Annotated in this window: 31 protein-coding genes (1 of these 31 running past the window's edge); 6 read left to right on the forward strand and 25 right to left on the reverse strand. The window is 43.2% G+C overall.

Annotated elements, in window-relative coordinates; translation table 11 throughout:
* A partial coding sequence (locus tag ACFFSY_RS18865; RefSeq protein ID WP_377496942.1) for a Y-family DNA polymerase occupies positions 1-109 on the forward strand: 109 nt, incomplete at its 5' end.
* Positions 110-419: 310 nt separating this feature from the next.
* Here ACFFSY_RS18865 and ACFFSY_RS18870 read toward each other — a convergent pair.
* Entirely contained in the window at positions 420-686 is a 267-nt protein-coding gene (locus ACFFSY_RS18870; protein WP_377496872.1) for a hypothetical protein, read from the reverse strand.
* Positions 687-888: 202 nt separating this feature from the next.
* Here ACFFSY_RS18870 and ACFFSY_RS18875 point away from each other — a divergent pair, with 202 nt between their 5' ends.
* Entirely contained in the window at positions 889-1,497 is a 609-nt protein-coding gene (locus tag ACFFSY_RS18875; RefSeq protein ID WP_377496875.1) for a hypothetical protein, read from the forward strand.
* Between the two features lie 341 nt (positions 1,498-1,838).
* Here ACFFSY_RS18875 and ACFFSY_RS18880 read toward each other — a convergent pair whose 3' ends face one another.
* The 20 genes from ACFFSY_RS18880 to ACFFSY_RS18975 all read right to left on the reverse strand — a co-directional run bounded on the left by ACFFSY_RS18880 (position 1,839) and on the right by ACFFSY_RS18975 (position 46,163).
* Positions 1,839-3,311: a methyltransferase domain-containing protein gene (locus ACFFSY_RS18880; protein WP_377496877.1), complete on the reverse strand. Its 1,473-nt coding sequence runs from the start codon at positions 3,309-3,311 to the stop codon at positions 1,839-1,841.
* Positions 3,298-4,491, reverse strand: coding sequence for a radical SAM protein (locus ACFFSY_RS18885; RefSeq protein WP_377496879.1), 1,194 nt, complete (start codon positions 4,489-4,491; stop codon positions 3,298-3,300). The genes ACFFSY_RS18880 and ACFFSY_RS18885 overlap by 14 nt, the downstream gene beginning before the upstream one ends.
* 34 nt (positions 4,492-4,525) lie before the next feature.
* A complete protein-coding gene (locus ACFFSY_RS18890; RefSeq protein ID WP_377496881.1) occupies positions 4,526-4,936 on the reverse strand; it encodes a hypothetical protein in 411 nt (136 codons plus the stop codon).
* A 34-nt stretch (positions 4,937-4,970) separates the two neighbouring features.
* On the reverse strand, positions 4,971-7,913 hold the full coding sequence (locus ACFFSY_RS18895; protein ID WP_377496883.1) for a hypothetical protein: 2,943 nt from the start codon (positions 7,911-7,913) through the stop codon (positions 4,971-4,973).
* Positions 7,914-9,394: 1,481 nt separating this feature from the next.
* On the reverse strand, positions 9,395-10,219 hold the full coding sequence (locus ACFFSY_RS18900; RefSeq protein ID WP_377496885.1) for a hypothetical protein: 825 nt from the start codon (positions 10,217-10,219) through the stop codon (positions 9,395-9,397).
* Positions 10,220-10,745: 526 nt separating this feature from the next.
* The gene (locus tag ACFFSY_RS18905; protein WP_377496886.1) at positions 10,746-11,717 is read right to left on the reverse strand and encodes a glycoside hydrolase family 43 protein; all 972 of its coding nucleotides are present in this window, start codon (positions 11,715-11,717) and stop codon (positions 10,746-10,748) included.
* A gap of 258 nt (positions 11,718-11,975) precedes the next feature.
* The gene (locus tag ACFFSY_RS18910; RefSeq protein ID WP_377496888.1) at positions 11,976-16,355 is read right to left on the reverse strand and encodes an Ig-like domain-containing protein; all 4,380 of its coding nucleotides are present in this window, start codon (positions 16,353-16,355) and stop codon (positions 11,976-11,978) included.
* A 78-nt stretch (positions 16,356-16,433) separates the two neighbouring features.
* Positions 16,434-18,872, reverse strand: coding sequence for an S-layer homology domain-containing protein (locus ACFFSY_RS18915; protein ID WP_377496890.1), 2,439 nt, complete (start codon positions 18,870-18,872; stop codon positions 16,434-16,436).
* Between the two features lie 125 nt (positions 18,873-18,997).
* Positions 18,998-26,947, reverse strand: a complete 7,950-nt coding sequence (locus ACFFSY_RS18920) for an Ig-like domain-containing protein (protein ID WP_377496892.1) — start codon at positions 26,945-26,947, stop codon at positions 18,998-19,000.
* 952 nt (positions 26,948-27,899) lie between these two features.
* Positions 27,900-28,616 carry a hypothetical protein gene (locus tag ACFFSY_RS18925; RefSeq protein ID WP_377496894.1) on the reverse strand — a complete coding sequence of 239 codons (717 nt, stop codon included), beginning with the start codon at positions 28,614-28,616 and terminating at the stop codon, positions 27,900-27,902.
* Positions 28,617-28,936: 320 nt separating this feature from the next.
* Complete coding sequence (locus ACFFSY_RS18930; RefSeq protein ID WP_377496896.1) at positions 28,937-30,925, reverse strand: glycoside hydrolase family 127 protein; 1,989 nt, start codon at positions 30,923-30,925, stop codon at positions 28,937-28,939.
* Positions 30,926-31,008: 83 nt separating this feature from the next.
* Positions 31,009-31,836, reverse strand: coding sequence for a polysaccharide deacetylase family protein (locus ACFFSY_RS18935; RefSeq protein ID WP_377496898.1), 828 nt, complete (start codon positions 31,834-31,836; stop codon positions 31,009-31,011).
* A gap of 85 nt (positions 31,837-31,921) precedes the next feature.
* A complete protein-coding gene (locus ACFFSY_RS18940; RefSeq protein ID WP_377496900.1) occupies positions 31,922-34,105 on the reverse strand; it encodes an alpha-galactosidase in 2,184 nt (727 codons plus the stop codon).
* A 25-nt stretch (positions 34,106-34,130) separates the two neighbouring features.
* Positions 34,131-35,072 (reverse strand): glycoside hydrolase family 43 protein, encoded by a 942-nt coding sequence (locus ACFFSY_RS18945; RefSeq protein WP_377496902.1) that lies wholly within the window; start codon positions 35,070-35,072, stop codon positions 34,131-34,133.
* A 232-nt stretch (positions 35,073-35,304) separates the two neighbouring features.
* On the reverse strand, positions 35,305-36,768 hold the full coding sequence (locus tag ACFFSY_RS18950) for a polysaccharide deacetylase family protein (RefSeq protein ID WP_377496904.1): 1,464 nt from the start codon (positions 36,766-36,768) through the stop codon (positions 35,305-35,307).
* Positions 36,769-39,212: 2,444 nt separating this feature from the next.
* Positions 39,213-41,534, reverse strand: coding sequence for a beta-galactosidase (locus tag ACFFSY_RS18955; protein ID WP_377496906.1), 2,322 nt, complete (start codon positions 41,532-41,534; stop codon positions 39,213-39,215).
* A gap of 24 nt (positions 41,535-41,558) precedes the next feature.
* Positions 41,559-42,425, reverse strand: coding sequence for a glycoside hydrolase family 43 protein (locus tag ACFFSY_RS18960; protein ID WP_377496908.1), 867 nt, complete (start codon positions 42,423-42,425; stop codon positions 41,559-41,561).
* 159 nt (positions 42,426-42,584) lie between these two features.
* Positions 42,585-44,234: a type 2 periplasmic-binding domain-containing protein gene (locus ACFFSY_RS18965; protein ID WP_377496910.1), complete on the reverse strand. Its 1,650-nt coding sequence runs from the start codon at positions 44,232-44,234 to the stop codon at positions 42,585-42,587.
* A 66-nt stretch (positions 44,235-44,300) separates the two neighbouring features.
* Positions 44,301-45,191, reverse strand: coding sequence for a carbohydrate ABC transporter permease (locus tag ACFFSY_RS18970; RefSeq protein ID WP_377496912.1), 891 nt, complete (start codon positions 45,189-45,191; stop codon positions 44,301-44,303).
* A gap of 12 nt (positions 45,192-45,203) precedes the next feature.
* Positions 45,204-46,163, reverse strand: coding sequence for an ABC transporter permease (locus ACFFSY_RS18975; protein WP_377496914.1), 960 nt, complete (start codon positions 46,161-46,163; stop codon positions 45,204-45,206).
* Between the two features lie 196 nt (positions 46,164-46,359).
* Here ACFFSY_RS18975 and ACFFSY_RS18980 point away from each other — a divergent pair, with 196 nt between their 5' ends.
* Together ACFFSY_RS18980 and ACFFSY_RS18985 are read left to right on the forward strand one after the other, a co-directional pair.
* Positions 46,360-48,096 carry a sensor histidine kinase gene (locus ACFFSY_RS18980; RefSeq protein WP_377496916.1) on the forward strand — a complete coding sequence of 579 codons (1,737 nt, stop codon included), beginning with the start codon at positions 46,360-46,362 and terminating at the stop codon, positions 48,094-48,096.
* Between the two features lies 1 nt (position 48,097).
* Positions 48,098-48,886, forward strand: a complete 789-nt coding sequence (locus tag ACFFSY_RS18985; RefSeq protein ID WP_377496918.1) for a response regulator transcription factor — start codon at positions 48,098-48,100, stop codon at positions 48,884-48,886.
* A gap of 403 nt (positions 48,887-49,289) precedes the next feature.
* Here the strand turns inward: ACFFSY_RS18985 and ACFFSY_RS18990 are convergent, their stop codons facing one another.
* The 4 genes from ACFFSY_RS18990 to ACFFSY_RS19005 form a co-directional block, all read right to left on the reverse strand.
* Positions 49,290-50,768 (reverse strand): alpha-N-arabinofuranosidase, encoded by a 1,479-nt coding sequence (locus ACFFSY_RS18990; RefSeq protein WP_377496920.1) that lies wholly within the window; start codon positions 50,766-50,768, stop codon positions 49,290-49,292.
* 96 nt (positions 50,769-50,864) lie between these two features.
* The gene (locus ACFFSY_RS18995; RefSeq protein WP_377496922.1) at positions 50,865-52,460 is read right to left on the reverse strand and encodes an extracellular solute-binding protein; all 1,596 of its coding nucleotides are present in this window, start codon (positions 52,458-52,460) and stop codon (positions 50,865-50,867) included.
* A gap of 53 nt (positions 52,461-52,513) precedes the next feature.
* The gene (locus ACFFSY_RS19000; protein WP_377496924.1) at positions 52,514-53,395 is read right to left on the reverse strand and encodes a carbohydrate ABC transporter permease; all 882 of its coding nucleotides are present in this window, start codon (positions 53,393-53,395) and stop codon (positions 52,514-52,516) included.
* Positions 53,396-53,407: 12 nt separating this feature from the next.
* Positions 53,408-54,334 (reverse strand): ABC transporter permease, encoded by a 927-nt coding sequence (locus ACFFSY_RS19005; protein ID WP_377496926.1) that lies wholly within the window; start codon positions 54,332-54,334, stop codon positions 53,408-53,410.
* 402 nt (positions 54,335-54,736) lie between these two features.
* On the opposite strand from ACFFSY_RS19005, the gene ACFFSY_RS19010 reads away from it, so the two are divergent.
* Positions 54,737-56,332, forward strand: a complete 1,596-nt coding sequence (locus tag ACFFSY_RS19010; protein WP_377496928.1) for a response regulator transcription factor — start codon at positions 54,737-54,739, stop codon at positions 56,330-56,332.
* Positions 56,329-57,671 carry the 5' portion of a cache domain-containing sensor histidine kinase gene (locus tag ACFFSY_RS19015; protein WP_377496931.1) on the forward strand. The gene runs 418 nt beyond the window's last position, so the window shows 1,343 of its 1,761 coding nt (coding positions 1-1,343); the start codon lies at positions 56,329-56,331; the stop codon falls past the right edge of the window. The genes ACFFSY_RS19010 and ACFFSY_RS19015 overlap by 4 nt, the downstream gene beginning before the upstream one ends.

The raw sequence follows: 57,671 nt of genomic DNA on the forward strand, positions 1-57,671 counted from the left end.
CACCGCCGAGGAACTCGCTAGACATATCCGGATGCGCGTCTGGAAGGAAACCGGCATTAACACCCGCATCGGCGTCTCCGAGAACAAGATTCTCGCCAAGATCTTCTGAAGACTATCCTAATTTCATGTACATAATTGTAAATCCGCAAGAATACTAGGCTTTCCTAGTATTTTTTGTTGTACATAATAGAGTTCATAATAATTTCAGTTTGATTTATTTGATTTTTTAAAGACATCAATTTCGATCAGGTAGGACCTCATTTTCCAGTTAAAGAGGAGTAAATAACAAGAGGCCCTTTCAGTAGAGAAAGGAGCCTCGAAGTCATGGACTTTGGGACCAGGCGCCAAGAACCACTTGCCTGGTACATGGAACATATACATAAACAATATTACGAACATCTTATGCTTTTAAGCCAATATTAACGAGTATCAACTAACAATTTCACAAGTTTGGTGACTTTACTCCCTGCTTTCTCAATGATTTTAGCCTCATAAAGAAAATCTTCGGAGTTGTGCCCTACAACTGCAATCAAACTGCCGTTGTATGAAGATAAATCAACAAGCTGCCGTAAGGGATCTTCTCCAGCAACCATTTTGATTGTAGTAAGCTTTTTTTGTTTATTTTGGGAAGGCCAAATTTCAGTAAAAACCTCGTTTTCCACATATCCCAGTATCTGGTCTTTCATTGCGAGTAACCTCCAAATCTTGTGTATTAATTCCTCAATTCAATGTGGCATGTATAGGGTATTAATTATCCCCAGTATCAAATTTTTATACAAATAAATAAATAAATAACAAATTTATCTACAGCTTTGAATATCATTTTTCCTATTTATAAATAATAAGTAAAGAAAAGAACGAAAATCCCTTAAGAAAGGACGTACAAAAATGAGTATTAGACATGTTTCTGATGCTGATAATGAAGGATGGCTACTTGTCAAGTTCTCCGGAAGTAACGCCCCTGATGCATTACCTCAAAACTTAAGAGTGGAATATATTAAGACTGAGGGAGGTCGGGATTATTTCAAAGTAATCGAAGGTGTGCACGCAGGTAGAGAAGGAAGTGTTAAACAAAAGGAAGGGGGGGGGTCATACTTAATTGAGGGAGATCCGAAGCAGCCTACGGCTCAGGTGCATTTTGTAATACCGAGTAAAAAATTATGGTATCAGAACAACGGAGAGTGGGTAGGTCCTATAGATACAATGACTGATCCTAATAATATGGTCCCTGTTGGTGTACACGATATTGAAATCCCTGATGCACCTCATAAAGGTGGTGAGTCATATGAGGACAGATCGAGATTCGCAAGTACATGGTTTAGGATTGGTCATTCAGGGGATCGCTATCTTCACACTGGATCAGTATCAGCTGGTTGTGTAACTATGACCGATATTCCCAAATGGACAGATTTATATAATTATCTTATAAAACGTAGAAAAGATGATAAAAGTGTAGGTGAAATTCATGTTTTCGCAACAGAAGCTGAACGACCTTAATAGAATTAAAACTGCCTAAGGTAAAGCGTGGCATCAACAACCAGTCTTAGCTCTGCTATGCTCTCAGTCATTGTGAGCAGTTGTCCGTATGTGGCGCCAATCTTTGCTCCGACATGTGAAACAAAGCGTTCGTCCCTAACGGGATAAACGCTTTTTTCATTGTAAATAACTCTAAGAAAACCCTTCAAAAAAGCAATTTATTCCATCTCATACATCGCTCTCTGCCGAGCATCAGTTTTCGCAGAAATTTCCATATGAGATGATTTTCTTGTATTAATTTTTTTCTTCTGATATATCGAAAAGGCTATCGATCGATTTCGATAGCCTAACTTTTACTGTTTTCAAATGAACTTAGCTAAGCCGCTGTTGTTATTAACTTGAAATAACTGCAGCCCAGCTTTCTCAACTAAGGCAGCAAGACTGCCGTATCTCTTTAACCAATCGCCATAGGCGTAAACAAGCAGATATGTAGAATGGTCTTGAATCCAACATTTTAACTGCTCAACTTGTTTAGAGGAGGCTTCTAAGAGCCGTCCTGGCATCAGAATCATAATCGTGTAATTTTGATCAATAATCGGTAATTTTTTGATATTAAAAATATCACCGATCGCAAAGTTGGTCGTATGATTCGGAAGGAGTTGCTGCAGATTTTTTATCTTACTGTCCTCTTTCTCAATTCCATATGGAACCACCTGTGAATTTTTCTCCAATATTTTTTTCAATAGTGCCCCATTTCCACAACCTAGATCCATTATTGTTCCTTGCCCATCCGCTAGAATCGAGGTAGCAAGTTCTATTATTGATTGATGCGCAATAGACATATCCAAGTCTGATTCAAAACCGTTATCTAGGAAATACCAATCCGGATGTTTTGGATTTGTTATATTGATCGATGACATGGCCTTAAAGAAGTTTTCGGACTCCGTAATGAATCGACGTTTGGGCTGTTCATACGGAAAGAAAAGCCCTCGTGCTCCCTCCGCAGGATAATTTTCACTCCTCCGTCTCACGACATATTTAATTGCAGTTGAATCAGTACACGACGATATTTTCACTACAGGAGTTTTAATCTCTGCAATACCATGTAAAGCAGACCATTCGATCGGCCAAGATAGCATCTCTGTTAACCACGCCATTTCAGCTGAATACCCGTTCCTTTTACCTAACCCTATAAACTTCTCCGCTTTGTCCACTGTAGATTCGCAATGGAATGAACAAGGTAGATGAGGAACCGCACGTATGCCTAACCAGCGAAGCAATATATTCGTTTGATCAGGTGCGTCAATTTCAATCATTGTTGGATTGATCAATGGATTTGCTGTATTTGAAGCCATTGGCCAAGTAGTATCAATAAATTGTTCTTCTACCCAGACCTTTTGAAAAAATCGACGACAACACTCTGGATATCCGAGAAGCTTCCCCATCTCTTCTTGATTGTTCGTATCATACGCTGCTTTAAATTGGGCAGCATCGTTTATTTTACCGACTACAATATGGTAATTGAATGGCTTTCCTTCTTTGTAAGCTGATATTGTATTTTGGTATGGGTGTGAGCTAACAGATTGCATGCTTACTGGTACAACTGACAAACCATGAGCTGCCATCTTTCTAGAGAAATCAACTAATTGTTCGGGAGCAATCAATGTTAATGAACATTTTCTAATTCCTTCTGGAACAGCCAACCATTCTATATCAGACCAAGCACTTAAGATTTGTCTTATTCTAGGTTCCCAGACAGCTCTGGCATGGTCACTAACCCAGCTAAAACGAGTAAAATCAGCCATTTTAAAGGGAAGCCGTTTAATGGATAACATCTTTCTTGTTTCCCTCCTCCGTCTTTTTACGCATCCATTCCATGGTCTCTTGTAAAGTTGGGTTCATTCCTTGCTCCCAAGCTTTTAATATCTCCATCTCTAAATATTTTAAGTTAGGATGAAGTGATATCGTTTGGTACCCCGAGTTGATCAAGCGGTTTTCAATGTTAATATATAGCTGCTTCCATACTCCACAGTCTTGGGTACGGTTACGCCATTCATTATCAATTGCTGTACCAGGACATTGTCCCTTACACATTAAAAAAAAGCGGCAGCCTTGGCATCCCCCATACTCTTGAGGAGTATGATAGAGTGCTATATAACGCTCGAAGCCAGAATTGTCCGCTTTCGTGAAATCAATACCACTTTTGTTCGTACGCCCACAATTACTGCTCTGTCCATTCCCCTCTACTCCTTTGACAGCAGCTGTTGCATAAGGATCACAACCACGCCAGACGCAAGTAGAATATTTATCCTGGCCAAGCAATAAATTTTTCATATCGCTGAACATGTCAAATTTCAAATGTTGCAATTTTAATTCAAGCGCATTAAAGCTGAGTAATGCACGAATATTCTCCTCAGGAGTTAGACCATACTTTTGTTTAATAATCTCACTCTCAGTTTCGAGTATATGTAGTCGGACACTCTCGATGCCAAGGCTTTCAAGTTTTTGCATCCATGCATGCATAATGGGGAGCTTGTCCTCTGTTGCATTGAGTCGATGTAACGTAATTATAAGACTGGGGGGAATACCTTCCTGGCAAAGCCGTTCTATCGCCAGCTCTGTTCTTGCTGTTGTATCCCTCGTTTTCTCTAAAGAACCGAACCACCGCACATCGTTCAGCTCACCCGGTCCATCAATCGAGATCCCAACATGTACTCGATATTGTTTAAACATTCGAATATGGTTTTCATTTATGAGCACCCCATTCGTCTGCATTCCATTCATTCCGAATTTCTCATATCCCCAGGACCATAATGATTCAAGGTCCTTCTCGTCAATAAGAAGTGGTTCTCCCCCGAATAGAACAAAAGAATCCCCTTGTTTAACGATTGCCAACTTAATTTTGTCAATATCATAGTTTTTAGATATGTTACCGGCATCTCGCATAGGGTTCTGATAACAATATTGACAAGCTAAATTACAAGCAACACCGAGTGGCCTAACTTCTATAGTCATCTCTTATCCTCCTTACAACGAATTTGTTAGTTACTTAAGGCGTGTCACCAAGCGGAATATCCATGTGAGGTATACAATTGGGATCATCGGGGATATCGATATGTATAGAAAAGAAATCTACATGTTCCATAGTAGGTATATCTCCATGCTCCCGAAATTGAATATCAATGTGAATAGGCGGGCCAATATCATAGTGATTCCCTGATCTGCCGCCATAATGGCCATTAAAATCTACATGCGACTGAGCTGGTATATCAACATGTGACTGTGCCACAATATCAATATGCCCCCCTGATCTAGAAGTATAGTGGCCAATTATATCTACATGCGGCTGAGCTGGTATGTCAAAATGTGATTGTGCCGGAATATCTAAATGAGGCGGTATTGCCTCACGAATGCCGCAATGTCCAGGTATATCAATGTGCGGGCTATCATCATCAGGCAACTTAATTTCCTCCTTGTAATGTGTTACGAGTCATTCAAGGTGCGTCACCGTGGGGAGTGGCAGGGCTATCTGCATGCCCAACTTCAGATACATCTCCATGGCCGATAGATGCAATATCTCCGTGAGGTGTTAAAGGTGTGTCACAATGAGGAATTAAGGGAGTATCTAGATGGGGGGTGACCGACGTGTCCCCATGTATACCTCCAAAATCTCCATGTATAAACCCACCACTATCTATGTGGCCCGTCCAAGCATCTATATGTCCTTGTCCTGGCACATCAACGTGAATCTGAGCTTCAATGTCACAATGCCCTTGTTCTGCAATATCGACATGTGGAGTTAGGGGCATATCGATATGAGGGGTTAAAGGAGTATCGATATGACCTTGACTAGGAAAATCAATATGTGCGATTTCAGAAAATACAACTTGCATGGCATGGCTAATATCTTCTGAAGGAAAACCAGCATTTACCAAAGCGGCTCGTACTTCTCCTGATGGATCGCCCAAAGCTTTTAGAACTCTAGCTATATTTTCTGCACCTTCATTTATGTCTTTTAGTCCTTGGGCGGCGGCTGCACTCCCCAATCCAAGTGTATTTCGAATATCTGTACCAATCTGTTCGGCAGATCGACTAAACTTATCCTTTAACACTTTCGACACATTTTCTACGCCTTCAATCAATTCATCTTTAATTCCTTGCAGCCATTTGTTGGGATCTGCGAGCATATCCTTGAATAACTCTCCCGCATTGTCGCTTATTTGCTGTTTAATGAGCTCAGGCAACTTTTCTAAAGATTCTAGCTGAGCGGTTAACTGTAGTTTAGGCAGCGACAGCTCGTTTCCTTGAAAATGAAATTTGCCATCTATGCTCATTCGGAATTGGCCGTCTTGGAAAGATACCGAAGTGGACCCTTTGAATCCGGTGTTTATTTTGATTCTTCCAAGATTGTAGCCAGCAACCGTTATCGGACCAGTGGAGACGTTTAAATCGAATTGGAAGTCACCTTCAGCAGAAAAGTTAGGCTGCTTTACTTTACAATGCAACTCGAATTCGGAAATTCCTAATTCCTTTTTGAGCCTAAATTCAAATTCCGATTTCTCGATGCTGACTTCGATCGACTCCTTTAGTCCCAACAAATCGAACATTCCCGATAGTTGGAGTATTGGAGGTGCTGGAGTCCCAGGACTCGGCGTACGGGTGTCCAACGTAGCGGATGGCGGTCCATCCCCTGTTGCATTCGATATCTTTAACACATCTCCAAGTGAGATGATCTGACTTAACGATCCATGTGCATATATACCATTGTGCGGATCGACGATGACCTTTACGAACAGATCAAGACCCAATATTCCAAGTGTACCTTGGAGTGCAAATCCAGGATCAAAATGAATGTCGCCAATCGTTACCCCTTGAGGGTCAGCGACCGCATAAATATTAAAGTCTTTAATGCTTAGATCAAGGATGTCTGGAAGCTGTAGCCCCACCAAGTCTCGTATTGTTTCCTTTAAAGAGAGTTCTCCCTGTAAGCTACCAGCAATCATGCTTGGAGCGTTGCCGATCAACTGCGCAGCCATTCGGATCGTCTTATCGGAAATTGCTACGTCACCATATATTCCATATTTAGGTGAAGGAGCGGTTTCCATTTCGAAAATCGCTTTGTTTATTTTAAATCCACGAATACCAAATACATTTTCCCAGGGCTCGATGGTTTCTAAAGAGAGCTCTGTTCTCCCTTCTTCTATCGTTGCACTAGTACGAAATTGGGGTAGTGCCGTGCCGAATATGGTGATGGTTGCTTCACAAATCAATTCCATCACCAATGGTTGTGGATCGATATCTATAGCAAATTGATCGAATATAATAACGTCAGGCAACAGAACAATCTTTTGCTTAAGATCAACCGAAACCTCTGCTTCTGTGAAGGATTCAGCGGCATGGAGCAACAAAGGCAACTCCTTGCGGCCGATCAACTTCTCTACAAACTCTAGTCCCGCGCCTTGAAGGATTAATTCAGCAGACAAATTGAAATCTTTTCGCATATTGAGCGACTTTTCGGTGCCATCCGATTTAGTATAGTTGAAGTCCGGTTTTGGGACAGAAGCTAACGTCAACGTTGGCTCCTTAATCTGCAATATGTCGAGCGGCTGAAGGAGACTCGAGAGGTTCGAAAACTTCCAACCATCTAACAGCTCAATAATAACAAACGATTCCCAATTATCATTTATCTTTCGCACCACTATGGTTAACTGACCAAAGTCATCAGTCTGAGCGTATAACAAGACAAATGGTGTATGCTCAGAAAATTCGATACGGTATTGTACTTGCGGCAACACGAGCCTGGGAAATCCGCTCGGTAATTTCAAGCTGGCTCCCCAGCTACTCGCTAAAGAAGTCAATTCTACTGCGCCAAGATTACCCGCCAGAATAAATCCATTCTGCAAATCGCCTTGTACAGGTGTTTCTTCATTGCCTACTATTTTTGTCCGGCCTTGAAAACTACCGGATAGCCGTTCGTTTTCCCATGCTAATTGAATAGTGAAGTCATCAATTTCCAGATTTCTTCCCCCAATAGGGAGTTCCCAGGTATCGATTGTTACATGAAACGCAATGTAGAGGGCATTTTCCATCTCATGCATGAATTTAATTATTAGATTCGTAAGTTTAACGTTTCGGGCATTGATTAAACGATCCGGCAGTATTTCCACAAGATTAACCCTACTAAGCAAAACAAGTCCATTAAGATCAGATAAATTCGGAATTGTCACAATTCCGGTTTGTTCAAGTTGTTTAAGCTCCCACTCTGCTGTATCGACTAACTTGTTTAGCTGGATTGGAATGGATCCTCCAGATTCTGTGATGATGGACCCTTGGATTGAATCAGAAGTTGTCTCGAATGCAAGATTAACAGTGAATCCTTGTGGTTGGAGCTGATTCTTTAATGCTTCTATTGTGCGAAACGCCGTTTGTTCATCCATTAGTTCATTACTCCTTAGGCCGGAATTCATTCATCCAATACCATCAATAATTTCCATATTTTTTTCATATTATAACATTCTTCCGGATGATCATTTCATTCATTTGTCATTTTTCAGACGCGAACCTATATGTAATAAGAATTTTATGAAGGAGCGCTTAAAGATGTCGATTTTCCAATACGAAGAACATATGGAACTAGGAAAAGCCGGGGAGTGATACTTCGCGGCTTTTATTCGAGTCATGTCCAAAAAACTATCTCCACCTCGGGTCCGTCGACTTGTGCTTCCAAGTCCAAGTTGATTTGATTATGACATTCTCAGTGATCCAATAATTTGTTTACCGCCAGCCGCACAACAAAGAAAGAATGAAAGAATGAAAGAATGAAAGAATGAAAGAAAGAAGCGCCCACTCTGCACTACTGCGTAGCGGCAGCAAGCCCTCTTCTTCTTCTCACCACACAAGCATTAAGCGTATTCCCGCACCGTATACTGATGTATAAATATACATTTCTCATCAAATATGACCATCCAGTCTCAATAACCTCGAAATTTTCCTTATAAAATCTGACGCCACACAACAGGCTCACTCACAACAACTCCCATGTGTGGCGTCAGATTTAGTGAGAAAACAACGGCGGAAAAACCTTGATTTATCAAGGGCCGTTTTCACAGTTAGTGAGAACGACAATTCCCGAACGGTGCTGTATTTGCCTGGTTTTCACATTTGATGAGAATTTCCGCTAAAGGTGAATTGTATATTTATTCACAGAATGTATAGTCATAAATACACCATTCTAAGCAGACTCTTTCCGTTTTAACAAACAAAAAAATGCTTACCATTGGAAAACCAACGGAAAGCATTTTTATTACAAATCAACACTAGATCCTGGTAAAGGATCTAATCGATTAAATAGAAGTTAGCAAAAAATCTACTTTGAGCCCAAATCCTAAGAGGACGATTACAGCAACCATTAATCTCAACAAACTAGGTAATGAATCGAAGAATTGAGCCAATTTCCATATTACTAGAATTACTACAACTATCGCTAGAATAACAGCAATAGAATTGAATCTCTACCCAACCGGCCCTTTCCTGTGACCCAACTTTGTTTGTAGCTAAAGTTATTACTTTTACGCGATCGATAAAACTTCCGTCTACCAATATAAAATCCCTCTAGTAGCATTAGCATCTGTAATATAAGCGCAAAATCATCTGAAAATATCCGACTAATTTAGATGTCCATTCAACGAGCCTGCATCTTCAACCAGCAAACCTTTGGCGGTTGTTTCGGGGAAATTACGAGGTTCTGATATAATCCATCATAACCATAAATTCATTCTTTTATACATCACCCTAACTCACTGCTTTATTTCCATCTTTTCCACTTCAGCCCAACCAGTATCAAGTCATCTGGCTCTCCTGTCTGCCTGTGGTATACTGGAAGCTCGTGAGCACGATGGTGGCAGGATTTGAGGGCAAATCAAAAATTTGGTTTTAATACTTTTTCCCCATCATGGGTAGCCTCATTGTTTTTATGTAGGAATAGAATTATCAGTAATGGGATTTGAACGATTGATGCAAATGGGATTAATTCATTATGTAGTGCAGTAAAAATAAATGGAATTAAAATTATTCCTCCAATAGATAGCCATATTTTGATACCTAGACCTTTTCTCCATCTTTTACCGATAATAACATTCAAAACTGATACAAAGAACATTATTGCAAGAACAAATACTCCCCAGCTAAACATAACATCAGCTTTTTCCCAAAACGAAGAGGCCGTGCTAAAGCTATAATAATTAATAATTGAAGAGATAAAAATAATACATCCTACAACTAATGGGAAAATTGGTTTCAATATCTTTCCAAGAAATGAGAAAACTAAATCTAATCCGAGAGGTTTCTCACTATAATTTTTAAGCGATTCTGCATACTCTTTAATTTTGTTTTTAATCGTCAGTAATGTATATTCAGATCGATTATCATAATATAGCTCTACTTTTTTCTTAAGTTCCCAAGGAAGATAGTAAAAACAATCCCCAAATTTTTCGATTAACTTTTCTTCATCGGATCGGTCTTTATTGCTTTTTTCATAAATTGAAATACCAGCATAGATCTTTCCCATATATTCCCCTGCCTTGATTTCTAACGGGATATATTGTTTCTCTTCCTCTGAAAACATTGAGAGAAACGCTTTGTAAAGAAACACAGTAAGTCCACTAATTATTGCAATAATAAACTTCCAAAATGGATCCATTCCCAAAAAATGATTGTAAAGTTCTTGGATTCCACTTAACTCCATTCAACTTTCACCTCCTTTATACGTGTTTGTAGTAAAAATAGAACTTTAAATAAATTACGCTAATTGTTACAAAAGGTGTCGTAATTTCATTCGTTACAATCTCGTTGTCGATTATAGTATATTTTCTAAAGAAAAGGGATAATAATAACTAATCCTCAACAAAGAGGAGGTGTTATTCCAAGGTGATTGCAATAACCATTACATTCAAATCCTTGACAGTTACTATCATCCTCTGGCCTTCATAAGTAACTCGCCAGGGAGCTCGGAAGATTAATTGCTTCCGAGGTTCGGAACAAATGCAATAAATACAAACCCCTTCTTTTCACTTCCCCTTTAATCGCCACTTCCGAATTGCTGAAATTGCACCTCCAGTTAATTATGTCATGAGCTTTACTTATCCCTCAGCGGAATGTTAAATCCCTATGCAGATAGCTAAATAAGCACCTATAATGGTCGAAGACCGCTTATTAGCGGCCTTTGGACTTAAGATTCAATTGAATATTGAAAGGCTTTTTGGAACTGTAACCTACTTTCTTGCTCCCCATTTAGCAGCCATCAATTCAAATTCACTCTGAGTTAGGGGTAAAATCGATCCATGACGTTTCTTAAGTTGACCAAAACAATAATCCTCATTCGTCAATCGTCTCCAACTTGCTCCCGTTGAATCACCAATATCAGTGGTAATTAGCGGCAAATATCCACCCTCTATTGCAAATTGATCTACGATTAGCCCCCACTGATCGATTCCATTGAACTTATAGAATGCAGGCCCTTCAACATCTCTGGATGTCAGCCCAAAACCTAATGATTCTAGGGTTGAAACATTCTTCCACTCCCCTAATAATCGCTTACTCGATTCAATTATTATCTGCCCTTTGGCGCAGGACGCTCGATAGTAGGTACTTCCCACTTTGATGATTGTCGTATCAAGAATGGCACTCCTCTCGCCAGTCGTTATATAGATTTCCGCGTCTGTGAAAGTGCGAAAATCACGTGTTAGACTATAATAAACATGCATACCTCGACCATTTCCGTCTACCGCATCTCTGCTAGATGCCCAGAACACAAGATAGTTGTCTTCTTCTTCGTTATATATAGCTTCTGGAGCCCACGCGCATCCTGACTCTACAGCTGCAACCTCTGCCATCCATGGTTCCGACCAATTGGCAAGGTCAGAAGATTCCCATATCACTATGGAACGACTTCCCGTAACTGTTGGCTCTGTTGCTGTCCAGCCCCCGCGATGATAGATACATAAATCGGTGGCGATCATATAGAACTTGTCTCCATGAGCTCCCCTGATTAAATAAGGATCTCGTACTCCTCGTTCACCGAGAGTCGAATACAGGATCGGTTTATTACCGTTGAGATCTTCCCAGTTCAAACCATCCTTACTTAATGCAAAATAAATTTGCTCCCCATCCTCTTGTTCACCTATAAAGTGGGCAAAAAGGTACCCTCCGTCTGGTTTTCGATTGAATGTTTGACTACTCGCCATCTTTGCATCCTCCAATTAATTGATAAATTCTGTTTCCATACCTTTTTATTATTTTAAAATTTCCGCATTATGAAACGAAATATCATCATTCAAGTATTCATACCTTTTGTTTAGAATTCATAAAGAAAGATCCAATCCATCAATTGCTTAGTTGAGTCACTAGTTACCTTGCGTACATAGTGCATAGACACAAAATACCGTGTGAAATCTCCAGGCTCCACACGGTATTTCGTTGAAGGTTTTTAATACTTATGACTATCAGTTTGACTTAGAATATGCATAGATTTCGACATCCATGTCGCCCAAGGTTAAGTTCGGCATTCCACTTACCAGCCATGCCTCTACCTTCGTTCCGTCAGCTTGATAAGATACCTTAGCAGTAGCACTCGCTTTAATCATGATGACTGTTACTTTCGCATTTGCACCAGTTCCTTCAGTCAGCTGAATCAGAAGATACTTGCCAGTTACGTCTCCACCACTTGTCGTGATCGAATGAAGAAATCCCGCTCCGCCAATACTTCGATTTCCGATCTCTAGCGAAATTGCAGATGCGGATGGTGTGCCCATCACACTCACGCCAGAGGAGATATTACCGTAATAGTCAGCTGCTTTAATCAAGATCGTATAAGATGTACCATTGATCAGTTCCGTGAGGGTTACTCTTCCAGTGCCTTTAGCTATCGTTTGTGTTGCAATACCTGCTCCACTAATTACGACATGGTCAAAATCATCGTCGGATGGATCGTTCCACGTAATCGTAAGCTGACCGTTTCCTACGGAAACCGCTGTACCTGTAATATCTCCCGTAGGAGTAGTATCTGGAGCAACAGGTTTACCATCCACACTAACACCTGTCGATGCGTTTCCAGACTCGTCTACTGTTTTTAGTACGATTGTATAGGTAACGTCATTGGTCAGCCCCGTAACCGTCGCTTTCTTCACGCCTTTAGCAACATTCTGAGATGTTACTCCTACACCACTAACTACAACATGGTCAAAGTCCACATCAGATGGATCATTCCATGTAATCTCCAACAGCCCATCTCCTGCTTTAACTACCGCGCCTGTTACTTCTACTGGTGCTGTTGTGTCAGCGATAGGCGTGCCAACTACGTTTACACCTGTCGATTGGTTACCTGTCGTATCGACTGTTCGAATAACGATGGTGTAGCCAGTACCATTCGTCAATCCTGTGAACATTACTTGTTGTGTGCCTTTTGCCACAGTCTGCGTTGCAATTCCGCTGCCGCTTACCACGATGTGATCTAAGTCTTCATCCGTTGGATCATTCCAAGTTACAGTCAATTTGCCGGACGCTACAGATACTGATGCACTTGTTACCTCTGCAGGCGCAATTGTATCAAGCGTTGAAGGCTTACCGTTCACATTAACACCTGTTGATTGATTACCAGTTGTATCTACCGTCTGAAGCAAGATCGTATAATCTGTATTATTCGTCAATGCTGTGATCATAACAGATTGCACACCTGCTGCAACGTTCTGAGTCGTAATTTCGGATCCGCTGATCACGACATGATCAAAGTCGACATCCGTTGGATCATTCCACATAATTTTCAACTGGCCATCGCTTGCTTGTACAACTGTACCTGTTACCTCAGCAGGCGCAATCGTGTCTGGCGTTGGAGTACCATTTATATTTACGCCAGTTGAAGCATTACCAGAAACATCTACTGTCTTCATTGAAATAGAATACGACGTTCCATTCGTCAAACCTGTGATTGTTGCCTTCTTGATGCCTTTATTAACATTTTGGGTAGTTGCACCAGAAGCTACAACAACATGGTCAAAATCAACATCTGTTGGATCCGCCCAAGTCAGTATAAGCTGTCCGTCAGCTGGTGTTACCGTCACGCTTGTAACTTCAGCCGGCGGTGTCAGGTCTGGATCCGTTACCGTTACCGTGCTTGTAGCGCTCAAGCCGTTCGATGTTGTTGCCGTGATAGTGGCTGTCCCTGCTGTTACGCCAGTTACCAGTCCGCTTGTATTAACGGTTGCAACGCTTGTATTGCTGCTTGTCCATGTAACGTCTGAAATCGCATTGAACGGAGCCAGTGTTGCTCCGAGTTGTATGGTATTGCCAGTTACAAGCGCAACCGTAGGATTATCAAGCGTAATTGCAGCAGGCGTTGCTACAAATGAACCATGAACTTGGAAGTCATGAATAGCAACCCAGTTTGAAGAAGTGGTCGTTCCAGTAATGGTAACCCGCACATACCGTCCATAGGTATTTGCCGGCATCGTATCTGTAGAATCATTTGCTGCAGTCAGCGTGGAAGTGTGATCGAATGCCATTTTGTACGTTGTGTTATCGTTCGACACTTCAATCTTGTACTTAATCGTGTTCCAGGAAAGAATATAAGTGCTATTGATTTTAGCTACCTGTCCCAGGTCAACTTGCCACGAAGCAGGAGAAGCCGCTACTTTGGCGCCGGTTGTCCATAACGTTGCTGGGTCGGAGTCATTCACATTAGATGCGGGGGAACCAGATCTCGTTGCAGTAGCAGATGATGTCTTGTTAAGAGCAAGGCTATCATTAACCGTCACTACACTTGTTGCTTGAGCTCCTCCATCCTCAGATGCTGCAGTAATTGTTGCTGTACCTGCACCAACGGAGTAGACATTACCATTGCTATCAACTTTTGCAACAGCTGTATTGCTGGATGTCCATACTATTTTCTTATTCGTCGCATTAATAGGTGCAGTCGTCGCCGTCAATTGCGCATTCAAACCTAGATCCAATTTCAAGGTAGATGAAGATAGAGTTACGGACGAAACAAGGATTGGTGAGGGTTTGCCGCTCACTGTAACGCCACTTGATACATTGCCTGATGTATCCACTGCTTTAAGTGAGATCGAATAAGTCGTTCCATTCGTCAGACCTGTAAGCGTTGCCGTACTGATGCCTCGCGTAACATTCTGAGTCGTGATGCCTGTACCCGAGATAACGATATGGTCCAAATCAGAATCCGCTGGATCGGTCCAAGATAAGACCAAACGACTGTCACTTGCCGTTACCGAAGCCCCAGTTACATCAGCAGGAGGCGTTGAGTTCGCAACCTTAGTCGTTACCGTAACAGTGATATCAGCGAATCTGGTATTATCAGATTCACTGGCTGCTCTAACCGTTGCTGTACCTTCTTTAGTCGCTGTGAGGAAGCCAGTATTCGAGACCGTTACAACATTTGCCGTGCTTTCGTTTACTACACTCCACGTAACATTCTTATTCGTTGCATCGGATGGTTGAACCGTTGCAACGAGTTGTTCGGTTTGACCTTCCTCCAACGAGGTTTGATCCTTATTCAGCATAAGCGAAGTAACTGGTTTGCCTGTAACTGTTACCAGAGCATCCGCAAATTTTGTGCTGTCATAGTAGCTCGTTGCTCTAACTGTTGCTGTACCAGGTGAAATCGCACTTACAATACCTGTTGACGAAACGGAAGCAACATTGGCCCCACTTTGGTGTACTACACTCCATGTAACTTTCGTATTTGCAGAAGACGGGCTAACTGTTGAAGTCAACTGTTCAGTCTGTCCTGCCTCAATGGAAGTTTGATCCTTATTCAGAGTGATCGAGTCTGGTATCCCCGTCAGATAAAGCTGTAATTCCTGTACCAAAAGGCTTGCAATCTTCCGATCTCCAGCATCCGTTGGATGCGTACCATCCGATGTGTCAGCAGCAGTGATCCAACCAGTCGTATCCAAATAGTGTACCTTCGTATCACCAGCTGCAATTCTTGCATCAACAGCAGCCATTACCTCAGTCGGATAAGCTCCGTTGAATGGATTCATCGCAATAATTTGTGCATTTGGATTGTTAAGACGGATATTCTGCAAAAACGTCGTGTATTTCTCTTGGAATAATGCTGATGGTACGTTCGAAGGAACATTAGTCGCATTATCATTTGTACCAAGGTTCACAATAACCATCTTCGGTTGGTAGGTAGAAAAATCCCATGCTTTGAAAGCGTTTGTTGGTTGTGTCGTGCTAAAATACTCAACTTCCATGCCAGGCAGTTTATTGCCGGAATAATAATATCCATCAGCCAACGTGATACCAGAGTAAGCAATCTGTGTATGCTCATACCCGAGTTGTTCTGCAGCTAGCCAAGGATAAGCAGTCAAAAAGTTCTTGCTCGTTCTATGACCTGCTGTAATTGAATCCCCTACAAACTCCAAAATCGTATCAGAAACATTTGGAGCTTCAGTCATTGCTCCTTCGTCCAGAACAAGGCCTTGAAAATTCATCTCTTCATGCAGATCTTTGGTTGCAACTCTTAATGTATGCGTACCCGGTGATAACGCAGTCGAAGTCAAGTTAACCGTTCCTTCTGTGCCGTTGTAAAGAACATCTGAACCACCATCTATCTGAGCATAGAAACTAACGGATCCACCTAGTTTGAGCTGTACCGTAGTGCCGGTAAAATTCACTTTGAAGTAGGCCCCACCAAAGTGGCTGACATAATTGGTACTGCTCACCTTATCCCAACGACCAAAATACTTGATATTAGGATCGGTAGGTGTACCGACTGAGTCCGCATATGCCTTTATAACAGGTATATACGAGCTCAGTATCAGTAAGGTTAAGATCGTAATACTTAATCTCTTGATAAGTTTCACCGTCTATTCCCCCAATCTTCCGCTTATAATAATCCGCTAAGAGGGAGGTGTATAATGACTCCCTCCTCTTACAAGAGTCTACTTATCCATAAACAATTGATACAGCACCTGTGACATCTGCGCTCTATTCGTAGAAGCTGCTGGATTAATTGATTGGCCACTACCGTTGATAATGCCAAGATTCACAAAGAACGTCATCGCTTCGTCGGCCCAAGGAGCAATCTGGTCAGCATCTTTGAAGTCACCTAAATTTTGCTGATCCAATGCTGTAGGCAATACATCCATTTGTTTCAAGATGTTGTACAACAACGTAACCATCTCTTGTCTGTTAATTTCTTTCTCCGGAGCAAATTTGTTGTTACCTACGCCATTGGTAACCCCCAATTTCTTAGCAGCAGCCAAGTATCCGGTATAGTACGTGTTGCCTGCATCAGAAAAGTTTTCGCTACTGGAGTCATCCGCCTTCATTTCAAAAGCTCTCATCACCATCGTCAGGAATTGGCCTCTAGTTAGATTACCGTTAGGATCGAATTTACCATCATCGAGACCGGTTGTAATTCCCCTTGCCGCGACAAAGTCTACAGCATCGCTATACCATACATTGTTCGCCACGTCTTTGAACCCTACTTTGTTGTAGCCGATCGCAAACTGTCCCATTTCATCTGTAGTAAAGGTGACCTTGTCGCTCGCTGAATCGTACTTACCATTCGTTACGACTTCCAACTTACTAGTTTCATCGATCGAGTAGATAATGAGCGAATTCTTGTTTTCATTATCGTTCGGTGTATATGGAATAGATACTGTGATCTTTCCATCAACGATTGTGATCCCCTTGTCTCCACTTGTTACGCTTAAGTCGATTGCAGGCTTGCTGCCAATTGCCTTCTTCGCTTCATCCGACAAAGTAGAGGTGTTGAGATTTGAAATCGAAATGACTACATTAGTACCTGCTTCTTTGATAATGGACTCCAGTGCGTCTTGATCAAGACGAATAGTGGTATTTGAGGTAGATATCTGCAATCCTTCTACACCATTCTGCGATGCCAAGCTTAATGCAACTGTTGGAATCGATATGCTAATTGATTGCGTTCCATTAGATGCATTTACTTTGAATTCAATGATTTTCTTCTTACCGCCCTGTGAGTTCAGCTCCTGAACTGCCTTCGCAACTTGCTCTAAGGTAACTGATGCTATTGCCCCACTAGAAGCGTCAGACTTGGCATCAATCGTAGTAACCGCTGTAATGTTGTTGCCTTTGTTAATGACAACGATCGTGTCTTCATTGGTTCCGGAGTCACCAGTACCACCGTTTCCACCACTGCCACCCGTGTTGCCAGTACCGCCGTTTCCACCACTGCCACCCGTGTTGCCAGTACCGCCGTTTCCACTTGATGTTGCATTTACAGTTACCGTACACTCAGTATACAAGCTGCTATCCGCAGCGCTAGTCGCTCGGACTACCGCTGTTCCTGCAGACTTCGCAGTAACCAGTCCTGCAGCGGATACAGATGCGATGTCACTGCCGCTTACTACAGTCCAGACGACATTTTTGTTTGTAGCATTGTCAAGCGTTACTGTTAAAGTCAACTGCTCCGTTCCGCCAACTGTAAGTGTTGTACTGGATTTTGAGATCGTGACGCTTTGAACAGGTGCAGCCAATGCTGTCGGTGTTCCGGAAATGCTGACCCCCCTTGAAGCATTGCCAGTTGCGTCAACAGCTTTAATCGTAAGCGTATACTCCGTCCCATTCCTAAGTCCTGCAAAGACTGTAGAACCTACTCCTTTTGCGAGCGTTTGCGTAGTTACGTCAGTTCCGCTAATGACAACATGTTCAAAGTCTGCATCCGCTGGATCTGTCCACGTTAGGGTCAGCTGCCCATCACCCGCAAAAACAGATGTTTCTGTCACTTCTCCTGGCGCAGCCGTGTCTGTAATCAACTTGAAATTAGCTGTGATAACGACATCAGACTTCGGCGTAATGAACGTTGTAGAGTCACTTGTTGCATTGGCAAACGTACCGCCTGCACTCGACGTCCAACTATCGAACACATATCCGTTACTAGAGACTGCAACAAGCGCAATCGTTGATCCATCGACATATTTGCCACTCGTACCTGTTTGAACCATGCCTCCAACACTTGACTGAATGGATACATTGTAGGTCACGCTGTTGGATGAACCATCTAGACGAACTGATCCTTCAAGCGTACCATTCGGTTTATTCAGATAAACAACGTAATTCGATAAAGTAGACAATGTACCAGTTGTGATATTAGCTGCAATATTGCCGTTAACATCTGCTGTTGCTTGCCCCATGGCTTTTATGTTGGAATTAACAGTATCAACAATCCTTAAGGTATAGTTGGTTCCGCTCGTATAGCTCGATCCAGCAACGGTTATTACACCGTCTTTGTAGTTTGCAGTTAAAACAGATGCTGCTGCAAAAGATAAGCCCGTTACAGAAAAACAAGTTATTAACAAGAAAATCAATGTTAATGTCAATGCTCTCTTCTTCATATTTTCACTCCTTAAGCATTACATCATCAGCGCTGTTCAAGCGGGAGCGGACATCGCAATCTCTCCAATGTCCACTTCTCCACTTCAACTAGCGATGATCCTGTTTGAATGCCCTACAGTAACTCTTAATAGTCAATCGTCTGAAGTGGTTTAATTTCCTTAACAGCACCATTGATCGTTGCCCATACCGACAATGTAGGGGATGGATTGAATACTGTCGATTTCGTAACTTTCAACGCCCTTACTGCGTTCACGTAGTCTGTAATTTGAATATTGGTTGCGTACCAAATATCCGGTTTATTGCTCATCTTGCTCAAGAAGTCCTCCATGATTGTCCAAGAAATCTTATACGTTGCCGGGTTATCCAGCTCCCAGCTGTGGCCCCATACGGAATAAAGATTCATCTTTCCGTTACTACCAAGGTTTAGGAAATCGTCGCCCAATTTGTTTAGGTTAGACGTGTCAATGTCACGTACCGTATCTGTCCATTGGAGGAAATCGTCTGGAAGATCAAAGTTTAATGAAGATGAAGCCGTACGAGCATACCGGATAGTAGTTGAACTCGCAATTGCACTCTTAACGCTGCTGTTTGTACCACCATTCGGTAAGGCAAGACCGTAAATTGGATAGCCTGACAGCGCGCTAATCGCAGTTTGGTCGTCCTTAATCGACTTAACTGCATCAGCAGTCGATAATGTGACCAGGTTAATATGATTGACTGTATGAGCTGCTAACTCATGCCCTGCATACAAAGTCGAAACCTCTGAAGATGTAACGTAAGTGCTAGCCGTATCCAAGAATCCTGAGTTCAGATGGAACGTAGCTTTCATGTTGTATTTGTTAAACAACGCGACCATTCTTCTGTCCTGCACCATTCCATCGTCATAGCTGAACGTCAATGCTTTGTGAAGTCCGTATGGATATCTATCCAGTACAACACCTGTAACAGCTGATGCAAATACCGTTACTCCCATATCAGCTGCTGTAAGATTCGGGATGCCGCTTACGAGCCATACCTTTATTTGTGTTCCATCTGTCTGGTACGAGATATCCGTAGAATCACTTGCGTCTACGACTGCAATCGATACTTTAGCTCTTGCTCCTGAACCTTCCGTGTACTGAACAACTAGGTATTTGCCTGTAAGATCTCCACCATCAACACTGATGGTACGTTTGTAACCTACGCCGCCACTAATCTGATTACCAATCGAGATATTCATATTCGGAATGCCCCCAACAGTAGTGCCAGTAGAGACGTTACCGTTCATATCTACGGTTTGAATCTTGATCGTGTAAGCTGTGGCGTTCGTGAGTCCCGTTAATGTTACGGATTGCACACCTTTCGCTACTGTTTGCGTAGTGACGCCAGCACCGCTAACTTTGACTTCTTTGAAGTCATCATCGGTTGGATCTACCCATGTAATCGAAAGTTTACCGTATGCCGCTGTTACGGCGGATGCCGTTACTTCTCCTGGCGCCTTATTATCATAAGGAGTTCCACTTACGGTAACCCCCATCGATTTGTTGCCATCAGCGTCTACAGTCTGAATGAGAACCGTGTATGCCGTTCCATTCATAAGACCTGTGATGGTCGCCGTTTCCACGCCAGCTTCAACATTCTGCGTTGTGACACCAGTTCCACTAATGACAACATGGTCAAAGTCTATGTCCGTTGGATCAGTCCAAGTAATCGTAAGCTTCTGATCGCCGCCTGCAGCCGCTGCAGTAGTCACCTCAGCTGTTGGCGTACCATCATGGGCCGGTGTACCGTTTACACTTACACCTGTCGATACATTGCCTGTCGCATCTACCGTTTTCAGTGTAATCGTATACGCCTGATCATTCGTAAGGCCTGTGATTTTGACTTGTTTTATACCTTTAGCTACATTCTTGGATGTGAATTCTGATCCACTGATGACCACATGGTCAAAGTCGATGTCTGCAGGATCTTCCCACGTAATTGTTATTGCTTGGTCCGAAGTTGTTACTTTCGTTCCCGTGACTTCAGCAGGTGCTGTCGTATCTGCTACTGTAATCGTGCTTGTTGCTGTCAGACCATTTGAAGTGGTTGCCGTAATTGTAGCTGTTCCTACGCCTACCGCTGTAACAAGTCCACTTGAGTTAACCGTTGCAACACTTGCTTTGTCACTTGTCCAAGAGACCGAAGCAGTTGCATTTAGAGGTGTAATGGCTGGTGTCAACTGCAAAGTGCTGTCTTTTTCAATTGTTGCAAATGATTTATCAAGACTGATCGCGGTTGCGGTTGCAACAAAAGCACCGTAAACATGAAAGTCATACAATTGAACCCAGCTTGTTGATGCTTGCGTGTTCGTAATTGTAACTTTCACATATCGTCCATATACGTTGGCAGGCATCGTATCTGTAGAGCTATTGCCGGATGTCAAGCTCGCCGTGTGATCAAACGCCATTGTGTAAGTTACATCATCATTGGATACCTCGATTTTATAGGCGATAGTATTCCACGACGAGATGAAGCTTGAATTGATCTTTGCCACTGCACCCAAATCTACTTTTAAACTGGAGTTCAGCGTGTGAGCCCCTACGTTCCAAAATGTTAAACTACTCGAGTCGTTTGCAGCCGAAGCCGGGAATCCTGCCCTCGACGCGCTAGCTGTTGAAGGTTTACCCACCGACAAGTTGTCGGAGACAGTTACTGTGTTCACGGCTTGCAGCGATCCGTCCGCTGTCTTAGCGGTAATCGTTGCGATGCCTTTTGCAATTGCAACCACAACTCCATTGCCGTCAACGATAGCTACAGAAGGATTGCTGGATGTCCACACCAAATTGCTGTTCGTCGCATAAGACGGGCTGTACGTTACAGCAATTTGACTTGCTGTACCTGCTACAAGATACATGGTCGAAGCCGTCATGCTTAATGATGTCATTGGAATATTCGGGTTCTTAATAAGCCCTGCTGTAACCGTAATCAAGTCGCTCGTATCTTTATCCAATTGGTACTGATGGGAAGGATCCCACTTGTTCGCTTGCGCCGCGGCGTAGTCCGACTGCGCTGTTGCAAGGGCCGCCTTGTACACCGTTAAGCTGGCGCTTAAGTAGTAATCATCCGGCTGCGTCTTCGATGCCATCGCGCTGTTGATTGCATTCTTCAGGTTCAACGTGTTAGCAACAGCCGGTCCTGTGCCTTCAATTGTTACATGCTCTGTAGATAATGCCGTACTGTAGTTATCAATTGAAAGGGTTATGTCGGCTGTTCCAGCGCTTAAAACTGTCACCAAGCCGTCTGAGTCAACTGCAGCAACAGCAGGATCACTGGAACTCCAAGTGATAGAACGCATATCTGCAGAACCTGGGTTAATCGCTGGCTTTAATTGAATTGACTCACCTGTAGGTACGGTAAGGGTTGTGCCAGAAACATCAGTTGATCCTTTATTGATGCCGAGTCCTTCAATCGGAATGACGCCTGTGTGAATATTCACGGTGCTAGCTGCTTTAATTGCAGGGTTGGCAATCGATGCAGCCGTGATTGTAGTAACACCTGCTCCAACTGCCGTTACAAGGCCGTTACTCGACACAGTTGCGACACTTGGATCACTAGAGGTCCATGTGACGGACTGACTCACACCTTTAACGTTAGGCACAACAACTGCAGTCAGTTGCGTCGTCGTTCCTGCAAGCGGAGCAATTGATGTCTTGTCAATCGAGATGGAACTTGCAACAGGGGATTCACCGTAGACGTTGAAATTATCGATCCACGTCGTCCAACCAGTTACAGCGCCAGCAAATTGAATTTTGGCAACATTGTTCTGATATGCCGTATTTGGCTCGAACGGAATATTCGTTTTTGTAGCTTTAATTGCTGAATTGCTCTTATTAATAATTGTGAAATCGATCGTTCTTGATGCCAGATTAATCGTTGCCATCAGCTTGTAGACAGTATTATTAGTATTGAAGCCGGATCCGACATTAGCCGCGGCCGGACTTGCAATAACAACATTCTCTACCACTCCGCCAACCGCATACGTCATCTCTGTTGCCGATTTGTATTGCAGCGTAAGGTAGCGGTTACCGGCACTATCATCGATGCTAAGCTGACCTGCACCATTTGCAGCTGATGGAGAGCCGACATTCCAATCGAAGCTAAGTGTAACCTTGTTGTTAACTACAGGGCTTGTGAATACCTTCTGCGTACTCGCTCCTGCTGCAGCACCCGCAACTTGGAATACATTGCCGGCACTTACGTTAGTAACTGCACTAACGAAAGTACCCGTTGCACCAGTGGAACTCGACATACCTGCTACTACAGACCAGTTGTCTGTTGTTGTCGTAGACCGGTTTTCGAAGCTCTCACTGTATATAGGCACGAATACTGTGCTGGAAGCCGTATATCCGCCATCCTTGGTCGTTGCTGTAATAACTGCTGAACCTGATTTCAGGGCAGTTACAACGCCATACTGATTCACCGTAGCTATGGACGGATTACTTGACATCCACGTTACATCCGTATTCGTTGCATCAGTTGGTGTCACGTTTGCCGCTAATTGATAGGTTGGAGCTGTCAGACTCTTATTCGTTTCAGAGAAGTAATCGGATGTAAAGTAGTAGTATTCCGTATTCATGCTTACGCCTGAAGCAGCAATCGCCGTCGATTGAACAGTCACAGGAATTGACTTGCTGTAAGTGCCGTTTCTCGTGTCATGTGCAGTTGCGACAAGTGTTGTAGTTCCTACTTTGATGCCTGTAACATTACCGTTGCTATCAACCGTCGCAACCGTTGGGTCTGTTGTGCTCCATTCTACAGTCTTGTCATTCGCATTGGATGGCGTAATAATTGCATTTACCTGCTTCAAAGAATTGACCATGAGGCTCAGCGACGACTTACTCAGGTCAAGTCCAGTTACCATGACTGGGACTACTGTAGCCGTGAAAATCGCCTTCAGTGCCGCGTTGTCATCCGATGTTGCCGTAATGATCGCTGTACCTTCTTTAAGCGTTTTCACAAGTCCAGTGGAATCAACAGATGCTACTGTTGGATCCGATGAGGACCATTTCACCGTATTGAACGTCGCATTGGCAGGAGTTACCGTAGCAACCAATTGCTTCGTATCGCCTAGGCTCATTGTTGCAGTCGTTGCATTCAGCGTGATGTTGGCGACAGCCGTTTTGTTTGCAGTCAATGTGAAGGTTTGTAAAGCTGTACCGTCAGCCGATGTTGCTGTAATCGTTGTTGTACCGTCCTTCTTCACATTAAGTTGGACGCCTGTCGTTACATCTGTTTGCTGGTACAATGTACCAGGATAAGACGACTGCCACGTTTCGCCAAGGAACGATGCAACTTGTGGATTACTGGAAGTAAATTTAACCGTTTTGTTGGTCGTGCCCGCAGGAAGTGTAACTGCAATCTTCACTTTGTCATTGACCATTGCACTAAACGATCCGGAGACTGTGTTACCATTCACCTTCATTACCATATTACCTGCTCCAACTGTAACTGCAGCTGTAACCGTAACTGTCGATTGAGCAGTTAGATCGCCGTCCTCTGTAGTAGCTGTGATGATCGCAGTGCCTGGCGATACCGCCGTCACATTACCAGACTTATCGACGGTTGCTACAGAGGAATTGTTGGAGGTCCAGTTAATCGTCCAATCTGTCACACTATTAACTGGAGCAATCGTCGGGAGAAGTTTCTTCGTGCTGCCTTCAACCATGCTCAGTGTGCTGTTGCTCAAAGTAATGCCTGTCGGACTAGTCTTGGTTACAGTATAAGTGCCATACGTACCAAGACCGGTTTGAACAGAAGCCGCTTTGTTTTTCACATCGCCTCTGATCAGGTGGGCATACATGCTGTCCATCATATCGCCCATTTTACCGTTTGCAGTGCTACCCATTTCTTTAATAGATGGATCGCCGTTGTTGAACATGATCCGTCTGTCGATTGAGTTACCGCCGCCGGTAGCTGATGCTGCACCTTCAACTGTAATCCAGTCAGATTCCCAATAGAAGAAGCCTCTCATTGTTGCATGCGGGTTAGGTACATCCAGATAAGCCTGCATGTAGTCAAGTAGATAGTTATATTGGCCATTCGGCGTATTCGCCCAGTATGCTGTCTGACCAATGGAACCACTCTCATCCAACCAGTCTGGATTGTACCTCGTGAATGCATAGCCAGTCTCTGGGTTCAAATAATCCTTATCCGGGTAAAGAGACGTATTGTTAAGCAACATACCAATAATCGACCCCGTTGGACGACCGCCATACAAGGAGTAAGCTTGTCCGTCGAATTTTACATTGGTTGAACTCAAGTAACCAAATATGGTGTTGGAGTTTGCAATATCATAGCCATTATTGGAATGGATAAAGCCCTTGATGCCTGGCGCTGCAGCATGTGCCGCATCATATGCAGCGTTGATTAACGCCTTGAATCCAGCACCTTTGTAGCTTTTCCCCGTATTCCAGACAATACCGCCGTCTTCCTCGTTACCCATCTTCAAGCCCATTGGAGGTGTGCCCTGATCCATCAAGCCTTTGATGAAATCGTATACATAGTTGTACATTGTAGTCGTCATTTCATCTAACGTCTGATCGACCAAATTACCAGAAGCATCCTTGTACATCCATTCCAATGGAGTTGGAGCTGTACCTGCACTCATCCAGCCATCGCTGAACATGAAGTTAGGGAAATAATCCATATTTAGATCTTTAGCCCGCTGTGCCAGTTGGTAGGAGTGAATTTTGTCATAATACCCAGCTTGCATTGTGTAAGGCGGGAAATTTCCATTGGCATCCGTAAAATACGTCGAGTACATCGGCTGCTTTGGACTACTTTGGTCATAGATTTGATTGCCGGAATGGACCATAATCATGCCCGTAATCGCATTGACACCATGGTTGGAAAGAATCGCCAAGCAATCTTGTTGTACGCCGTTGGCAAAATATTTGCCGCCTACATCTTCAATGAGAGGCAGGAAGGAAACGTCGGCACCTTTAACGATGCTGTTGTCGATCTCGAATACGTCAAAGTTGTCGACATACGCTTTGTCAGTACCATTGCTTGTCCACTGATCTTGCTTGTTGCCGTTCTCATGATTGGCAACTTCTCCGTAGACCTTGACGCTGTTCTGGTAATTGACATCATTTATCGTATTCGCATACAGCGTCACTTGGTTGTCGGACGGCCCTGTCTTGAAGGCAATAGTTAGAAGTGCGTAACCTGCTATACCTGCAGGTGCTTGTCTGAGAACAGTACCACTCAAGTTTTTGACACCAAGGTTGATTCTGTCTCCGTAGGAAACAACATCGACCAACTCACCGGTTTTACCCAGATGATTGCTTTGATATGTCGTTTTCCACGTATCCTGTTTGTCAACTTTAGCTCGGACCGTCGCAATATACGAAGTGTTCGGCTTGACATTGATTACTTGGCTAAGCTGGGAATCTGCGCTAAGAACAGCTGCAGTTGTGCCCGTATCCGAATCTGTCGTTGTACTGACTGATCCTTTGTCCACATTCCAGCCTGTCAGTGAACCGCCGTTTGTTTCGAAATTCCAGTTGACAGTCGGGTTGCTATCATCACTGTCGAGCGTCAGCTGTACATCATCAACCGCAAGGTTCGTACCATTGCCAGATCCAATCGATACGTTCACCTGACCGTTATAGACCAATACGTTCCTGATGGCAATCTGCGTCCACGACGTATTGTTGATGAATGCATCAACTGTAGATTTTCCATCTGGTCCACCGGTTTGAGTTGCTGTCATAAAAGCAGTGTTACTGCTGGTGCCACCTTTTACCCAAGCCGACAATGTATAGCTTCCTTGAGGGATATCTGTCAACGTTTGAGATATCGTAGAATTCGCTGCCGATAACTTAACCGAATATGTACCGCCGTGTTTATCCGAATTCTGGGCAGCTACAGTTCCGGTCGTCGTCCAACCTGATGGGTTTCCTTCTTCAAAGTCTGCATTAATCAATGTTGCTGATGACAGGGCCGCGTATGCGCTTTCATTTATGGGATAAGTTGTAATCCCTGTCGCAACAGTTGCCAGCATTGTGGTAATTAGAACTTTGGAAATAACTCTTCTGAAAGTTCTTTTCAAGCGAATAACCTCCTCTTTCTTAGCATCTTGATTAATCATTCGCAGTGTCATATTGATGAATTCTTATTGTTCATACATCCCCTCCACTTCAAAGTACAAACGAATTACTACCACAGCAGATAGCAACAAAGTTTATTCCGATTCCGGTACTAATAAAAACAAGCATCGCGACTGTAATAGTTCGCAAATGCTATGCTCAAAAAACTTCAATCGTATTTCCTCCCCTTATGTAATATGTGCGACTCAAGATCACACCCTTGAGAATACTCAGTTTTGCATGGATAGAACTCAGAGTAGATGAATCTTGCAAACTGCCCAAGTCTGTATTGAACCAAGTGTCGCAGCAAGTACAGGAGAAACACGTGGAAGCGGAATTATATTGAAAATGATCGTGAACGGTGTTACTAGGCGATAAGGTCTGCAAAATAAAAAATGGCAGGTGCCACCTATCTATATGTTATTTCAAAAAGCGTTGTTCGAAGAATATGATATTCCTATTATTTTAAGTAATATTCAACGTTCCTCTCTTTTCACTACATCCACTTGTATACCAAAAACACACGTTACAAAAAGGGTTTAAGCGATAATTTAACTATTATCCCTAGAAAGATAACACCGCTTTCAATTCGCATATCCATAATAATTTTTTTTCTATTTGAATTGAATATCATCATTTCAGATTTGTTACCCTTATTTTAGTCATTGTTCATCCCGGCGTTTTTCTCAAAAAATAATGACGTCGTCTAGAGTTACAAAATTGGATCTCCGATCCATAAATCCCCTTTGTCATAACTATGTTGCAGAAAAAGACACCTCCAACGTTACTCCTCACTTCTATTAATTTAGAAGAGTTCATTGAAGGTGTTTTTATTGTTTGGAATGGGATTGACCGCTATAGGCCAATCGAAGATGTCTTTGAATCAAGCCCTTACATTCAAAGTGAGCACCAACATTAGGGTCCTCCTATTTCAATTTCTCCATATCCATTGAGGTCATAAACTTTTTTTCGTGCCACAATGTCCCCCTTTGCGTTATGTGCTTCAATTTCAAAAGGGGTTGTAACGGACTCTGGAAGAAAAGCGAACCAGATCATCTTATTCTCATTATTGGAACCTTTCAGTTGAGCGGAAAATACACCAGGATTTTGACCGTTTGTAATGATCATTATTTTACTAATCGAAGGGTTGAAAAGTTCCCCGTAAACCATAGGGAAAGGAGTATAGATTCCATTAATCTTCGGCATAACCGCATAATCTAAACCAATGGTTGCAGATAAATTCGCAATTCCAAATCCACCACCCCAGACCCATTTCCAGCCAAACCATGTTTTTCGTACGAACTCGATTTGGAGGTCAGTACCTTCCTTCTGATAAAAACGTTTGATGAATATTAGTTCTCCGTCTTTTACAACCTCCTTATAAACAATCTGCATAGTTGGAAAGTGGCGAAACTTTTGAACAGCATCCACTGGTGTTTTTCCAAGTGGTATTCGAATTGTGGACTTTAATCCTGTTATATGTGACCTTCTTTGGTCCGAGAATCCACCAGGCAGATCATTTGCAAGTGTGTAGGCGGTTATTAGAACGAAGCAGGCTAACATTACACTGAGACCGATCAAACAAAGTCGTTTGCGATTGTGATGTTTTAGAACATCCGTCTCAAATTTCATTGCAGCAAAATCCCATCGTAATGATTACCTCCTAAAAAAACGATAATAACATAGCAGTAAATCGTGTAGCAGCGTTCTTATTATGAAGCTTTAGAGGATGTAATTGCTGTACGTTATGGTTACTCTGCCTTCTTTTGAAAGCTAGCCTCTCGTTAGCTAAAAGAAAAAAGGCAGCCTATTCAATTTACGGTCGACTGCCTTCGTCTAATTATCTTCTTGTGCGCATTAGCCCATCTCTGTTTATGCGATCATTAAATTCATTAATTGCATCGAGAAACATTGCCCAATTGAAACTCGGCCAATATTTAATCAGGTAAGGCTTATTCACAATCAAACGCTCGAACCCATACCGACATTTCTCCTACCCCTCGATTTCCCCACAAGTAGTAAGGCACGGCATTCACTAACACAGACTGAGAATCATTTCTCTGGGCAACGGCGCGGTATGGGATATCCTCTCGCCATGATAATTGCTGATCCTTACGCCCAAATGCTTTAACGACGATGGGGTTCCCTGGCAGTGTAGAGTCTACAGATACCTCGAGGTTTGATTTCCGATTGATCGAAATAGAAGAGATAACACTGCAATTATCCGTTTCCTCCAGACAATATACCAATGGTCCTCGTACTATTGCCACTTTTCCTGCGTTGGCCCTTATCTTCGGATGAGATTCAACCAACTTCGCCTCGATGTTCATTTCCCATTCCAAGATATCCCCTTTCGCCCACTGCCTAACCACCACTGCATATCCGCCTTGGATATCAAATCCCACTGCGACACCATTGATTTTCAATACGGGGTCACCTGAGCACCAAGATGGAATACGCAAGAACAAGGAGAAGTCTACTTCTGGGACTAGCGTGAATTCAAACCTCGTATAACCTTCCCATGGAAGACGAGATTCCTGTTTTAATTGGACTATGCCTGCTGCAAGCTTATGTTCTGCTTCACTACCGATAAACAAATGGGTATAAATCTTGTTTTCCTCAGGATATACCGTATAGATATAGTCGTTTAAGGAGCTGAGCAGTCGAGAGACATTAGGAGGGCAGCAAGAGCAGCCGAACCATTTCTGCCGTGCAGCCTTCACATGCCGTCGTCCAGGATTCTTCTCAGAGGCCTCAGGCCATACTTCCAATGGATTAACGTAAAAATAATGCATACCGTCCTGCGACATGCTGCTGATTACATTGTTATATAGTGCCCGTTCCAGAATATCGGCATAGCCGCTTGATCTCTCCATCTCCAACATTCGATTAGCAAAGAAGATGAGACCAATTGAAGCGCAGGTTTCTGAATACACCGTATCATTAGGTAGGTCGTAATCAAATGTAAACGCCTCACCATGAGGGCTAGATCCAATCCCCCCTGTAATATACATCTGCTTATTTACAATGTTCTCCCACAATCTACAACAGGCTTCACGAAGTTCTCGATCTCCTGTTAAGTTAGCGAGATCAGCCATTGCTGTATACATATATACAGCCCTGACGGCATGACCGACAGCCACTTCCTGTTCTCGGACAGGTTTATGTGCTTGATGATAGTCTAGTTGATTGCTGGTCATGAACGGGGCTGGCTGATCATGCCATACACTGTTCCCGCCTCTTCTCTTACTTTCCTCAAGTAAGTAATTCGGTATTGTACCACGCTCATCAATGAAGAACTTCGCCAGCATTAGATAACGAGTTTCATTTGTTAATTTATAAAGCTTTACGAGTGCCAGTTCAATTTCCTGATGGCCGTCATAGCCTCTTATTTTGCCCTCTTCAATTCCGAAAACATCATCGATGTGATCGGCTAATTTGCAGGCAACATCAAGCAGTTGTCTTTTACCTGTCCCTTCATAGTAAGCAACAGCAGCTTCAATTAGATGCCCTGCACAATATAGCTCATGTGCCTCTTGAAGGTTCGTCCATTGTTTGCCGGGACGCTTAATTGTGTAATAGGTATTTATATAACCATTCGAGTGCTGCGCCTTGGCGATTAATTCAATCGCTTTGTCTGCAATTTTCTCCAAGTGGGGATCAGGGTAATTGCGCAGAGAGTGGCCCACAGCTTCAAGCCACTTCGTCACATCACTATCTTGAAAAACCATCCCTTCAAATTCCCCTTGTTTAAGACCAGCTGAAACTAGAAAATTGTGAATAGCGTAGCTAGGTTCCGCGTCGGGTATTCGATCATTGAGTGCTTCCCATTGATAAGGAATGACCGTATTTCTTATCAATTGCATATAGGGACTCCAGAAAGGATCTTGAACCTCTACAATCCCATAACTCAGATTCTTGTTAGTGAAAGTGTTCTGCATGTGACGTTCCCTCCAGGTCAGAGATTTAATTATCTAAAGCCCACATAAACCAAGGCATGCTACTGTATCAGTCAATTAATAGCTTATAAAAGTACTGTACGCCCCGGCATCACTTCATGAGCTTGATCATCTACACTTATCCAAATTGATAATGAGCTCTCGTTGTATACCATTGAACAATCCGTTGAATACTTCAACCGTCTCTGAGCCTTCAAGTAATCCACGACCTGAATGTTCGTCGCATACCATATTTCACTGCGGTTACCTATCTGCTTGCTGAATTCTTCAATGAGCTCCCAATTGTTATCTACAGCAAACTCGTAGCTATGTCCCCACACGAAGATTAAAGATAAAGGTCCGCCCACTTTCTGAATATAAGCTTGTGTTAAATCCATTAGCTTAGGGTTGATATGGTGGCAAGTTGGATGCCATTTGTAGTAATTATCAGGGAGGGTGAATTGTTCATGCTGATTGACGGTTCTTGCGTATTCGATACCGCAGAATTTCACAACCTCTATGACATCATCATTGTAAGTGCCGAAGGGATACGCCATGCCTCTTACCAAATAACCAAACTGCTCCTCATGGCGCTTTTTATCCTCTATAATTTCCTTGAGAACAAGTTCATGCGGAATATCTACAAGACTAGGATGGGTTAAAGTATGTACGGCAACTTCATGCCCATCGTATAGCTCCTCCAAACCAAAAGCATTCATGCGCCTAATGGTTACTCCTTTATCATTCCAAATACTGCTCTCACTTTGAATTCCGGAATTAATATTAAAAGTCGCCTTAAGATTATACTTATTAAATATTTCTACCAAACTTCTGTCCTGCTCGACACCATCGTCATAACTTAGAGTTAATGCCTTCAGCCTGCCGCCAGGCCACAGATTCGTAATCCTCTTCATTAGACGAAACCCCTCTAATTTTCCGATATGCAACGAATCTGGGATAAGCCCAGATCCATCAGCTCCAATTTGTAGAAATGTTATTCTATATTGCCTTAAAGTACATCATCTTGCTTTGGAAATCGCCTATCATCACAGGGATCTGAATGCCGGCATTCATCAAACGATCTCCGCCATAGATTTCGTCTGTTCCTTCCAGCCGATAATCCTTGCTTGGATCAAGACTCTTCAAACGAAGGCGCGTAACCACTGGATTCGGTTCTGCCAACACGCGGAAATATCCAACAAGAGCAGTAATACGATCCTCGGAGATAAACATCCAAGCGGTCTCGTTTCCATCGAATGGACTCAACAAACGATAGAAGTCCGCGAATTGGACAAGTGATCGAACCTCTTTGCAGAAAGCGACCTGTTGCTTAATGGTTGATTTTTCATCATCGCCTACCGTCGATAGATCAAGCTCGTACCCAAAGTTGCCGGATAGTGCAACGTCCCCTCTCATCTCTAGTGAGGTTACACGACCAACCTGATGATTCGGCGAGGCCGACACGTGCGATCCCATTGTGCTTGCTGGATACACAATACTCGTGCCATATTGAATTTTCAGCCGTTCTACCGCATCCGTATTGTCGCTGGTCCAAGTTTGCGGCATGTAGAAAAGCATGCCTGGGTCAAACCGACCGCCACCGCCAGAGCAGCTCTCGAAAAGGATATGTGGGAAACGTGAAGTGATCGCATCCATTACCTCGTATAAACCTAGAATATAACGGTGCGCGGTTTCCTGCTGACGTTCTGGCGGCAGCAAGGCAGAGCCAACCTCCGTCATGTTACGATTCATATCCCATTTGACATATCGGATATTTGCGCTCGAAAGCAAATCACTAATCGTCTGAATGATGTAGCTGCGAACATCCGCTCTTGAGTAGTCGAGAATGAGCTGGTTGCGGCTCTCCGTTCTGCGTCGGTCCGGAACATGAAGACACCAATCCGGATGAGAACGATACAACTCGCTGTCGACAGACACCATCTCCGGCTCAAACCAGAGTCCGAATTGCATACCGAGGTTATTCACGCGATCAGCCAGATCGGTTAGACCGTTAGGGAGCTTATCTTGGTTAACGAACCAATCACCAAGCGAGGAATCGTCATGATTCCGCTTGCCAAACCAGCCATCGTCCAGCACGAATAACTCGAGCCCCAGCTCTTGCCCTGCTTTTGCGATACGTTCAATTTTGTCAGGCGTGAAATCGAAATACGTAGCCTCCCAGTTGTTGATGAGAATCGGACGAGGTTCGTCTCGATATTTGCCGCGAACGAGTCTTGTCCGGTATAGCTTATGATACGTACGAGACATGCCACCTAACCCGCTATCTGAGAATACAAGAACAGCTTCAGGCGCTTGGAATGACTCGCCCGGCTCAAGATGCCAATTAAATCCAACAGGATGAAGACCAATTTGAGCACGAGATGTTCGGTATTGATCAACATCAACTTGTGCGATGAAGTTGCCGCTGTATACTAGACTCATGCCATAAACTTCGCCGGTTTCCTCCGTCGCATCTTTCGAGAGCAGCGCAAGGAACGGATTCTGCATATGACTACTCGCCCCTCGACGACTCTCAACGCTGACCTTGCCATAATCCAGAGGACGCTTAACGATATGGCGCTCTCTCACCCAAGCTCCAGACAATTGAAGGAAGTCGAATTGATCATGCGGGAAGTCTACAGAAGCGCTAAACGCGCGCAATAGGCGTATTGGCTCGCTGCCCTCATTGTAGAATCGAACAGAACGTGTAATGACATTGTGATCTACAAATACGGTATAAGAAAGCTCTGCCTTAAGTCCTATCAGTGCATCCTTTAGTGTTAACACAAGCGTAACTGCCTCATCGTCAGACTCCGTATATACTGAGGGCAGGCCGGCTAGTGTTGGCTTACCTGACTTAATGGTATACCCCTCATAATGCAGTTCTGAGATACAAGTTCCATTCGGAAGCTGAATCTGAAAGGCTGGCTCTCGGAAATCACCCGTGCCATACCCTGGGTATTCTTGAGGCAATACATCGAGTGTAAAAACCTCCTGTCTTTCGATCAATGGGCTAAATACGCGATATGGATGCCCCAGCATATCCGTGAGATCGGCGTTGCGAATTTTTGCACCCCAATATAATTGGGTCGGATAGGTGTCTTTGGCAATATGAATAATGTAGCTTGTATCCTTTGCTTGTAGATGAAACAGCTTTTGCTCAGGAGTATATTTTATAGTCATGATCATTTTCTCCTTACCAAAGTTACTATTCGGATAAACCCCAGGCGTCCACTAGCGAGTTAAACTCAGCTCTTGTAATATTTAGAATGGACCCATGCCGTTTCAATGTTTGGCCCAGATCATATTCGTCTTCATTCAATATTCTGAACTGGCCGCTGGACAAGTCCTCTGTAAGTAATGGCAAATAACCTTTCTTCGCTGCGTATTGATCAACCAAGAGACACCATTCGTCCCGATCATTGAACTTAAAAATCGCTGGCCCTTCCATTCCGAACAGATTGCCGAGGATTGGAGAATGTATTGGATCAAATGACGATTTCTCTAGCGAATTGCTCGACTCAATCGTAATGCACTTCGTCGTCTCATCCTTTGAGTAACGATAATAAGTGTTGCCTTCTTTAATAAATGTTGTGTCAATGACATGATTGTCCCGCTCAATATACTTCTCTGGCTTAGTGAAGGTAATAAAATCTTTTGTTCTCGAGCTATAAATTACTTGCTTTGGTTCATTACCTTCCTCCTCCACCATAGATGCCCAGAACAACAAGTGTTCTGCTGTCTCTTCATCAAAGATGGTTTCAGGAGCCCATACACAGCCGGCATCAGGCAGATCGATCAGAACACTTTTCTCATGGGACCAATTCACGAGATCATCCGATTCCCACATAATAATGGAACGGCTGCCTTCGTATTGAGCGGCTCCCCAGCCCTTCTGGCTAGCGATCCGCAAATCAGTCGCAATAATATAGAACTTATTATTTATTGGAGACCGTAGGATGAATGGGTCACGAACCCCTTCTTCACCGATTGAGGAGATCAGTACAGGTTGTCTGTTGTTTAGATCCCTCCAGTGCAAGCCATCTTCGCTCAATGAAAAATAGACCTGTTCCCCGCCCTCGTCCTCAACTGTAAAGTAACAAAAAAGATAAGCCTCATAGTTTTGACCCTTCAAATTACCGAATGACATATGCTTGTATCCTCCATTATTGGCTTGTGACTATATTATCTGCTTGAACGAAAGTATGTTCAATTTACTGATGGTAAGTCCGATTGATTTTCCTTGAAACTATAGGATTTTCCTTAGAAAATGCAACATAAATCTCGAATAAGGCAAAGGACGGATGATTATCCTTCTTTGCCTTATTCAATCCAACTCCTAATTTATGCAAGTACTGCACAAACAACTTTAATGCTGCTTGTTAATACGTGATTGTCTGCAGAGGACCAATTTGTCTTACCGCCCCATCGATGGTCACCCATACTTTAATAGAAGAAGAAGGGTTATATATGGTTGTGCCTGTGTATGTCAGAGCTCGCACAGCGTTGACATAATCGTAGATTTGTAAGTTTGTTGCATACCATATATCTGACTTATTGCTCATCATGCTGAAAAAACTCGTCAGCCTATCCCATGAAATGTAATACGTAGCCGGACTTGATAACTCGAAGCTGTGCCCCCACACTGAGAATAGATTCATCTTACCGTTGTCGCCAAGGTTGAGGAAATTTTGCCCGTACGTGTTCAGATTTTTATCAATCTGTCGTACGGTAAATGACCATAACATGAAGTCACTAGGAAGGTCGAAGCTATACGTAGAGTTAACGGTACGAGCGTAGCGCAGTCCGGAGGAGCGAACCACGCTAAGCACTCTGCTGTTGTACCCACCATTCGGATAGGCAAAACCATAGATTGGATACCCAGTGAGGGCTTGCAGCGCAGTGCGGTCATTTTGAATCTTAGCACTAATGGAAGCACTGTCCGTGAGGGTTGCCAAATTCGTATGATCGACCGTATGGGAAGCGACTTCCTGACCTGCGTATAACGGCGCTACCTCTGCCGAGGTGATAAACGCGCTCGTCGTCCCGAGCAATCCAGAGTTCAGGTGGAAAGTGCCCTTCATATTGTATTGACTGAAAAGCGGCAGCAATTGGCGATCTTCTGTTCTCCCATCGTCATAGCTGAAGGTTAGCGCTTTGTGTAATCCATTTGGGTATGTGTTTAATAGAATTCTTGTGCCTGTCACTTTCACGTCATCATAATAGGTAGCTTGATAATAGGAGAACACACCAGCTCTACCTTTGGTGAAAGTACTATCCGTTGCAGTTAGCAGCAGCACGCCATCAATATAACCTCGCAATGTTGTTCCACTCATCTCAAGTTTGAAGGTATGATACGTGTTAAGTGAAGGATACGTATAGTTTGCCGTTGCTAGCGTAGTAGGAGCACCGCCTTGCCATTTGATTATGCTTACTGCTTTGGTACTGTTATCGTAAGAAAATTTGTAGTAATTCTTCACATCCGATAGCCTGCCTACAACACCGACGATAGAAGCTGCATTATTCCATACGCCAGACTTTAACTTGATATTGGTTTCAACCGTGTACGAGTTCCAATTCGAATCACCGAAAGCAGAAGCTAAGTAGTGCGGATCCGATATACTGTAGTAAGCATTATTGGTTCCTGACCCATCATCCGCCACTGACCATTTGCCACCGCCTGCTATAATGGTCCATCCATTGGCATCTCCGTCGGTAAAGTTGTCGCTTCCTACTACAGGTGATTCCGCAGACACTGAATTAATACCCCATAATGAAAGTGCATATCCTAATACCAAGCAGAAGACAGCCTTAATTAAGTGTTTCCTCAATAGAAATAACATCATTGATTACCTCCTTAAGTAAGCAAAATAAAAAGCCAACCTCCATGATAGGGTGCCAGTCTGCCAGTCAAACGATATAAATATGTACTGGCTTCCCTTTTCTTGCACCCCCCTTTTGCAAGCGGTTACAAAACGAACAACACTATAAGTATATTTAAGTGCTATACAAACCTAAATATCATACTTTTAGAATTGATACCTTTATTTCAGGAATGGACTCAGATCCTAGGCTGCTCTAAGATATACCTAGAGATATAAACATCGTGAGATAATTGTTGGAAGGGTTTTAGAAAATAATTAAACAACGGCGAACCAAGACTTGAAATACAAAGTCTTAGACTGCCGCTGTCTTTGTTCAACTAACGTTCCCAGTCGTATATGAGGTCAGCCAGTTTTTACTGGTTGAGACGATGAGTTCTTGCATAACAAGCGATGTTGTGGAACTATGAGGAGGTGTACGGAGGGGTTCCGGCAAATTATCAAAAGGGAGAGTGCTTTATGATCCAGTCATCGGCCTACGGCCAAAAGCTCCATTTTTTACACATCAATCAATCATTCTTCTGATGCACCAGCTTGACATCAGCATAGGTGTAATTGATGGCAAGATGTTCCGCTACTTCATGTCCATGCCGCTGATGGAATACCGGACGAAGGAACTCGACTTCCCGTTCGAGGCCATCTATTACAATTAAATTATCACTACGTGAATGAGGCACAATAGCATGAATAGACGCTTCTCTTGTACGTTTCGAGATTCCGAGCTCCTTCGCACTCTCCCGTCGAGTCCGTACTCCTCCGCCAGACGATTTCTTCCCAGCCGTCCAAAAATAAAAACCAGGGAGTAGCTGCTGATCTCCATGTACTTTTGTTTAATTCCAGTCCGAAAAAACCAGTTGCTGTGAAATTCCTAGATACTCTTATTTGTAGTCAGGGCGGCGAATGGTTTTGACCACGAAATTTCGCATTACAAAAGCTCCTCTCCGATGATATATGGGAAGGAATCGGCTGACGCCTCCGCGTATTTGTAGGCTCCGTTACCGGAACAGCGGCGGGCGTGGTTACCGCACAGCAGCGCTTTGGCACCATAATAATCGATCAGTTGTTGCTGCGCACTCGTCCATTTAAAGAAACAGCGTGGCAGGACAAGACCAGAAATTAAAGTCTTGGACTGCCGCTGTTAATCATCTATTTAAATGCATAGATGACAAACGCTTCCCGAATTTTGTTACGCGGTACCGTGATGATTAAAAGCAAGCATGTTACGACCCATACACTGATCAAGATGATCTTTCCATTGTCATAACTGATCAAGATGATCTTTCCATTGTCATAGCAAGATGTACCTCGGTTACATAAGGTTACACACAGCTACAGTATTGCCAAAAAAATACGATCATAATTTTGAGTTCTTCTGCCCGTTAGCTGAACGGCAAAAGAACTAGAAATAGAAAATCATTAACAACATGAAAATTATGATAGGAGATATCGCTATTGCATATAGTGGCCGCAAATGATGTAAGCGAATCATAGGGAACATCATGCAGTAAAATAACACCGACAAAGGCCAAGACCAACCATGATGGTAAGTCATAAAACCATTTTCTTTGCCAATCCATTCTAATGATGAATAGATAATTATCCACTTTAAAAAGTGGCTGACTATTGCGACCTTCTTAATTGGATAGTTGGAAAGAAAAAGCATGATAGTATAAATTATCGCTAACTAGTTCGTTGGGGATGTTTCGTTCGTGATGCCAAAGATGATATGTGCTATGAGCAATGTATTGATATAGCAAACTCATGCTCCCCATATAGTACATAGTTGGGAGAAACTCCCGCCACCGCTCCCAATTAGCCCATTTCCATGCTGCAATAAAGGCCCAAATCGTTAGTGCAATGTGCAAACAAACCCCATCCTTGGTTGATTTAATTAAAGTTTTCCCGCTTAATAAGTGTATTATTCTGCCAGATAGCGCAACGACGACAGCCGATCGTTCTGGCCGGCTGCCGTCGTTGGTTGCTGAGTTATCGTTCTCCGTAATGCATCAACATTAGTGATGTTTTTCTAGCGTGCTTTCTATCTAAACCATCTCATGTATTTCGTTGATCTTTATATTGCCTGTTGTGTATTTAATTCTCAGTTGGGGACTGTTCAGTAATTTTATTGGTTAAATATTTTGCAGTTACAGCTATGAAAACAGTTGTACCAAAAGAAGCTGTATAGTGCCAACGATTTATCGTGTAGATATTCCAATGAACTAGCAATGGCTGGATCAGGAAAGATGTTGTAGCAGCAAAGAGTATAACTCCTACATATAAAATCTCATTACATGTGTGTTGTAGTAGTGGAATAGCAATAGAAGTACTGCTGGAAAGGCACCTAAGCTATCCGGTAATTACTCCAAATAACTACCATTCATTGTTAGCTAGAACAGTGCGCTATCCGACTATATACTTGTCTGTAGTCCATCTACAACTAACGAAACTCTCCGCACCGGACTGGCAGTTACCCGATGAAATACCGCTTGCTTCTGGCCAATAAAATGCTGTTCTACCGCCATAGTTGCATTCGCATCAAATACGAGCGTACCTTGGCGAAGCGGTGTAGTCTCAAGAACGATTTCACCATTACGGACCTGATCTCTAAACCGAGACAGCCCGATCTCCCATGGAGCTCCATTATGGAAGTGGTCATGAATCAGCTGCCCTCCCGAGAAAGCATAGCCGACATTGCCTGTATACTCGATTTTCAACAGAACATCATCGTTTCCTTGCAGCACTTCCTCGACATCAAGCTTCAGGACTATCTTATGCTCACTAATCGTCTTCAATTCGAATGGAATTGGCAACGAAGCTAGTTCAATCGAATGGTTCAGGGTAGCTCCTGATTCTTCTACGAATTCCGAATAGGTAACGTTCTCTTGTCCATTTACGATCAGTTCAAGATTATCCCCTTGTACGACAATCGGATATTCGGAGAATATCACTCGACGTGTACCGGCAATTTCAACTTCCCATAGCGTCGAGGCCTCTTCTGCTGTCATTACATAGATGCGTACCTCTCTCATCCCTTCACGTGCAATCTTGATCATCGAAGATTTATCCCAAGGGACGACTACCGTATGCTGGTCGTCCTGCTGACGTTCCACCACACACCATTCAGCTGTAAGGTGAAGCAGTTCCCCACTAACAGATAATTCGCCATCGGAATCTTTGGTCATTGCGAAGAAATAAGTTACAGCCTCATCTGACTCCAGATAAGTTACGGGCTGTGCGGTTGCGTAGTTCAACTGCAATCCATCCATATCGAAGTTAAATGGAAGCATCATAGATGCATGACGAGGCACTCGTAACACCGACCTCTGAGGGAATGTAAGCGAGCGTCCTTCTGCCAGTTCGATCGTAAAGCGGACATTATCATGTGCCTCCATCTCGACATGATCCTGATAATTATTGATGAACAAGTATCCCGTATGACCGTCTGTACGTACCGCGTACCGAAGCGACGACGAATCTTCCGGACGAATGGAAGCCGCTTCTTCCGGGAGTAGTGTACCGAGAGGAGCTAGTCGCTCTCCAAAGTGTTTAAGGAAATATAATAATGGTCTCAGGAGGTGACTGGACCTTCTAATCTGTCCAAATTCTCCAATCGGCGCCTGAAAGTCATACGTAATTCTAGGTGTCGTACTCTCATTCAAATAGCCTGTCTTCCCGAACGGATTCGTACCTCCATGGAACATATAATAACCAATGAAGTTACAGCCGCCGGCGATCTTCACTAATGTCATCGCAACAACGCTCTCCGGATCCACCTGGAATCTCGACAAATACCAGGTTTGCATACCTCCACCCATCTCGCAGCAAGCATAAGGATATCTCGACTTGGAATAAGGCGGCTTAAAATCAACAGTTTGTGACTCGTCCTCGTGATAGCTCACGAAGGTATACTCCCCTGTTGGCTTTTGGTGCGGATTTTTATCGCTAATACTCCACGGTGTATAAGCATATCCCCCATACAAAGGCAGAACCTCATCTTCAAGCCACGGCGCTGCTCCCCAACCGGTACTCGTATAGATTGGCGCATCCATTCCTGCGGAGACGACAAATTGCTTAAGATGCCGCATATGCTCTATACCTTCATGTCCGGATACTCCACCGTTCAGGTACTCGTCCCCTTGCTTCGCTGTCATTTCCCACAGCGCGGCCGCTGCATTCAATTCGTTCTCTAGCTGAATACCGATAACAGGTCCGCAGTCACGGAACATCAAGCCTTCTGCTTGCTTGCCGATCTGATCGAAAAACAAACGTACATAATTCAAATAGCCTTCGTCGTTCGAGCGAACATCGAATGTTCTGCCAAACAACCAATCAGGCAGACCACCGTTACGTACTTCACCATGGCAGAAGGGTCCAACACGGAGAATAATGTACAACCCTTGCTTACTACACAATTCGATGAAGCGCCGCAGGTTACGATTACCCTTCCATTCGAACACGCTTTCGATTTCCTCATGATGATTCCAGAAGATGTAGGTGGCGATCACGTTAATGCCAGACAGCTTCATCTTTGCGATCTCAGATTCCCAATCCGATTCCGGATAACGTGAATAATGGAATTCTCCACAGATAGCAAAGAACGGGCTGCCGTTTATCTCCATGTAGTAGTTTGTAAATCCAATCGTTACCCCATCGGGGTTTACACCACCGAGCTTAAGTGAGGATCGGTAAATTCTTTTCGTCGAAACTTGGGCATTCAATTTGTATTCCATACTCTCGTCTCCCTTCATTCCTTGTTATTTCAATTTCAAGCTACCTTCGCGCTCCGTGACAGGCAAGAAAATGGCTCGTTCATTGGGTGAATTGTTAGGTGTATGAATCGTAAGCATTAACTCACCGTCAAACTTATGAAAGAGCATGCCATGACCGCCATCTTCCGCATAAAGTGGCAACTCCTCATGTGTCCATGGACCAACCACGTTACCAGAAGCTGATCGGGCAATACCGATTGTATAGCCTTTCTCCCCTCCGCTTGACCATAGAAGCAAGAGTTCCTCTTGCTGATTCTTATAAATAAATGGTCCATCGGTGACATAGGTTGTCCCATCCCACGTTTTCGTCCATGGTGCTTCTGAAGCTTGAAATAAGATGACCGGTTCGCCGTCAGGCGACCGCAGATCTTTAGTGAGTCTTATCGCGCACATCTTGCCATCCTGCACTTGAAGCCATTCATGGCAGAATATCATCCATGGTGTGCCATCTTGGTCGACATGCAGTGTACCGTCCAGGCACTCCCAATCGATAGGCGTCACTGGTGCTTCCGTAATCGTCACGAAAGGACCCAGGGGATTATCTGCCTTGAGAATTTGAGTTGCCCGGCACTTCCCCTCAGCTTTAAAGCTGGCGAACATATAGAAACTTCCTTCGTACAAATACACCTCAGGTGCCCAGTAATGACGATCTGCCCAGAAGTCAGCTTCAGGACGAAAGGCAGGGAAAGGTCCTTCCCATTGCTCTAGATCAGAGCTATGGTATACATCGAATCCCGTTGCCGGGCCCTCCCATACGTTTTCATCGGTTGTTCCATATAGAAAATAGGTATGATTAGAAGCATCCGACAAAATAAAAGGATCGCGGATTCGAATTTCACTTGTTGTTAACATGTTCACGTCACCTCTAATTTTTGCAACTTAAAAACAATAGCACTTAGGATAACCTCAGAAAACTCAACAATGCTATGATTATCTGTAAATCTCAATACAATTGATAGCGAACACGATCTAAACAAAGAAGCCGCTGGAAGTGGCGGCTTCTTCATTCCATTATTGGTTATTTGGCCAAGCGAATTTGAGGCCGAGCTTCTCTTTAGCGGCTTGGAATGCTTTGTTTTTGTAATCGTAAAGCTCCTGGAAGCCAAGTTTGTCTTCTTGCGCAAGCATCTCTTTGTATAGAGCATCAATTTCCGCTGAATCCTTCGCAAGAATCATCTTAGCTTGCATTTTGGTGCGGTAATCCGTGATCTTCGCTTCAATACCTGATTCTTTCGTACCACCTTGAACCGTAGTTGCTTCAAATGCAAGATCGTTATATGCATATTTCTCGAAGAACTGATCATGTTCAACCGTCAATTTCTCAAATGGATTTGTCGGTGCTGGCCATGTCCGCTTGATTGGAATCCAGTTCAGGAGCCAGCCAAACGAATCGTTACCATATTTAAGTTTAGCGCCATCTGGATCAGCCGCGAAGTCTTTGACACGTTGCTCTGTAAATTTGACTTTACCGTTCTCATCATAAACCCATGCAATATCTTTAGGACCATAGTAAAGGTTAAGAGACATTTCATCAGTCGATAAGTACTGGAATAGACTAATAATGCGATCTTGATACTTGCTCTTGCTGGAGATCATCGAGAGCGTCCAACCGGACATTGCACTTGGTGTGAAGTGCATTTCGTTGCCTGCATCGCCTGTGATTGGACCTACAGGAACATACGTCGCATTGTTGTCGTGCTGATATAGTGCATCCCATGTTAGGAGCGAATTCATTTTGGCGAACACACTACCTGCATTGACTTTTTCTTTCTTCTGATCGTCTGTCAACGTCAGGCTGTCTTCAGGCAGTAAGCCTTGCGTATACAATTGGTTGAGGAATTTGATCGCCTCAAGTGCCTCTGGCGTGTGCATTTTGTCCTGCCAGCTACCGTCTTTCGCTTCAGGTGATGCACCAAACATCTCCATCAAGTTATACAAATCGAAGTACGAAGGAATCATTTTAAAGCCGTTGTACTCTACGCCCGCATCCTTGACTTTCTTCAGTGCGTCGATCGTACCTTGTTTCGTCGTGAAATCCTCGCCTTTAATACCGAGTTGATCCATTATGTCTTTGCGAGCAACCATGTCTACGTGTGTTGCAAGCGTATCGACACCTTCTTGCATCTGTTCAGAGGCGTAGAAGAAGTTTGGAATGCCGTAGAAGTGTCCATCTTCATTCCGATACCAATCTTGTGCCGATTGTGGAACTTGATAATCTGGTGCATATTTCTTGATCAACTCATCCAACGGCGCAACCAGACCTGATTTTTCGAGTACTGTACGTTGTGGAATTACATTCCACATTGTTACAACATCCGGAATATCGCCAGCAGCGATCATTGCGCTCAGTTTCTCATCATTACCGCTTGTAAACTCGATTGAGATTCCCGTTGCATCAGTTACCATTTTGTCTACAAGAACATTCTCTGCATCCCACTGCTTCTTATACCAATCACCATCGACAAACCACTTAATCTTGATTGGAGACTTTTCCTCGGCCGGTGTTGTTGCATCGCCAGTCTTAGCTGAGTTGCCATTCGAAGTTGCAGTTTCGTTGTTTGTATCCGTTTTGTTGTTATTGTTGCCAGAGCATGCCGTCAGGATAGAACTAGTCATCACTACGCTAAGCAGTACTACTGATAGTTTACTCAACTTAACCATCTTTCTTCTCCCCTTTAAAAGTTTACATTCTTTGCGTGTATTGTTAATCCGCAAGAACTGCGGAGATTAACCTTTGATCGATCCGATCATAATACCTTTAACAAAATAACGTTGGAGGAACGGATAAATCACTAAAATCGGTGTAGTCGTAGCAATCATCATAGCGAGTTTTAAAGTCTCTGGGCTGATCTTCTTGGCTTGTTCTGGAACAAGTTGAGCAGCTTGTGCACTCATGCCTTGTGCGAAGTTCGCGTCTGTTACCACCCGCATGAGGAAGAGTTGAATCGTTTGCAGTGACTCAGAAGTGGTAAACATCAATGTGTCGAAATAGGAGTTCCAGTGTGCTACACCGTTGAATAAGGCAAGCGCAGCAAGCGCAGGCTTCGACAGTGAAAGAACGAACTGAAGGAATATACGGTACTCGCCAGCACCGTCAATCTTCGCAGATTCAAAAATCGTCTCTGGAATTGTTCTAAAGAATGACAGCAGGATCATCATGTCCCACACACTAAACAAAGACGGTATGATAAAGACCAAGAAGTTGTCCAACAAGCCAAGATCCCGATATAACAAATAAGTTGGAACCAATCCACCCGCAAAGAACATTGTGATCATAATGTATATCATATAGGCAGGCTTGCCTTTTAGATTGGGTCTCGACATCCCGTATGCGACCAAAGCTGTGAACAACACATGCGTTAGTGTACCAATTAACGTCCTAGCGGCTGTTACAAAGTATGCATGAAAAATGGTACTGTCAGAAAATACCGAAACGTAATTGGCCAAAGTAAACTTCCTTGGCCAGAAATACACCCCGCCACGCATATAGTCCAATCCTTCATTCAAAGATCCGACAATCGAGAACCAGAACGGGGCAACCATGATGAACATAATGACGATCATTATCATATTATTGAGCACGGAAAACCATTTTTCCCCTCTACTTTTAACGGTCATGATTTCTCCCTCCTAGAACAAGCTCTTATCCGAAATTTTGCGGGATAAATAATTGGCGCCGAATAGCAGAATTACAGCGATGATTGATTTCGTTAGTCCAACAGCCGTAGAGTAGGAGTATCTCATCTGTCGAATACCAACTTTATATACATAGGTATCTATCGTCTCACTTGTGTCGAGATTGAGTGGATTTTGGAGTACCAGTATTTGTTCAAAGCCCGTATTCAGAATCGCACTAATGGCAAAAATGAGCATAATGACGATTGTTCCCATGATACTTGGGAGTGTGACATACCACATTTTTTGCAGCTTATTCGCACCATCCATCGTCGCTGCTTCATACAACTCTTGATCCACACCAGAAATAGCAGCGATATATAGAATAGCTCCCCATCCCAGCCCTTTTACCATCTCGCCAATAACGAGAATGCCCCAGAAGTTGTTCGCCTCTCCTAGGAAATTAATTGGCTCCGATATGAAACCTAAAGATTCCAATGCATAGTTAAGCACGCCATTTGTCGGTGATAAGACCGTAATAATTAAGCCCCCGAAGACAACCCATGAGACAAAGTGTGGCAGGTAGGAAACTGTCTGTATAAATCGCTTGAATTTCGGTGAAACCACTTCATTCAGAAGCAACGCAAATATTATGGGTGCCGGGAAACCAAACAATAGATTCAATCCATTAATGGATAAGGTATTACGTAGCACTGTGAAGAAGTTCGGATCTGAGAAAAACTCTTTGAAGTGCTCCCATCCAATCCATGGTGACCCCATCACGCCTTTAAACATGTCATAATCTTTGAATGCAATTAAGATTCCATACATGGGTACATAAGAGAATATGAATAGAAAAACCAATCCTGGCCAAACCATACTTTGCAATTCAAATTGTGATTTTAGCCTGAACCAACTAATTGATTTTAATCCGATATTCCTTGTTTCACTTGCCGTTTTGACGGTGCTGCTCATTACTCTCACTCCTTGCGTTTCCTTGTCTGCTCCATTTTGTTAACGCTTGCAAACTTGATGTATTTATCATAATTCATGTGATATGTCGTAAAAAATATCATGATTTTAGAAATAATACCCTCATTTCAGGTTTTGATGAGAACGCTTTCTAATTGATATATAATGATAATATAAACCTTATAATAAGGAGTTCAGCATGCGAGTAACGTTGAGTAATCTCAGTATTAAACAGCGGTTAACACTGTCATATATCTTGTTTATCCTCATCCCATTCTGCGTTCTCGCGATGCACACCTATGGGCAAACGAGGGCATATCAGAAGGATCAATCTGCTAGTAACATGTCACAAACATTAACGATTCTGAAGAATGGACTGGAAGGAAAGCTAAATCTAGTTGAGAGTATCAGTCACAATATTACCTTCAACACTAGTTTGCAAAGCTTCCTGAGCGACCCATTCAATGTTCAAAACGGTTCGATGGATCAGTATATCCAGTTCATCAAACCAATTGTGTATTATGGACTTCAATACAATCAGGTAGAAGTAAGCAGCATTCGAGTTTATATGAATAACACCAGTATCCCGGAAGGATTCGGCAGCTTTTACTCCAGCAGTGATGTAGAAGATACGGATTGGTATAACAGCTTCATTCACTCGAAACGTCAATCAGCCTGGCTTGCATTTCCTAATGAAGGCTCCTATGCCTATCTTCAGAAGATTGTAACTATGGAAGGTGAATTTCTTGGCGTAACTAGTGTCTCCATCCTCAAGCAAAATTTACTCAATTCACTTGATGATTCGAATAATATTAGTCCAGATATCTACGTTGCCGATGCGAACCATCAGCTCTTATACGGGAGTAGTGCAATTAAACAATCATGGGGCAGCGCGATAAACGATAAAAAACAGTTCGAACAACATGGAAAGCTATATGTCCAGGACCATATTGAGCAATTAGGGTTCACGATTGGAATCGTCTCGCAGATACCCGTTTCTTTACGTTCCTATCAACTATTAACAACATTTGGTTTCATAGCGGCAATTGTCTTATCGATTCTCGTGTTCTACCAAGTACTTAAAACGACATTCATAAAAATTAAAGCGAGCATCCGAGCGATGGATCATTCCATTCGCACCGGTTTTACCGAATTAATCCCAGTAGAGCGCAATGATGAAATTGGTGTTATATCTGAGAAATTCAATACGCTGCTTGCTCAAATCAACACACTCGTCGAGGATCTGATTAGGCATGAAACCGTACACAAAGACGCGCAGTTGAAAGCGCTTCAGGCACAGATCAACCCGCATTTCATCTACAATACGATCAATCTGTTTAGTGCAAAAACAGAGCTCGCCGGCTTGTATGATGTATCAGAGGCGTTCGCAGATTTCGGCCGGATGCTTAGATATAACATGAATAACCAAGCCAAATATTCAACCGTACAGCAAGAGATTCAGCATGTTGTCCATTACATTCAACTTCAGAAGTTGAAATATGGCGATCGGTTGCAATTCAACTGGTATTGTGAAACACAACTGATTAATGCGCCTGTGATCCGTTTCATTCTGCAACCGATTGTCGAGAACAGCATTACACATGGGATGAGAAACCGGAATAATCTCCGGATTCGATTAGATATCGATTGGAATGATCGAGGTGAAGTAAGGATTCACATCCAAGACGATGGATCAGGTATTAACACTGCTCGATTGAGTGAGCTAAACCTCTTCTTCCACCGACGAACCGATATCGGACAACCGCTGCTCGCACATGATACAGGTGAGGGTAACGGGATTGGACTGGGTAACATCAATGACAGGCTTCGCATGTTTTATGGAGACGCTTACGCGATCCATATGGACAGCATTGAAGGAAGCTTCACACAAACTATTCTGACCATACCATTCCAAGAAGAAACGGCGGGAAAATAACATGCTAAACCTCATGATTGTGGATGACGAAGAGCTGATCCGCGAAGACATTAAATCAAAAGTGTTTAGAATTGCACATCCAGCTATCGGTCATATTGAAATGGCTGCCAGCGCTATTGAGGCGAAACAGTTTATGCGCAAGCAAAAACCCGACGTCGTTATTTCCGATATTCGTATGCCAGAAATGGATGGCTTGACCCTGATACGCGAATGTGCGCAGACCGATCCAGAGATGAGGTTTATTGTACTCAGCGGCTATGATGATTACAGTTATGTCCGCGAGGCATTCAAACATGGCATTGTCGATTACCTGCTAAAACCCGTTCGGCTATCCGACCTCGAAATGCAGTTGAATAAAGCAATCCAATTGTGTACACCGCTAAATTTACAAGAGACGCGGCTTTCTTCACCTGGACAGAGTGAAATTATTCTTAAACCAACTCGACAGGAACAAGATTACTCGACTAAATCGATGATCAATATCGTCAAGCAATATATCGAGAGCCGTCCATATGGTGAGGTAACGCTTGCCGAAGTATCTAGTCTGGTCTCCATGAATTATAGCTATTTCAGCACGTGGTTTAAGGATGAAACCGGCCAGACATTCTCCACTTACATCATGACATTGCGCATGGAGAAGGCTATTAAACTGCTGAATAACCCTACCCTACGCATTAACGAAATTGCCTCACAGGTCGGGTACGACAACATTTATCATTTTTCTCGTGCATTCAAAAATTACAGCGGTAAATCACCTACTGAATACCGAAAAATTCCTGGTAACGAGTAGTCTGATTCTTCGCATACCGGCAAATAGAAAAGCAGGAACTGATTCAGTCAGCCCTGCTTTTTATGTTCCTTGTTTTCAGACGGGCAGAGAATCAATCTGAAATGATGATTTCCTCATAAAGGATACATAAAGGGAGACTCCCCCTAAATAAGGAATTCCCTTCATTTATGCCAACGTCCCATAAGGCAATCAGAATAGGCAAGCGGTGCTCTCGTTTCTACCGAACTACCTTGTTAGTGCATGTTTTGTTGTTAATCAGCTCTTCGCAGGCCCAACATGCGGCTAGGCGTTGTTCGCATACTTCCACCTGAACGTTGCAGCGCTCTATAAAGCTGCGGCTTCTTCAGTCAGCGTTCTCTGCATCTATGCAGCTGATCTCTCGAGTGACTTATTGCTAATCTCGCTATCTTAACTCCAACACAGAAACCGAAGCTGGTGGCAGCGTAAATGTTAGTATTCCTTCATGTAATTCTGCCCTATTAAGCGTTGTTGGTCGGAGCCGCTCCGGTGATTCGAACGTATTATGAGCGTCCAACACACGATCTGTAAGTACCCGGCCGGATACAATCGTAAAGCTTCCACCATCAATCACACACTGTATGGTGGCTGATTCTATGTGATTCAAGTTACAGGCGGTCAAGTGAATCATACCTTCATTATCTTTGGAGGCAGACGCACTGATTTGCGGGATGCTTTCTTGTCCATATGTGTAGTCTGGACTTTCATAATCTAGTAATAGCCGATCGGCATCCTGATGTCCCTTATACATGTCGAATACATGGTATGTCGGCGTCAGCAGCATCTTCTCCCCTTCAGTTAGGATCAAAGCCTGCAGCACATTGACCACCTGTGCGATATTTGCCATGCGCACACGGTCACTATATTTATTAAATAGATTCAAGTTAATACCAGCGACTAACGCATCACGGAGCGTATTTTGCTGATATAGAAACCCAGGATTCGTACCGGGCTCAACGTTGTACCAGGTACCCCATTCATCTATGATCAATCCTACCTTTTTCTTCGGATCATAAACGTCCATAATTTTTGAGTGCTGCACGATCAGTGTATCCATACGTAGCGTACGCTTTAAAGTCTCGAACCAGCCCTGTTCATCAAATCCTGTCGCATATCCTTTGTCTGACCAGTCACCTGTTGGAATGGTGTAATAGTGCAAACTCAAACCGTCCATATACTTTGAAGCCTCTCGCATCAGAACTTCTGTCCAATGGTAGTTGTCTTCGTTTGGTCCACATGCAATTCGATATGTTTCGTTGCCATCGTAATTCCTGACATATGTCTGATATATGCGATAAAGATCCGCATAATATTCGGGACGCATATTGCCGCTACAACCCCTATTTTCATTGCCCACGCCAAAATATTTGATCTTCCATGGCAGCTCCCGACCATTCTGCTTCCGCCAGTTTGCCATTGTCGATTCGCCATCGCGAGTCATATACTCGACCCATTCCTGCATCTCTTGCACCGTTCCGCTCCCTACATTCCCGCTGATATACGGCTCGGCCTCAATCAATTCACATAGACGCAGAAACTCATGGGTGCCAAAATGATTATCCTCCACTACACCTCCCCAATTGTTATTTATCATCCGAGCGCGTCTATCAGTAGGCCCAATGCCATCCTTCCAATGATATTCATCCGCAAAGCAGCCCCCTGGCCAACGTAATACCGGAACCCCAACTTTGCGAAGGGCTTCAATGACATCGTTACGTATACCGTCCGTATTCGGTATGTGGGAGTCCTTGCCTACCCATATTCCTTCGTGTATACAACGGCCAAGATGCTGGGAGAAATGACCATAGAGATTACGGTCGATTTTACCCTGTACCTTATTTACAAAAAGACGCATCGGTATCATACAAATTCCCCTTCCTATACTGACTAATAAAAATTTGGGCCGTGTTACCAATGACTGGTATACACGGCCCTTTTTGACTATCTGGCTTGTCTCACCTTATTTGTTTGCAGCCAAGTAGGCATCAACTTGCTTTTGAATTTCAGCTAGCACTTTGTCAGCACCTGCCTCTTTCAGACGATTGCGCAAACTTTGTACATCTTCTTCCACACTACTTTTGATTACGCCATAGACCATCGGCTTTTCGTATTGCTCCAGTACATTATTGATAGTTGCGAGTTCATTTTTCACGTTACTATCATCGAATACGAACGACTGAAGCTTAGGCGTAACTGCTGTTTCGAGCATATTACCGCGCAGCTCTTCATAGTTAGGAATGCCTCCGCCGATTAGCTTATAGAGCTTGTCATTGCGCCATCCCCATGGGCTTGCGCTATCTGGCGCGAAGTTACCGTTCTCGGCAAGCGGAACGATGTTAAGGCCATCGTCTGACAATTTGTAGTGCTTACCTTCGATACCGTATGTCGTGAGATTGAAGTAACGCTCATCATTACGAAGCAAGTCCAGGAACATCATCGCACGTTCCGGATTTTTAGCGTTGCGATTGATTGCCATTCCATTCTGAGTGAATGATTTCAAATCGACCGGATTGCCGTAATTCGAATCCACCGCTACTACATTCCAATCCGGATGCTGCTCTTTTACCGCAATATATTTTGAGTTGGTTGTCAGCAGGTTACCTCCCACGTTCGGAGCTTTGCCATTCAAGAATTCATTGCCGTCAGAAGATTTATTTACCATCGCGCTCTTGGAAATGATACCCTTGTCTACCCATTCCTTGGTTACTTTTACGCCCTCTACGAACGCATCAGTATCTATGAATGGGAACGCCTTTATTGAATCTGCAGTATCATCGTAGTACACATGATAGTTACCGGTTCCGCCTACTTCAAACCAGTTTTTCATCATCTCGGACGGAATATAAGTAGGCATCCCCCACCATGTCGTGCCTCCCCCCATAATTGCTGGGGTTTTCGTATCCTTAGAGAAAGCCTCCAGGTATTTCCTCATACTCTTAGAATCTTTAGTCACGTCATCAAGCGTCAAACCATATTTATCAAGGAGGTCGCCACGAAGCAATGTGAATGCCCCTTGGATTTCCTTATAATTGCTAGGAAGCATGTAGACCTTGCCGTTAATCTTAGCCTGCTCCCAAGCTTCTGGATACATATTGGCTGCAGTAAGCGGCATGTACTTATCGACCATTTCTTTGGTAACCTCAAGGAAACCGCCTTTGCTAGCCTGTGTGTTATATTGCGCCCAGTTTGAAGTATAGATCAGGTCGAAATCGTCGCCGGATGCGAACAAGAGCGGGTATTTTTGAGCCCAATCTGCCCAGGACAGAAAGGTAACGCTTACCGTAGCATTAATATCCTGTTTAAGAAGTTTGTTGACCTCACCGTACACTAAGTCAAAGTCTTTTGGCTTCTCGCCAAGAAGATACATCTTAAGTTCAACTTCTTCTTTAGATGTATCCACAGCTTCTCCATTAGTTGCAGTATTTGACGACGGGGTAGTTTCCGTAGTATTCGAGACAGAATTCTCGTTGTTCGAATTGTTGCCACAACCGGCAAGTACGAACGTCGCCGACAAGGATAACGCGAGGATACTTTTCCACTTGATGCTCTTTTTCATCTTTTGTCCCCTCTTCTTTTACTTATAGTATATAATAATCCGGCAAGCCGGGATTATCCTTTAACTGCGCCTACAGTTATACCTTTGACAAAGTAACGTTGCACGAAAGGATATAGAAGAATTATGGGTCCAGTCGTTACCAGCGTTATCGCCATTTTATAGGAATCAGATGGCATGTCGGACGTTGCAATACCTGCCTGCTCGACCGCATAACTTAAAAATTCCATTCTGCTTAATATCTGATACAAGTAATATTGGAGATTATATAGCTGCGAGTCGTCAACGAAGAGCATCGTGTTGAACCAATCATTCCAATAGTTCAATGCAATGAATAAACCAATCGTGGCTAAGGCTGGCTTCAGCAGTGGCAGCATCAGTCTGATGAAAATCGTAAAATCCCCTGCTCCATCAATCGTTGCAGATTCCCGAATTGCTTCTGGAATCGCACTTACGAAACTACGCATAACTAAGATGTAAAATACATTTAGCAATAAGGGCAGGATCATAACTAAAATGCTGTTTTTCATGTGTAAGTACTTAACAATTAGGATATAGTACGGTACAAGACCTCCACTAAAAAGCGTTGTAAAGTAAAAATAGAAAGCAAAGTGATTACGATATCGAAAATCTTTACAGTTAAGTACATAAGCAGTCATCGTAGTCACCATTAGGCCAAGGAATGAACCAATCGCAGTAACGAAGATTGTAACGCCATATGCCCGCACAAGATCATTCGACGTTTCGAGCAATAGCTTGTACGCTTCACTAGACCAATCTTTTGGCCATAGGCTATATCCATGAAGTGTAATCGCTTCTTGGCTTGAAAAAGACCCAACAATAATCAACCAGAATGGAATGAGACATAGTAAGGCAAATACTCCAACAAATAAATATCCAAACGTGTTAAACCAAACCCGATCTGCTTGTAAACGCATAGGTCCTCCTCCTTAAAACAATGCATAGTCCTTTTGTGTTTTTCGAACGATGTAGTTCACAGTAATTATGATGACGAAGGATAGAACCGATTGATACAATCCCGCGGCAGAAGACATACCAAACTCCTGAATGTTCAATAGTGATCTAACAACAAAAGTATCGATTACATCTGTCGTATCGTAAACCAACCCATTGTCTCCGACAATTTGATAGAACATTTGGAAATCCCCTCGCACAATGCCACCAATTGAGAGCATTAACAAGACAACTGCTGTCGGAATCAATGCAGGAAGCGTGATGTAACGAATACGTTGGAAGACGTTTGCCCCATCCATCTCGGCTGCTTCATATGTTTCTGAGTCAATGTTCGTAATCGCGGCCAAATAGAACACGGTTCCATATCCAACTGATTTCCATGCACTAAAGAAAATAAGAATGAATACCCAGGCTATCGGTTTGGAGTAGACATCAACCGGGCTCATGCCAAACGATTCCAACAACGTATTTAGCGAGCCAAATTCGTAATTAAACACGTTGTAGACAAATGCCGCCACGACTACCCAAGAAATGAAGTACGGTAGAAAAATTGCGGACTGCATAAACTTTCGAATTCGCTTGCCAGCTATTTCAGCTAACAAAATTGCCATTGTGATTTCCAGGATATTATTTACGATTAGAAACACTAGATTATACAGCACCGTGTTTTTCGTTACTCGCAACAATTGACCCGATTCGAAAAAATAACGGAAATTTTCGAATCCAACCCACGGACTTCCGAAGATCCCATCGATGTAATTGTATTTCTTGAACGCAATCAAGACACCGACCATTGGGAAGTAAGCGAATACAAGAAAATAAAGCACTGCTGGCAGAATCATCAGCAACTTTACTTTATGTTTTTTCATCTCCCATAAAAAGCCTTTTCCCACGCTATTCATTTCATTCTCTCCTTCTGCTCCTCATTCACTACCTGTGCTCTGCTTCAAATGATACCTGCGGGGAAGGAAAAAACGTACCGGATAAAGCTATGATTTCGGGTAAAAAAGACTACACTTCAATGCTGATATTTCACGATCTTCGATAAAAATCTACAAGCAGGATCCTCCGCAAGATACTAAATCCTAATGATCTCCCTATAGCTTCTCTCACAGAACCTCATAATGGGAAGCGTTTACATTGTGTGATTACAAAATAATCTTAGCTTTCTAACAAGAGGTTTCGTACCGTAGAAACCTATAATTTCGGGTAAAATAAACAACAAATCAGGTTTTGTATTTGAAAAAAAATGTGGTGACGATAATAATAACTATATGAAGAATTAAAACTGAGGTGTTGCAGCAATGATCCGGCTTCTAATTGTAGACGATGAACAAGCGACCCGTGACGGACTATTGAATTATGTGGAATGGCAGGAACTAGGCATTGATATTGTCAAAACAGCCGCAGACGGTTGGGAGGCGCTGCAGCTGAGTTTCAGCTATAAACCCGATATTGTACTCACAGATGTGAAAATGCCCAGAATGGATGGCATCCAATTCGCTATTAAACTGAGAGAATCACAGCCGCAATGCAAAATTGTGTTCCTAAGCAGTTATGCCGAAAAAGAGTATTTAAAGTCCGCTATCCAATTGAAAGCACTCGATTTTCTCGAAAAACCAGTAAATCTTGACGTCATTCGCAAGGAGCTTCGTCTAGCAGTCAAAGCTTGCCAAGATGAAAGAAAGCAAAGAATGGCAGAGCAGGAAATCCGCACAGAGAATGAGCTCCTGCAACAGGAGCAGCAAGCCTTGTACTTCATATCACGAGATTATGAACATAGTGATAAAAGTAATAAATCAGAATCACCTCTATCTTCTCATCAAACGGGATATGCCTTCGCTACAGCTATTATTAAACTCATGGGCCTTTCCGAGCAGGAACTTCAGCGCTTTATACTTCAAAAGAATGAAATATATGAGCATATTAAGATACGTTTCTCTTTTGCAGGTCTTGAGACACTTCGCGGATTTAAGGACAGCCAACATCTCATCATCCATGCGTATGCCAAAAGTCTTGCGGCACCAGATGAGCTTATTAATCCGCTAGCGCTGATACGTTCCGATTTGCAAACCTTATTTGGCAAGCCTATGCTAACCTTCATTGGCGTCGGCCAACTCGTCCATCGTCCGGAACGACTACTCGATTCTTATCATAGTGCAGCGGTTGCGATTCAACGCCAATTTTTCAAAGGCTACAATCACATTCTCGTATTCCAAGAAGTCCGGCGATCGGCCTCCCTGCAGCCTGCAAGGGGATCTTCATTCGGACCGGCATTTGCGGCATGCCTAGAAGAAGAGAAATTCGAGAAGGCATCTGACATACTTGCCAGTGCAGTGGAGAATTTAAAAGCGAACGAAGATACCCTTGTCAATGATGCCAAGAATGTCTTTTTCGATCTCCTACAAAACCTTTTTAAAGTCGCTGAAAAAAAGAAGATCCTGCTATCGGATCCACAGGATGACAAAGAGTATCTATGGAACCTACTGTATAAGTTCAACACCTTACAAGAGATGGTGTTCTATGCAGAAGGAAAGTTAAGACAATTCTTCACACAGCTACGCGATAAACCTAACTCTGGATATATTGCTGCAGGTATCTTTGAATTCGTACATGCCAACTTTGCCGATCCTGAGCTCTCGATTAAATCAATTGCTGAGCATCTATTCTTGACTCCAAATTATCTAAGCCTTCAATTCAAGAAAGAAACAGGCATGACCATTAACCAATATATTACGGATTTTCGAATAGACAAGGCAAAAGAGCTACTCTCAAACCGACAATATAAGCTATATGAAATCGCAGCTCATGTTGGTATTCAAGACGCAAATTATTTTGCCAAAACCTTTAAGAAGGTAACGGGCTTAACGCCTTCGGAGTTTAAGGAGCGGCATACATGAGAATGGTCAATTCCTTTCGGAACATGAAATTAAAGAACAAGCTCATGCTCCTGAACTCCCTACTAATCCTGATCACGCTTAGTACGCTATCCTATACTTCTTATTCCCAAAGCTCAAGGACGCTTAATACCGAAGTTCTGCATTCGACAAAGCAGCTGCTTTCGCAAACCGAATCGTTCTTATCTTACAAAATTAGCAAGATCATAGATGTATCCGACGCCATCGCTCTTGACAGCAACTTAAATGAAATGCTCTCCCGACCAGTTTCGGAATATGAGCTTTCGGAGCAGTTGCGTGATTTCGGTAATTTAACGCTCAATTTGTCCGCGTTCCAACGAAATGATGATATCTATCGAATTCGTGTCTATATCCCAGATCAATTAGTCTTCTCGGCAGAAGGAATGAATTTTTTCCCTTATAGCCAGTTTATCGATTCCAAGGTGCTATCGGACCTTTCCTATCACTCTGGGAAGACGCTTTGGATTACGGACGAGGACGCAATAGAATCGATGAGGCACCCTGATGTGCAAACTGTCCATTCCATCCGCTTCATCCGAAGTTTGAGCGAACTTGACGTATACTTCGGCCTGCTAGACGTCGATATTCGTGAGGATGTCTTAAACAATATAGTAAGGCGTTCGAATACCTCCGTTAATGGCCGTGCCTATCTGCAGAATTCCAAAGGTCAAATTATTGCAGGATTAGATTCCATCCAACAATCCATAAGTCAGGCAGAATTGCTGGCAATCTCTAAGAAAGATGACCCGTGGCAGTCCATTGAATTGAATGGTGAAGACGTTCTTGTCGGTGTCAAGATGATTGAAGGAACGGATTGGAGCCTGGTATCTCTCGTTCCGCTGCAAGACATCTATGCATCAAGCAACAAAGTAAGAAATCAGACCTTAATGATCATGACCATCCTTGCCGTTGTAGCCAATCTGCTATTGTATTGGATATCAAGTTCTCAAACAAAAAGGATTGGAATGGTAATTCGAAAAATCAGGCGTGTACAGAGTGGCGAGCTCGAACCAGTGAAATCCGATGGCCGCCGTGACGAAGTGGGGGAGCTTGTCGAGAATTTCAACTTCATGATTAGCCGTATGAAGATCATTCTAGAAGATCAATATAAATTGGGCCAAGAGGCAAAGAATGCAGAGCTCAGGGCACTCCATTCCCAGATTAATCCTCATTTTCTATATAACACACTCGACCTCATCAATTGGACTGCTATTCAGCACCGCGTACCGGACATCTCCACTCTTGTCCATTCGCTCAGTCAATTCTACAAACTGAGTCTGAACAAAGGTGAAGAAGTTACTACACTGGGTAAAGAACTGGA

It is taken from the genome of Paenibacillus aurantiacus (genome assembly GCF_042431225.1).
In the GTDB taxonomy this organism is placed as follows: Bacteria; Bacillota; Bacilli; order Paenibacillales; family Paenibacillaceae; genus Paenibacillus_Z; species Paenibacillus_Z aurantiacus.

Excerpts from the sequence above, each read along its gene's own strand:
- ACFFSY_RS18870 (WP_377496872.1), bottom strand. The coding sequence starts at position 686 with ATGAAAGACCAGATACTGGGATATGTGGAAAACGAGGTTTTTACTGAA.
- ACFFSY_RS18875 (WP_377496875.1), top strand. The coding sequence starts at position 889 with ATGAGTATTAGACATGTTTCTGATGCTGATAATGAAGGATGGCTACTT.
- ACFFSY_RS18880 (WP_377496877.1), bottom strand. The coding sequence starts at position 3,311 with ATGTTATCCATTAAACGGCTTCCCTTTAAAATGGCTGATTTTACTCGT.
- ACFFSY_RS18885 (WP_377496879.1), bottom strand. The coding sequence starts at position 4,491 with ATGACTATAGAAGTTAGGCCACTCGGTGTTGCTTGTAATTTAGCTTGT.
- ACFFSY_RS18895 (WP_377496883.1), bottom strand. The coding sequence starts at position 7,913 with ATGGATGAACAAACGGCGTTTCGCACAATAGAAGCATTAAAGAATCAG.
- ACFFSY_RS18900 (WP_377496885.1), bottom strand. The coding sequence starts at position 10,219 with ATGGAGTTAAGTGGAATCCAAGAACTTTACAATCATTTTTTGGGAATG.
- ACFFSY_RS18905 (WP_377496886.1), bottom strand. The coding sequence starts at position 11,717 with ATGGCGAGTAGTCAAACATTCAATCGAAAACCAGACGGAGGGTACCTT.
- ACFFSY_RS18915 (WP_377496890.1), bottom strand. The coding sequence starts at position 18,872 with ATGAAGAAGAGAGCATTGACATTAACATTGATTTTCTTGTTAATAACT.
- ACFFSY_RS18925 (WP_377496894.1), bottom strand. The coding sequence starts at position 28,616 with ATGAAATTTGAGACGGATGTTCTAAAACATCACAATCGCAAACGACTT.
- ACFFSY_RS18930 (WP_377496896.1), bottom strand. The coding sequence starts at position 30,925 with ATGCAGAACACTTTCACTAACAAGAATCTGAGTTATGGGATTGTAGAG.
- ACFFSY_RS18935 (WP_377496898.1), bottom strand. The coding sequence starts at position 31,836 with ATGAAGAGGATTACGAATCTGTGGCCTGGCGGCAGGCTGAAGGCATTA.
- ACFFSY_RS18940 (WP_377496900.1), bottom strand. The coding sequence starts at position 34,105 with ATGACTATAAAATATACTCCTGAGCAAAAGCTGTTTCATCTACAAGCA.
- ACFFSY_RS18945 (WP_377496902.1), bottom strand. The coding sequence starts at position 35,072 with ATGTCATTCGGTAATTTGAAGGGTCAAAACTATGAGGCTTATCTTTTT.
- ACFFSY_RS18950 (WP_377496904.1), bottom strand. The coding sequence starts at position 36,768 with ATGATGTTATTTCTATTGAGGAAACACTTAATTAAGGCTGTCTTCTGC.
- ACFFSY_RS18955 (WP_377496906.1), bottom strand. The coding sequence starts at position 41,534 with ATGGAATACAAATTGAATGCCCAAGTTTCGACGAAAAGAATTTACCGA.
- ACFFSY_RS18960 (WP_377496908.1), bottom strand. The coding sequence starts at position 42,425 with ATGTTAACAACAAGTGAAATTCGAATCCGCGATCCTTTTATTTTGTCG.
- ACFFSY_RS18965 (WP_377496910.1), bottom strand. The coding sequence starts at position 44,234 with ATGGTTAAGTTGAGTAAACTATCAGTAGTACTGCTTAGCGTAGTGATG.
- ACFFSY_RS18970 (WP_377496912.1), bottom strand. The coding sequence starts at position 45,191 with ATGACCGTTAAAAGTAGAGGGGAAAAATGGTTTTCCGTGCTCAATAAT.
- ACFFSY_RS18975 (WP_377496914.1), bottom strand. The coding sequence starts at position 46,163 with ATGAGCAGCACCGTCAAAACGGCAAGTGAAACAAGGAATATCGGATTA.
- ACFFSY_RS18980 (WP_377496916.1), top strand. The coding sequence starts at position 46,360 with ATGCGAGTAACGTTGAGTAATCTCAGTATTAAACAGCGGTTAACACTG.
- ACFFSY_RS18985 (WP_377496918.1), top strand. The coding sequence starts at position 48,098 with ATGCTAAACCTCATGATTGTGGATGACGAAGAGCTGATCCGCGAAGAC.
- ACFFSY_RS18990 (WP_377496920.1), bottom strand. The coding sequence starts at position 50,768 with ATGATACCGATGCGTCTTTTTGTAAATAAGGTACAGGGTAAAATCGAC.
- ACFFSY_RS18995 (WP_377496922.1), bottom strand. The coding sequence starts at position 52,460 with ATGAAAAAGAGCATCAAGTGGAAAAGTATCCTCGCGTTATCCTTGTCG.
- ACFFSY_RS19000 (WP_377496924.1), bottom strand. The coding sequence starts at position 53,395 with ATGCGTTTACAAGCAGATCGGGTTTGGTTTAACACGTTTGGATATTTA.
- ACFFSY_RS19005 (WP_377496926.1), bottom strand. The coding sequence starts at position 54,334 with ATGAATAGCGTGGGAAAAGGCTTTTTATGGGAGATGAAAAAACATAAA.
- ACFFSY_RS19010 (WP_377496928.1), top strand. The coding sequence starts at position 54,737 with ATGATCCGGCTTCTAATTGTAGACGATGAACAAGCGACCCGTGACGGA.